Genomic DNA, 43052 nt, shown 5'->3' on the forward strand with positions numbered 1-43052 from the left:
CCCCCGCCCCCTCCGCGCGCCTCCCAGCCGCCGCCTCCGCCACCGAGCCATGTCCCAGACCCGGCGGCTCAGGCGGCTCCGGCTCAGGCGGCTCCGGCAGCCCCGGCTCCGGCGGCTCCGGAGGTCGCGCCAGGGCCGAGCTTCGATCTCGAGCGCCGACCGATCGGCGAGCTCCTGCTCGAGGCCGGGGCGATCCGCCCCGAGCAGCTCGCCGAGGCGCTCTCGGCTCAGCACCTCGAGGGCGAGCGGGTGGGCGAGACCCTCGTCCGCCTCGACCACTGCCAGGAGAAAGACATCGTCGCCGCGCTCGCCCGCCAGTTCGCGCTGCCGGTCAACACCGAGCTCAGCGACGAGGACATCGAGGACGAGCTCGTCGAGCAGCTGCCGATCGGCTACGCCCGCGGCAACCTGGTCCTGCCCTGGCGCCTCGATCGCGACGACGACCGCCTCGACGTCCTCGCCGCCGACCCCCTGCGCCTCGACGAGCTCGACGACCTCTCGACGGTCTACGACGCCGAGGTCGAGGTCTGGCTCACGACCAAGACCCGGGTCCTCGAGCTCATCAACAAGACCTACTCGAAGCGGACCAAGGACGTCGACCTCGAGAAGAAGGAGAGCGACTACGGCGAGGAGGACGAGGACATCCTCCACGCCTCGGCCGAGGACGCGCCGATCATCCGCTTCGTCAACTCGCTGATCTTCAACGCCTCGAAGTCCAAGGCCTCCGACATCCACATCGAGCCCGGCGACAAGGACGTCGTCGTCCGCTACCGGGTCGACGGCGTGCTCAAGGAGGTCCGCCGCGCGCCCAAGGGCCACCTGTCGAGCATCATCGCCCGCGTCAAGATCATGGCCGGGCTCAACATCGCCGAGAAGCGCCTGCCCCAGGACGGCCGGATCCGGCGCAAGATCGCCGGCAAAGAGGTCGACATGCGCGTGGCCACGGCCCCGGTCGCCCACGGCGAGCGCATCACGATCCGCCTGCTCGACAAGTCGGCGGTCTCCCTCGATCTCGACTCGATCGGGATCGCGCCCGACCACCTCCGGATCGTGCGCGAGACCATCAACCGACCGCACGGGATCTTCCTGGTCACCGGCCCGACCGGCTCGGGTAAGACGACCACGCTCTACTCGGCCCTGTCCGAGATCAACACCCCCGACCTCAACATCCTCACCGTCGAGGACCCGGTCGAGTTCCAGCTCCCGGGCATCTCGCAGGTCCAGGTCAACGCCCAGATCGAGCTGACCTTCGCCCGCGGGCTGCGTTCGTTCCTGCGCCACGACCCCGACGTGATCATGGTCGGCGAGATCCGCGACCTCGTGACCGCCGAGATCGCGATTCAGGCCTCGCTCACCGGTCACCTGGTTTTGTCGACGATCCACACCAACGACGCGGCCACGGGCATCACCCGCCTCGTCGACATGGGCGTCCAGCCCTTCTTGGTTGCGAGCTCGCTCGTCGCGCTCCAGGCCCAGCGGCTGATCCGGCGGGTCTGTCCGCTGTGCTGCAAGGCCGTCGCGCCCGACCCCAAGGAGCTCGAGGAGATGGGCATCATCCCCGAGGCCTTCTACGCGGGCGAGCCGGCCCTCAAGGTCCCGGTCCGCGACGCCCACGACGCGCCGATGCCGATCGTGGCGCCGGACGGCTACGAGCTGCCGCCGCTTGGCACCCTGTGGGCCGCCGAGGGCTGCGACAAGTGCAACGGGACCGGCTACCGGGGCCGGACCGGCGTCTACGAGATCTTGTCCGTGACCGAGGAGATCCGCCGCCTCGCGATTCGCAACGCCAGCGGCGCCGAGATCAAGCGCGCCGCGATCGCCCAGGGCCTGCGGACGCTGCGTGACGACGGCGCCCACAAGGTCCTGTCGGGGATCACCACGATCGACGAGGTCATGCGTGTGACCGCGGAGGAGGCCTGAACAAGCCGTGCCCGCCTACGCCTACACCGGACTCAACCCGGCCGGGAAGACCATCAAGGGCATCGAGACCGCCGACAGCGTGGCCGCGCTCAAGGCCCTGCTCAAGCGCCAGGGCGTGTACCTGACGGCGGTCACCGAGGCCGCCGGGGGCGGCGCGAGCAGCGGTGGCGCGAGCGGGAGCGTCGGCAGCCGCGAGATCGATCTCGGCCAGCTCTTCGATCGCATCCAGCCCAAGGACGTCGCCGGGGTCACGCGCTTGATGAGCACGCTCTTGTGCGCGGGCGTGACCCTGCCCGAGGCGCTGATCGCCTTGACCGATCAGGTCGAGAGCCCGCGCTTCAAGAACGTGCTGTCCGACATCGGCAGCAAGGTCAACGAGGGCTCCTCGCTGGCCGACGCGATGTCCGGCCACCCCAAGGTCTTCAGCAAGCTCTACATCAACATGGTCCGCGCGGGCGAGGCCTCGGGCTCGCTCGAGACCGTGCTGATCCGGATCGCCGACTTCATGGATCAGCAAGACGAGCTGCGCGGCAAGGTCATGACCGCGATGCTCTACCCCGTCGCGATGGGCCTCGTCGGCGTCGGCGTCGTGACCTTGTTGATGGTCAAGGTCGTGCCCGACATCGCCCAGATGTTCGAGGGCCAGGGCGCCGAGCTGCCGTTCACGACGCGCACGCTGATCGCCGCGTCCGGCGTTGTCAGCGGCTACTGGTGGCTGATCATCTTGATGTTGGTCGGCGCCGTGTACGGCTTTCGCCGCTGGCGCGCCACACCCAAGGGCCGGGAGACGGTCGACCGCTTCGTGCTCGGGCTGCCGGTCATCGGCGAGCTCGCGCGCAAGATCGCCGTGGCCCGCTTCGCCCGCACCCTCGCGACCATGCTCGCGAGCGGGGTCCAGCTGCTCGCGGCCCTCGACATCGTCCGCAGCCTGCTCGGCAACGTGGTGCTCGAGAAGGTCCTGACCCGGGCCCGCGACGAGATCCGAGAGGGCGCTGGCATCGCGCTTGCGCTCAAGCGCAGCGGCCAGTTTCCGCCGCTCGTGACCCACATGATCGCCGTCGGTGAGCGCTCCGGTCAGCTCGAGCAGATGCTGACCGATCTCGCCAACGCCTACGACCGCGAGGCGACCGCCGCGATCACCCGCACGACGGCCGTGCTCGAGCCGATCATGATCGTCGCAATGGGTGGCAGCGTGGGCTTCATCGTGTTCGCGATCATGACGCCGATTATCCAGATGAGCCAAATGGGCGCGCAGTGAACTTGCATCCCGGCTCGAACTTGCCACGATCTTCCACCAGCCCAATCGCCAAGCGAGACACACAGATGAACACCGAAGCACCCCCCACCCAGAAGCCGGCCCCTGCGCTCCTCGACGAGGAGCTCACCTCGGCCGCGGCGCGGGCCCGCCGGGTCCGTCGGATTGCGGCGGCCCGCGGGACCCGCGGCATGACGCTGATCGAGATCCTCGTCGTGCTCGCGATCATCGGCCTCATCGTCGGCGCGATCTCGATCGCCGCGTTCTCGCAGCTCAAGGACTCCAAGGTCGCGACCGCGCACAACGACATCGCGACCTTGGCCCAGAGCATCGAGATGTATCAGCTCCAGAAGAACAAGTGCCCGAAGACGACCCAGGACCTCAAGGCCGCCGGGATCATCAAGAAGGTCACCAAGGATCCGTGGGGCAGCGACTACGTGATCAAGTGCCCGGGCGAGCACAGCGCCGCCGACATCTCGTCCGCAGGTGAGGACCGCGAGTTCGACACCGAAGACGACATCAACTCGTGGGACGAGGGCACCGACAAAGAAGAAGAGGACGATTGATCCGACCCGGGTGACCGCGTGATTGGACGATGAGGACCTCGATCACAGATTGGCTCCTCGGGCGCCTCGCCCAGGGGGCCAGGCGTCCGGGCCACAGGAGCCTTCAGCGTGGCATGACGCTGATCGAGATCCTCGTCGTGCTGCTGATCGTTGGCCTGATCATGTGGTCGGCGTCGATGAGCATGGGCGCGGCCAACCAGGCCGAGGTCGTGCGCAGCACCAATCAGCTGGCCGCGACGATCCGCTTCGCCTACGACCGGGCCCGGTTCACGGGGGCCTACTACCGCATCCACGTCGACTTCGAGCACCGCAGCTTCCACCTCCAGCGGGCCGAGGAGGCCATGTACCTGCCGTCGACGACCCGCGACGGCGAGCTCCTCGTCCGCGACGCCAAGACCGTCGAGGATCAGACCCAGCGCGATCAGCAGGCGGCCGAGGCCTACTACAGCTCGATCGCCGCGGCGGTCATGGGCGCGGGCAGCAGCGACGACCCCTTCGATCCCTACTCGGTCCAGAAAAAAGAGGTCCCGCGCCAGCGCCCGCCGCTGTTCGAGGCCTTCGAGGCCGACGCGACCCTCGGGGATCTCGGCCAGCCGATCGAGTTCCCCGACGGCGTCGAGATCCTCAGCGTCCAGACCGATGCCGACCCCGAGCCGATCACCGAGGGCGAGGCCGATCTGTACTTCTTCCCCCGCGGCCAGACCCAGCTCGCCGCGATCCAGCTCAAGGGCAAGCCCAAGCTGCGCGAGCGCGTCATCGGCGAGGACGACATCGAGTACACGATCTTGGTTCAGCCGCTCACGGGCAAGGTCAGGGTCGAGTCGGGGATCATCGATCTCGAGCTGCCCCAGATCGTCGACGACGTCGAGGACGACCTCGGCGACAAGATCGAGCGGAGGGGCTTTTGATGCCGGGTCGCCCGCCGCCGCCGCCGCCGCGCCCGGCCCCGCAGACCCTCGGGCAGACCGGGTTCACGCTGCTCGAGGTCCTGATCGCCCTCGCGATCCTGGCCGTCTCGCTGAGCTCGCTGATGAACTCGCAGATGAACAGCATGGCCGCGACCAGCTACGCCCGCGACATCACGGCCGTCGCGCTGCTCGCCGAGCGCCAGATCGTCGAGCTCGAGTTCAAGCACCGCGAAGAGGGCTGGGTCAGCTCCGACGTCGAGTTCGAGGGCGACTTCAGCGACGAGGGCTACGACGACATCGACTGGCTGTGCACGGTCCACTTCATCGAGCTGCCCGAGTACAACCAGCTGATCGAGTCGAAGGAGGGCGCCGACGAGGCCTCGGGCGCGAGCGACGACAACATGGTCGACGCGGGCGATCAGGCCTTTGGTGCGCTCGGCCTGGTCTGGCCGATCGTCAAGGCCGCGATCGAGAACTCGATCCGCAAGGTCGACTGCACGCTCAGCTGGGAGCAGGGCACGATCGAGCAGGAATTCACGATTCAGACCTTCTGGACCGACCCGACGGCGCTCCAGAACCTGCCCGGAGCCGGCGGCGAGTTTAGCGACGAAGACGATGACTCGGGCGCCAGCGAAGAGGGGACCTCGGGCAGCAGCGCGACCGGAACCGGCAGCGGCGGGATGTTGCCCCCGAGCCGCGGAGGCTCGTCCAGCGGCGGCCTCAACATGGGGGGCAACTGATGGTCCTCGGGCGAGCTCGCACGCGCGGCATGACGATGGTCGAGATCCTCGTCGCGATGGCGATCGTCAGTATGATGATGTTCGGGGTCTGGCGCAGCTTCTCGGCCACGATCACCGCGACCGAGGTGACCGAGGAGGTCCAGGAGCGCTACTCGACGATCCGCAATTCGATGGATCGGATGTCGGCCGAGATCTCGAGCGCGTACCTCTCGTTCAATCGCCGGCCCGAGGAGACCCGCCACTACACCCTGTTCGAGGGCCGCTCGAGCACCAGCGGCGACAGCCTGACCTTCTCGAGCTTCGCCCACCTCCGGATCCGTCGTGACGCCAACGAGAGCGATCAGACGGTGATCCAGTACTTCCTGGCCGAAGACGCCGAGGACAGCAAGCGCACCCACCTGTATCGCCGCGAGACCCGCCGCCTGACGGGCGACCTGCCCGAGGATCTGCGCCGCTACGCCCCGGCCTACGTGATGTGCGAGGACGTCGAGAGCCTCGAGTTTCGCTACTGGGATCCCTCCCGCGAAGACTGGCTCGATGAGTGGCGGACCACCGCCATCGATCAGCAGCCCGATCGCCTGCCGCCGCGGGTCGAGATCAAGATGGGCATCAAGGGCGAGGACAACGAGATCCAGTACTTCGTCACTCAAACGACCCTGCCGATGCAGGAAAAGATCGACCTGGGTAAGTGATGGCGGCCACAAACCCCAATTCGAGCCAGGACCTTGGGCCCGAGCGAAGCGAGGGTGTCGGAGCGCGCGGGGGGGGAGCCGAGCGCGGTCCGAGTCGGGGCTCGAGTAAGAAAAACCTCGGCCGCCGGGGCCAGGAGGGCGTCGCCATCCTCATGGTCCTGATCGCGCTCGCGATCTTGTTTCCGTTTACGGCCTCGTTCAATTACAAGGCTCGCGTCGACTGGCAGGCCGCGGTCAACCATGGTGACGAGGTCCGGGCCCGCGCGGTCCAGCGCGGCGCGATGCAGCTGTCCGTCCTGATGTTCGAGCTCCAGCGGATGGTGTTCAACCAAAAGCAGTTCCGCGACATGATGGGCGCGATGGACATCACGATGCTCGCGCCCTACCTGATGTCGATCTTCGGGACCGAGGACGGGGCCGAGGGCCTCGGCGCGCTCGTCGGGGTCGACACCACCGCGCTCAACGAGCTCGCGCTCGACGGCGGCGGCAGCTTCGAGGTCCGGCTCGAGGCCGAGAGCGGCAAGCTCAACGTCAATTGCCTCGCAATCGAGAAGGACGGCGAGAACACCCCGCGCGCCCGGGTCACCGAGACCCTCGAGGCGCTGATGCTGCCCAAGCTCTACGACCCGTTGTTCGACGAGGAGAAGAGCGACGGCGAGCGCTACAACCGCCAGCACGTGCTCCAGGCGATCGTCGACTACATCGACGACGACACCAAGCGCTTCGACGCCTACCGCCTCCGCCAGAGCTCGCAGGACGAGCGCTACGGCTACACCGAGCTCCACGACCCCTACCAGTCCCGCGACTCGCGGCTCGACTCGATCCTCGAGCTCCACCTCGTCGAGGCCGTCGACGACGACTGGATGGCGGCGTTTGGCAGCGAGCTCACGGTCTACGGCGGCTGCAAGGTCAACCTCAACTTCGCGAGCCCCGAGCAGATCGCCCAGGTCCTGCGCCACGCGGTCTCGGGCGCGGACCGGTGGAAGACCGAGGGCGACAACTTCTTGCTCATGACGATGCCGCTGTCGAACTTCGTGATCGAGTCGCGCGAGTTCAACCTGTTCCAGAAGCTCGAAGACTTCAAGGACCTGGTCGCCAAGCCCGATCAGTTCGTCAACCCGCTGACGCTGCTCGGTGACGAGAGCGACAACGACTACGCCGCCAACCTGCCCAAGGTGCCCGATGGCATGGAGGTCCGGGTCAACGGCGGCAGCCGCAACGGCCAGACCTGGGGCGGGCTCAAGGACGTCGCGACCGTCGAGCCCGAGCGGATCTACCGGATCGAGGTCATCACCACCGTCGGCAGCGTGCGCAAGCGCCTGACCGCGGTCTACGACATTCAGTACGCACGCAGCCAGAGCGCGGGCAAGGGCGCGTGGCTCTACTACCGAGAGGATTGAGCGAGACTCCATGGCCCAGAAGTTCGTCGGAATCGATTTGGGAAACCGCAAGGTCAAGGTCGCCGTGGTTGCGGCGGGCTTGCGCGGCGCCCAGGTCATGCATATCTGGGAGCAGGAGGTCCGGCCGAGCAAGAGCCGGGAGACTGGCGAGGCCAAGGTCGAGCCGCTCGACGCGGCGATCGACACGGCCCTGCGCATGCTCAAGGAGCGCGGGCTTCGGCACCTGCCGACCGGCGTCGCGCTGCCCGGCGGGTCCGGGAGCTACCGCGTGCTGAGCTTCCCCTTCGAGGACCCGCGCCAGATCGCCCAGGCGATCAACTTCGAGCTCGACGGCCAATTTCCGGTCCCGATCGAGGAGCTCGGGACCGACCACCTCACGATCAAGCGCGGCGATGGTCGCGGGCGCGCGCTGGTCGTCGCGGCCAAGCGCACGACCATCGAGCACGTCAGCGCGCGCCTTCAGCTCGCCGAGGTCGACCTCAAGCTGATCACGACCGGCGCCCTCGCGATCGCCCAGGCCCTGGCCAGCACCCCGGTCCCGGCGCTGCCGGTCGGGACCGCGGCCGAGATCCAGCCGGTCAGCTTGATCGTCGACTTTGGCCACAAGAGCACCGAGCTGGTCGCGCTCGGCAACGACGGACCGCTGGCCGCGCGGAGCATGCGTCGCGGCGGCCGTCAGCTGCTGCGGGATCTCAAGAAGGCCTGGGGCCTCGACGCGGCCGCGGCCGAGGTCGCGCTCGAGCGCGACGGCAACATCGACGACCCCCACGTGCGCCGGGCGATGCAGCCCTTGCTGCGGGAGATCGAGCATACGCGGCAGTGGCTCAAGGCCGAGTTTGGTTGCCAGGTCGTCGAGCTGCGCCTGTCCGGCGGCGTCGCGGGGCTGCGCGGGCTCGACCGCTGGCTCGCAAGCGAGACCGGGCTCGAGACCGGCCAGGTCGCGCCCAAGGAGAGCGGCGCCCTGCGTCAGGTCCAAGGCCGCGACTGGACGCGCTCGCTGATCGCGCTCGGGACCGCGGTCGCAACCGCACGGCGGCCGCTGATCCAGCTCCACGACTCCTTCGACAGCGGCGGTGGCGAGGGGGCGTGGTTTCAGCAGCACTTCTCGACGGTCGCCGCGCTCGGGATTGCGATCTTGGCCTTCGCGGGCGTCGACACCATGGTCCGGATCAAGGCCGCCGAGCGCGAGCGTGACGCCTACGGCGCCGAGCTCGAGGCCGAGACCCTCGCGGTGTTCAGCGCCGCGCTCGACTCGAGCGCGGCCGTTCGGGCCAAGCTCGACGAGGTCGAGGGCGGCAACGTGGCCAGCCAGATCCCCGAACGCGGCGCGCTCGAGATCCTGGAGATGGTGACCAAGGCCGCGACGCCGAAGGTCGCCGCGCTCGGTCCGAACGGCGCTCCGGGTGCCGAGCTGCCGCCGGGCTACACGACCGGCGCTGGGCCCGACGGCGCGACCGCGATCATCGGACCCGACGGCTCCGTCGTCCCCCTCGATCCCTCGGGCAACCCGATCTTCCCCAACGACCCAACGACCGGCGGCCCGCCGGCTGGGGCCCCGCCGGTTGCTGAGGGCGAGGGGGAGGGCGAGGCCGGGCCCGCGCCGGTCGCCGACTCCAACGCCGGGATCCTCGCCGACGACGAGCTGCTCTTCGCGAGCCTCGAGATCCGCGACCTCAAGATCGAGCTCAACCTCTCGGCGACCCGGGCCACGGCTCAGGACCGACTCGGCGTCAAGCTCGATCAGGTCGCCTGCGTCCGCGGCATCACCAAGGGCATGGTCAAGGACCGCAACGATCGCAAGTCTTTCGAGATGTCGATCGACCACAATTGCTACCGGGGCAGCATCGCGGTGGAAGGGATCGGCGAAGATGGCGAAGGTTGATGCCAAGCACAAAGGGACCAACTTCTGGGAGCGGCTCCAGCCGCGCGAGCGCGTCCTGGTCATGGCGCTGGTCGGGGTGTTCTTCTTCCTCGGCACCGCCTTGATGATGTTCATGCGCTACAAGAAGCTCTCGGAGATCGACGAAGAGATCTCCGACTTGCGCGCGGGCCTCGACATGACCCGGACCTTCGGGCCCTCCTACCAGGAGAAGCTCAAGGGCAAGGCCGAGCAGCAGCAGAAGATCCCCTCGACCCCGCTGCTGTTCAGCACCCTGGTCGAGGAGGCCCAGACGATCGCCGAGGTCACGGTCTCGAACCAGGCCGAGAAGCCCGCCGTCGAGGTCGGCCCCGGGCTCCAGATGCGGACCTACGAATTCGACCTGCGCGGCGTCTCGCTCGCGCAGCTGACCAAATTCCTCAGCACCGTCGAGAGCAAGGACGAGCACGTGGTCCTGACCCAGGAGTTGACGATACGCTCACCCAGCGCGAGCGAAGACCGTCTCAACGTCAACGTGATCCTCGGGACCTGGGAGCGCGTCACGCCCGAGGGCGAGGAAGAAGAAGAAGGAGGCTGAGCCATGAGTGATCATCTCGAACCCCCGGGCTCCAGCGATCTCGGCGCCGACCTCCCGCAGCTCCCTTCGCTCGACGACGTGCCCGTCGCGCCGCCGGCGGGCGCTTCGATGACGAGCATGAGCGGCTCCGGCCTGCGCCCGAGCGCGAGCCTGGCCGGCGGCCTGACCCCCGGCGGCATGGGCTTCGACCTGCGCGCGCTCGGTCGCAAGCTCGGCCGGGTCGCGGCCTGGGCCGCCGCGCTGTTCATCGTGTTCTTGGTCTCGGCCTGGGTCAGCCTCCCGACCCGCTCGATCGCCTGGCGGATCTCCCACGAGGCGCGCAAGGCCGGCTTCAACGTCTCGGTCGAGGACATCTCGATCCGCCCGTGGGGCTCGGCGACGCTCGAGCAGGTCGTGTGGAGCTTCAACCCGAGCCGGCCCGACTCGACCCCCGTGCCCTTCGTGATCGAGGAGCTCGACGTCAGCTTCTCGGTCTTCAAGTACCTCCTGCTCGAGACGATCGACGTCGAGTTCGAGGGCACGATGGACGAGGGCCGGATCGCGGGCGCCTACTACGAGAGCGAGGACGAGGCCCACGTCGGCTTCTCGATCGAGGAGCTGCCGCTCTACGGCGTGCCCAAGCTCCAGGACGCCGTCAACGCCCCGGTCCGCGGCATCTTCACCCTCGACGTCGACATCACCGCGCCGGGCAACGAGTGGGCCAAGTCGAGCGGGCGGCTCGAGGTTCACTGCTACTCGTGCACCGTCGGTGACGGCGAGACCAAGCTGTTCGTGCCCGGGGCCAAGAAGACCAGCATGTTGTCCAAGGGCGTGACGATCCCCGAGATCGATCTGGGCACCCTCGACGGCGTGCTCGAGATCGTCGACGGCAAGGCCGTGGCCGAAGAATTCGGCACCCAGAGCGACGACATCATCTTCAAGATCTCCGGCGACATCGAATTCAAGGACCCAATCGCCAACTCGCGGCTCAACCTGCTGGTCAAGGTGTTCATCGATCCCGGCCTGCGCGAGCGCGACACCAACGTGGATCTCTTGGTCTTGACCGCCAGCCCCAAGGTCAAGATGGATCCGCCCGACGAGGGCTGGATGGGGATGGTGCTCGAGGGCAACTTCAAGCATCGCCGCTTCCGCGGGGTCAAGTCCAAGTCTCGCCAGGAGCGGCTGCGAGAGAAGCGAGAGTCTCGCCAGAAGCAAGCCAAGACCCGGGCCGAGCAGCGCGCGCAGCAGCGTGCGGCGCAAAAGGCCGCGCAGGCCGAGGCCAAGGCGGCTGCCGACCCGGGCGGCGCCGCGGGGAAGGGCGAGACGGCGGAGGTCGAGCCGCCCGACGGACGCACGAACCCGCCAGAGGCTGGGGTCATGGTCGAGGAGGCCGAGCCCGAGGCCAGCGACGAGGAACACGACGGCGAGGAGGCCGCTGAGCATGGCGGCGAAGAGGCCGGCGAAGAGGGCGGCGAAGAGGGCGGCGAAGCGGAGCAGGAAGAAGCGGGCGAAGAAGAGGAGCAGAGCGAAGAGGCCGGCGAAGAGCAGACCGAGGACAACGAAGCGACCCACCTGCCTCAGTAGTCTCCACTTCCTCATTTGTTGATGTAGGCTCGTCGGGCCATGGCCCTCGAGTACCTGCACACCATGATCCGCGTGCGCGACCTCGACGCCGCGCTCGCCTTTTTCTCGCTGCTCGGGCTCGAAGAGCAGCGCCGCCGCGACGTCCCGGGCGGGCGCTTCACGCTGGTCTTCCTCGCGACCGAGGCCGGCGCGCCCGAGCTCGAGTTGACCCACAACTGGGACCACGACGAGCCCTACTCGGTCGGGCGCAACTTTGGCCACCTCGCCTATGCGGTCGATGACATCTACGAGGTGTGCGAGCGGCTCCAGCGCGCGGGCGTCGAGATCCTGCGTCCGCCGCGAGACGGGCACATGGCCTTCGTGCGGTCGCCAGATCAGATCTCGATCGAGCTGCTGCAGCGCGGCGCCGCGCTGCCTCCGCGTGAGCCCTGGTCGTCGATGGCCAACCAGGGCGAGTGGTGAGCCCGAGCCCCGCGCTCGGCTGACCCCGCCGCGTCAGCGCTGTTCGAACGAGGGCAACTTCGGCGGACCCCAGCCTCCACCGCCCGGCGTCTCGAGCACGAAGCAGTCGCCAGCTTGGACCCGCGCCGAGTCGGTCGACCCGAGCTCGACGACGCTCCCGTCGGCGCGCTCGATCCAGTTGCGCCCGACCGCGCCGGGCTCGCCCCCGGCCATCCCATAGGGCGGGATCCGCCGCCGATTGGCGAGGATCACCAGCTCCATGTCCTCACGAAAGCGCAGCCGCCGACGAACGCCGTCGCCTCCGCGCTGCGCCCCGCGCCCGCCCGAGCCGCGGCGGATCTCGAAGGACTCGAGCACGACCGGATAGCGCTGCTCGAGGATCTCCGGATCGGTCAGCCGCGAGTTGGTCATGTGGGTGTGGACCGCGTCGGTCCCGTCGAAGTCGGGTCCGGCGCCCGAGCCCCCGCAGACCGTCTCGTAGTACTGATGCCGCGCGTTGCCGAAGGTCAGGTTGTTCATCGTGCCCTGGGCCGCGGCCATGACCCCGAGCGCGCCGTAGAGCGCGTCGACGACGACCTGCGAGGTCTCGACGTTGCCGGCCACGACCGCGGCCGGGTAGCGCGGCCGGAGCATGCAGCCCTCGGGCACGATCAGCTCGATGGGGTCGAGGCAGCCCTCGTTCATCGGGATCTCGGCGTCGACGAGGGTCCGAAACACGTAGAGCACCGCGGCCTGGCACACGGCGTAGGGCGCGTTGAAGTTGTTGGGCCGCTGCTCGGAGGTGCCGGTGAAGTCGACCCGGCAGCTGCGGGTGTCGGGGTCGATGTCGACGCGGACGACGATCACGCTGCCGTCGTCCATCGCGTACTCGAAGCGCCGCGCGTGCTCGCCACGGGCGAGGAGCTCGCGGACCGAATTGGCCGCGTTGTCGCGGACGTGGCCCATGTAGGCGCGGACGACCGGGAGGGTCCAGCGCTCGACGGTCCGGCGCAGCTCGTTGACGCCCTTGTGGTTGGCCGCGAGCTGGGCCTCGAGGTCGGCGAGGTTCTGGTCGGGGTCGCGGGCTGGCCAGGGGCCGGCAGCGAGCTGCTCGCGGACGGCGTCGCGGCGCAGGCGGCCCTCGTCGACGAGCAGGAAGTCGTCGAACAGCACGCCCTCCTCGTCGACGTGGCGGCTGTCCGCTGGCATCGAGCCCGGCGTCTTGCCGCCGATGTCGGCGTGGTGCCCCCGGCTCGCAACGTAGAACGCGGGCGCGGCCTCGCCGTCCATGAAGACCGGGGTGATGACCGTGACGTCGGGCAGGTGGGTGCCGCCGTTGTAGGGGGCGTTGACGGCGAAGCTGTCGCCCGGCCGGATCCCGCGCGCGGCCGTGGCCCGGCTGGCGATCACCGCCCGCACGCTCGCGCCCATCGAGCCGAGGTGCACGGGCATGTGTGGGGCGTTGGCGACGAGCTGGCCGCTGCCGTCGAACACCGCGCAGGAGAAGTCGAGCCGCTCCTTGATGTTGACCGAGTGGGCGGTGTTGCGCAGCGTCGCGCCCATCTGCTCGGCGATCGAGCCGTAGAGGTTGTTGAACAGCTCGAGGCGAACGGGGTCGGGGCGCGCGAGCTCGGCGCTCGCGCTGGAGCTGCGCTGGCGCCGGGTCAGCGCCCGGGTCAGGACGAGGTCGCCGGTCTCGCGGACCCGCGCGGACCAGCCGGGCTCGACGATCGTGGTCGCGGTCGCCTCGGCGATGATCGCCGGGCCGTCGACGCGCTCGCCGGGGCGGAGCGCCGAGCGGTGGTAGACCGGCGCGGCGCAGGTCTCGGCGGCGAAGCGGGCCTCGACCTCGGTCGCGGGGGTCGGCGCGCGCTCGGAGCTGAGGGGCCCGCTGGGTCGGGGAGGGAGGTGCTCGTCGACGCGTCGCCCGGCGCCGATGGCCTCGGCGAGCAGGGCGTCGATCACGACCGCGTCGCCGGGGAGATCGAAGCCGTAGCGCTCGCGGTGCTCGGCCTCGAAGGCGACGCGCATTTGTTGGGCTCGGTCGAGCTCTGCTCCGGCGTCGACCCAGTCGATCGTCAGCGGTCGGTCGCTGCCCGCGTAGCGCAGGTGCGCGCGGCGAAGCTCGGTGATCCGGGCGTCGTCGATCGCCTGCTCGCGCAGCTCGTGGGTCGCGGAGCGACACAGCTCGTCGAGGCTCGCGTCGGCGGCCGCGAGCTCGGTCGCGCGCAGCTCGACCCCGAGCGAGCGCTCGCGCAGGGCCCGGACGTCTGCGAGCCCCATTCCGTAGGCCGACAGGACCCCCGCGAAGGGATGAATGACGACGGTCCGCATCCCGAGCGCGTCGGCCACGAGGCAGGCGTGCTGACCCCCGGCGCCGCCGAAGCAGCACAGCGCGTGGTCGTCGAGGTCGTGGCCGCGCTCGGTCGAGATCTTCTTGATCGCGTCGGCCATGTTGGCCACGGCGATCTCGATGAAGCCCTCGGCGATCTCGACCGGCTCGCGGCGGACGCCGGTCGCCTCGGACAGCGCCTCGGCGAGCTCGCCGAACAGCGCGCGGACCCGGGCGAGGTCGACGCTGTCGTTCGCGTTCGGGCCGAACACGCGCGGGAACAGCTCGGGCTGGAGCCTGCCGAGCATCACGTTGCAGTCGGTGACCGTCAGCGGACCGCCGCGTCGGTAGCAGGCCGGGCCCGGATCCGCGCCCGCCGACTCGGGCCCGACGCGAAAGCGCCCGTGCTCGACCCGACAGATCGACCCGCCGCCCGCGGCCACGGTGTAGACCTCGAGCATCGGCGCGCGCACGCGGACGCCCGCGACCTCGGCCTCGAAGCTGCGCTCGAGGCTGCCCGAGTAGTGCGCGACGTCGGTCGAGGTCCCGCCCATGTCGAAGCCGACGATCTTGGCAAAGCCCGCCTGCGCGCTGGTTGCGACCGCGCCGACGATGCCCCCGGCCGGGCCCGAGAGGATCGCGTCCTTGCCCTGAAACAGCTTGGCGTCGGTCAGGCCGCCGCTCGACTGCATGAACTGGAGCCGGACCTCGCCGAGCTCCGTGGCGACGCGCTCGACGTAGCGGCGCAAGATCGGCGAGAGGTAGGCGTCGACCACGGTCGTGTCGCCGCGCCCGACGAGCTTGGCGAGCGGGCTGACCTCGTGGCTGACGCTGATCTGCGAGAACCCGAGCTCGCGGGCGATCGACGCGATCGCCCGCTCTTGATCCGGGTAGCGCCAGCCGTGGATCAGCGCGATCGCCACGGCCTCGATCCCCGCCGCCCGGGCCGGGGTTAGCGCGGCCCGGACCTGCTCGGGGTCGAGGGCCGCGAGGACCTGTCCGTGGGCGTCGACGCGCGCCTCGACCTCGGCGACCTGCTCGTAGAGCATCGTCGGCAGCACGATGTGGCGGTCGAACAGCCGCGGACGATGCTGATAGCCGATCCGGAGGGCGTCGCCGAAGCCCGCGTTGATGACCAGCAAGGTCCGCGCGCCCTTGCGCTCGAGCAGCGCGTTGGTTGCGACCGTCGTGCCCATCTTGACCGCCGCGATCTGGTCAGCGTCGATCGCAGCCTCGGGACCGAGCCCGAGCAGCACGCGGATGGCCTCGATCGCCGCGTCCTCGTACTGCTCGCGGTTCTCGGACAGCAGCTTGTGGGTGTGGAGCCGGCCCTCGGGATCGCGGGCGACCACGTCGGTGAAGGTGCCACCACGGTCGATCCAGAACTCCCAGCCTCGGTCCGCCTCGCCCATGTCGATGCTCGACAGCAGCATACGAGAAAAACCACCGGAGCCCGAGCCGCTCGGAACTTCCCCACCTCGCCGCGGTCGGTGTCGGCCATGCCGAGCCAACGAAGGAGCGCGCGCGTGGCCCTGAGCTGCGCGCTGACAGCCGCCGCCGCCCTCGCCCTGTTGCCCACCAGCGCCGAGGCCGGCGGCGACTCTGTCTACGGCAACCGCGGCGGCGAGCAGCTGGTCGAGCGCGGCCATGAGATCGCGCTGACCATGGACCGCGGCCACGCCAGCTTGCGGGTGCGTCGAACGGTGCACAACGGGATCGGGCGCCACGACGAGGCTCAGTTTTGGCTCGAGCTGCCGTGGACGGCGGTCGCGACCGGGCTGCGCACGCTCGGCGAGCACGAGGGCAAGCCCAAGTGGTTCGCGGGGGACCTGCTCGAGGCCGAGGCCGCGGCCGCGCGCTACCAGGAGCTGACCGGGATCGGCGGCTACTACCCCAAGGATCCGGCGCTGCTGTCGTGGCGGGGTCAGCAATCGCTGGCCCTGCAGGTGTTCCCGGTCGCGCCCGGGACCGACAAGAGCGTCGAGTACACCCTCGACATGCCCGCGGTCTGGGAGGACGGGCGCTGGCGGATCGAGCTGCCGGACATGGGCAGCGCGGCGCTCGCGGCCGAGCTCGTGATCGATCCGGCCCAGGCCCTCGATCAGCTCTTCGTCGATGGCGAGGTCGTCGCCAACGGCCACGCGCTGACCCTCGATCACCCGGTCGAGGTCGCGCTCGCGCCCCGGGATCCGGATCCCTTCACGCTCGAGCTCGCGTCGATCCCAACCGGCGAGCGCCACCTCGCCCACTGGCAGCTGGCCCTGGCCCCGAAGATCTCGACGGTGCCGACGCGCGCGCGGGTCGTGGTCATGATCGACGTCTCGCGCTCGATCGACGAGGACCAGCTCGCGGCCCAGCGCCAGGCCGCGCTGGCTTACCTCGAGCACTTCGCCGACCCTGCGCTCGGGGCCGAGGTCGCGGTCCTGAGCTTCGACCGTGAGGTCCGCTCGCTGGGAGCTGGCTTCGTCTCGGCCAAGCAGGCGATCGAGTTGCTGACCAACGCGAGCCTCCAGCGCCGAAACGGCAGCGAGCTCGGACTCGCGCTGGCCAGGGCCGACGAGCTGCTCCGCGCCGGGCCGCGACGCGGGGCCCGGCGGATCTTGATGTTGACGGATCTCGAGACCGCGTCGCGGATCAAGCCCGAGGATCTGCGCGCGACCGCCGAGCACAGCGAGGCGATCCTGCACCTCGCGCGGGTGACCGAGGCCGCCGAGCCCTGGCTCGAGCGCGACGATCAGCACCCGTGGTCGCAGCTGGCCGCGGCGACCGAGGGCGTGCTCTGGTCCGGGACCGCGCCCGAGGCCTGGAGCGACGACGAGCGCCGCCAAGCTGGGCTCGCGGTGTTCGAGGAGCTCGCCCGGCCGACCCGCGTCGACAAGCTAGCGATCCGCGTCGACGGCCTCGAGCTCGACGATCCGGATTTGTGGGTCTACTACGACACGAGCCTCGCCGAGGGTCAGGGCATCGAGGATCTGCAGCTGTCGAGCGCGGCCGGGCGCGAGCTGAGCGTCGACGGCGTGACCTGGAACGCTCCGATCCACCACAGCGCCAAGCCCAGCGCCGAGGCGGGGGATCGTTGGTCGGCGCTGGTGTTCGGCTCGGGCCTGGTCTGGGAGCTCAGCGAGCCCGAGATGATGACCCTGGCGATGCGCGGCGGCGCGGTGTCACCGGTGACCAGCTACCTCGCGATCGAGCCCGGGGTCCGGCCCTCGACCGAGGGCCTCGAGGCCTGGGAGAGCGGCGGGATCGGGCTTGGCTTGGGGGGCGGAGGGGCTCGTGGCTTTAGCGTGAGCGGGTGCGGCGGTCCGGCGGCCTTCGACAAACAGGCCTGGCTCGAGGCCGAGCTGCGCGAGGGCTGGGCCCGCTGCGGTGGCGCAGGTCGTCGCGCGCAGCTGCAGCTCGAGACCCACTCGCAGGAGCTGCTCGAGGTCGCCTTGAGCCAGGCCCCGGCCGACGACGAGGGCCTGCGCGCATGCATGACCCAGATCGCCTGGAGCGTCGAGCTGCCCGGCGGCTTCGCCGAGTTCGAGACCTGGACCGTGACGCTGTTGTGACCGCGGCCGCGCTCACATGGTCTCATGGTCTCATGGTCACATGGTCACATCGGGGGCGGCGCTCGGGTGACGCGGATCATCGAGCACTCGGTCACGTCCCCCTTCGCGATCACGTCGACCCCTGCCGCGGTCGCACACAGCACATGCACGCCGGGCGTGAGGCCCTCGACGAGCGTGGAGTAGGCGAGCATCGCCGGGCCTTCCTGCGGCAAGGCCGGGACGATGCTGTCGATCGGCTCGGGCTTCCCGTCGACCGTCAGCTCGAGACTGATCAGCTCGGCCGCGACGACCGAGGGGATGATGTCGGGGAGCTCGGTGACGTCGGGGACCTCGGTGCAGCTGCCACCCGTCGCGTCGGAGATGTCCTGCAAGGTGCCGAGCACCACGACCGGATCGCAGGTCGAGGAGGCCCCGATCGCGAAGGTGTGGACGACCGCGTCGGCGGGCAGTGTGGGCAGGACCTGGTTGATGTGTGGGCTGAGGTTGTTGTTGCCGTCCGACACGAAGATGACCACCTTGTTGGCTTGCGTGCTGGCTGAGAGCGCCGGCTCGATCGCGCTGAGGCCTGCGCCGTAGGAGGTCCCCCCGCCGACGACGTGGTCCGTGAACTCGCCGACGAGCCCGGTCTTCAGCGAGCGCAGGACCTCGTCGATGTCGATGTCCATGTCCATGTCGAGGTCGGCGTCGGGCTCGGTCAGGAGATCGTTGTCGGTCCCGCCCGGCTGAACGTCGGCGGTCGCGCCGAAGGTCCCGAACACGGCGGCGCCGACGTCCGCGATCGTGCCGTTCGCGGCGGCGAGCTTGTTGAGCTCGATCAACGCCGCGATCTCGCAGTCGAGCACGGTGTCGACCAGATCGTCGCCGTTGAGGTCGCCGCCACAGCCTCCGCCTCCCAGGGTGCTGCCGGACACGTCGACGACGTACGCCAAGGTGGTCTCGGCGATCGGCGCGGTCTCGCCGATCGTCGCAAAGCCGGTCACCTGCACCGGGCCAGGGGCCAGGACCGTGCTGTCGGCTGGCGTCGTGATCTCGACGCTGATCGGCACGCCCGAGGGCAGGGCGTCCACGACCTCTCGCCACTCGGTCGCGTCGTCTGAATCCGAGACACACGCCGCCGAGCTGACGGTAAAGAACACCGTGCTCACCGTGGATAGACAGATTGATCGTACTCGCATCATTCACCTCCCGCCTCGCATAGACGCTTAAGACCGCGCTGCTCGATGTAAACGGGAGCTGCGGCCGCCGCTAATGTTGCTGGACCGCGGGTTGCGCCGACTTACCGCCGCGCCGACCGCTCGCGGCGCGGGTGAGGTGTATACCGGGGCGTGGCCACCCGAGTCCGCGACTTCGCCGAGCGTGTGCTGCTCGGCTCGACCATCTCCGACAAGCTCCACGATCCCGGGGCCCTGCGCGACGTCGACCCGGGGCCGAGGTGGCGGGGATCGGCGGAGCCAGGCCGAGCCCCGGAGCTGTCGATGTCGGACCACGCCGAGCCCTTCGTGCGCGACGTGGCCCTGGCCGACGCGGGCGCGCGAGGTCGTGCGCTCCACTTCTTCGCCAACCATGAGCTCCTCGCGCTCGAGCTCATGGCCCTCGCGCTGCTGCGCTTCGTCGACGCGCCGCCAGCCTTTCGCCGCGGCCTCGTCGCGACGCTGCGGGACGAGCAGCGGCACCTCTCGATGTACCTCGATCGCATGCGCGCGCTCGGGACCGAGCTCGGCGACGCGGCCCTGGGCGGGTTCTTCTGGCGGACGATGGCGGAGCTGCGCGACCCGGCCCAGTTCGTCGCTCACATGGGCCTGACCTTCGAACAGGCCAACCTCGACTACGCCTCGCACTATTTGAAGATCTTCGAGGCCCACGGCGACCACGAGACCGCCCGGGTGATCGAGGCTGTCTACGAGGATGAAGTGCGGCACGTCGGCTTTGGCCTCCACTGGTTCGAGCGCTGGCGACCGGATGCCCCGCTCTTGGCTGCTCACGGCGAGGCGCTCGTCGCCCCGGTCACGCTCCGCCGGGCTCGGGGTCGCGGCTTCGATCGTGAGGGCCGTCGCCGCGCCGGGTTTCCCGACGACTATCTCGAGGCGATTGCGAACCTCCCGAGCGCGCGGGGGCGGCCGCCGACCGTGCATCTGTTCGATCCGACCACGGAGCTCGAGCTTGGCCACCCGCAGGGCTTCAACCCCAACGCGGCGACGCGAGCGCGGGTGCGCGACCTCGAGACCTTGCCCTTGTTGTTCGCCCGCCCCGATGACGTGGTCTTGGTCCGCCAGCGGCCGCGAGAGGAATTCTTGACCGCGCTGCGCCGAGCTGGGGTGAAGCTGGCGGAGATCGTCGTCGCCGACCTCGACGGGCCAACCATCGACGCGCGGGGTCTCGGGGCCCTGGCGCGGGTCCAGCCGTGGGGGTGGACGCCTCGGCTCGCGCGACGGCTGGCGCCGCTGCGGGCCCGGGCGTCCGACGATCCGGTTCCCCCGCAGGGCTGGCCCCCGGAGCTGCTCGCCAAGGCGCGGGGCGTCTCGGTCCTCCGTCGCCTCTTGCCGGGCGAGCGCCTCAGTCAGGTCGAGACGATCGGAGTGCTCGCGCACGAGGTAGGCGCGGTCGTCGACGCGATCGAGCAGTTTCGCGGAGCGGGTTACGCGACGGTCGCCTGCAAGGCGAGCTGGGGGACGGCCGGGCGCGGGACGATCCGGGTCCTGGCGGGGCCGATCCCCGAACCACAGCGCGCGTGGATCCGTCGGACCCTCGCGCGACAAGGGGCGATCGTCGTCGAGCCCTGGCTCGACCGGGTCTGCGATCTGTCGTTGCGCTTGACGATCAAATCACCGGGCCGCGCCCGCATCGACGGGGTCGGGCGCGTGCTCGTTGACCCACGCGGACAGTATCTCGGCGCCGTCATCGGTCGGCCCACCGCCGGCCTGCCCACGGATCTCGCCCGATTCCTGCACGGCGACGGGCGCGACCCCAAGTGGCTGTCGGAGGTCTGGCGCCGGGTCGCAGATGAAGTCGCGCGCGAGCTCGAGGCGTCGCGCTACGTGGGCACGGTCGGGGTGGACGCGCTGGTGCACCGGGTTGAAGACGGCAGCTTGCGCCTGCGGCCGGTCGTCGAGCTCAACCCGCGCGTGCACATGGGCCACGTCGCGGTGCACCTCGAGCGGCTCGTCGCCAAGGGGTCCGTGGGGCTGTGGCGAATCTTGCGTCGCGACCAGGTGCGAGATGACCTTCCAGCGATCGAGATGTCGGCGCAGGGGATCCGCCACGGCGTGCTGTTGACCAACGACCCGGCGCTCGCCGAGGTCGTGGTCGGGGTGCTCGCCGTCGCGCGGACGCTCGCGGAGGCCGAAGCGCTCCTCGGCGAGGCGACGGGTGGGGGTCCGTTTTTTTGAGCTAGCAGCCCGGGCTGCTAGCCGAGGCGCTTCTTGTGCCAGTCATCTTCAATGAGCGCCGCCGAGCCTCGATGAACTCGACCGCGACATCGCAGCCGAGCTCGGCCGCCCGGATCGGGACCAGCGAGAGCGCGATCAAGGTCTGCTCACCGCCGTGTAAACAGACGCGGGGCTGATGAAGACCGACTCGGCCAGTCAGGCGGATCTTTGGGGTGAGGCCGACGGCTGGCTCGGCTCAGGGATGGCGGCCAATCCAGGCCACGATGATCACCTCCTTGTCCGGATCCCAGTCGAAGTAGATGCGGACACACCAGCTTGTCCGGGTGCCGTCGTTGGGCTTGGTGTGTAACGTGAATTTTCGCCGATACTGGCCATCGTGCCAGACTCGCTGCCTCATCTCGCTGGCGCTGGTGGAGGTTGATTCGGACTCGTCGCTGGCGTTGACGTTGCGGTTCTTGAGCCATTGCACTCGCGTAGTACCCAAGGGGCCCTGGCGCAGCGCTTGGGCGAGCTCCGCGAGCACGTTCAAGTGTTCGAGGATCTTCTTGGGTGGGCCAGCGTCGGCGGCGAGCCCCTCGACGCCAGCATCGACGTCATCGCCAAACACGAGCAGCCCTTCGGGCTTTGCGTGGAGTCGCCGGGCGCGGTCGACCACCTGCTTGACGGTACTCGGCGAACGATCTTGATCTTCGGTGTCCATGAGTGTCCTTCCCGCCGCGCCGCGTGCAGCGACGGCGTTTGGGAGGGGCACTCACGAGGAGCCCGTTTGGGGACAGGCAGCCGAAGATTTTTTTTACCTGACGCATTCGCGGGCGAAATCGCCCAGCCGACGTTCGGCTCGCTGTCGGCGCTTTTTGGCGGCCTCACGCTCGATACCAAAGTGGCGCGCGATATCGGCGTCATCATGGTCGGTGAGGCTGAGCATCAGGACCTCGTAGTCCGTGGGTCGAATTTCGGACATCTGGCACAGCTTCTCGAGTACGCAGTCCTCGGTGGACTCGCCAGTGGGCATCGTGTGCTGGCCGGGGGATGGCGCCGAGCACTCTCCGAGTCGGCGGGCCTTGCGGTGGTATGTGCGCGCTGTGTTCTCGACGGCGCGCAGGTAGAAGCCCGACAGCTCCCTGGGTGCCTCGCCGCGAGTGCAGACCTTCAGAGCTGCGTCGGCAGCAGCGGACTCCGCGTCGATTCTGGAATAGCGCGCTGCCTTGGTTACCCCGCGCGCGTACAGGCTGCGTCCGGGTCCGCGATAGATCTCTTCGATGCAGCGCTCAAACCACTCGCGGGCGGTCTCGGGCGGGGGGCTCGAGGGGCCATGCGTCCCTCCCGAGCCGCCACCGTCGTGGTGGAGCTCGTTTGTGAAGTTGTCCTCGACCAGCGCGCGAACTTCGGTGACGGCTTCGTCCCGGTCGAAGCCGACCGTGACCCCGCCGACCGCGACAACAGCGACCAGAGACAGGGGTCCAGCTGTGACGAGGCCGCCGCGCAGCGATGCGGAATGAAGCGCTCGCTGCTCGACTGAACGAAAGATCAAGGACAGTCCTCGCCCGCTGACCCAGGCGAGGCTGGTGCTGGTCCACGCCATCAGCATGGACAGCGCGAGGTAGTGCAGGAGCGGCTCGAGTTGGCTCGCGCCGAACTCCTCGAGAAACAGCAGCCCGCGCCAGGTGAAGACGTTTAGCCCGCCAACGACCAACCACGCGGTCAACCGACGTTTTCGTTGGTCCGGCGCGAGCGGTGAACGTCGGTGAGCGAAGGTGGACCACCGATTGACGAGCGCCATCAACAAGGTGAGCGCGAGCCAGGGGTCGAGCTCGGACCAGACCTCGATCGGCACCTGCGCGCTCTCGAGTCGCTCGACGCCCAACTTGGCCAGAAGTCCAGGGATGCCCAAAAACAGCAACGCGCTGATCGGAAGGCCGAAGCACAGCCACAGCAGCTTCATGCTCATTTGCAACCCGAGAGGAAGCTCCGTCGAGCTCGCTTCGCTGGTGTCGGCTGCGGGGGGAATGTCCATCGGCTGGCTCTCAACGGGATGGGGGCGGGAATTGTTCAATCGCGGGTAGATCGACGGCTGAGCTCTACCTGCTCAGCCCGAGGGGGCAGCCCCGCGCTTTCGTAGCCACGCGGCGGCCTCTTCGGCGTCCTCAACGGAGCCCTGTTCGGCGTAGGCGGCATGGCACGCCCGCATCAGCTCGATCGCCTCGTCACGCCGCTTTTGCGCCCCATCCCACAGCGCGTGGGCGAGGTACCACTGCGCCCCGGCGACCGTCAGCGGCGGGCTCTCGTGGGCCACGCGCAGCTCGAGCGCGCGCTCGAGCGAGCGGATCGCCTCGGCGTACTGACCGGCGTTGCGCAGGGCGTTGCCGAGGTTCTCGTAGGAATCGCTGAGCTTGGGCCCGTAGCGCGGATCGTCTGGGCCGAAGCTGGCCTCGTTGATCTCGAGCGCCCGGCGCATCTGCTCGATCGCCCCGTCGTAGTCCTCGAGCTCGATCAAGGCGAGGCCGACGTGCTTGTGGGCGGTGCCGACCATGACGTGATCGCGGCCGAGCGTGGCCGTGCGTATGGCCAAGGTCCGACGGTAGTAGGCCAGCGCCTGTTCGTAGTCTTCCCGGAAGTAGTGGACGTTGCCGAGGTTGGCGAGCGAGCGGGCAATGTCGCGGTGCTCGGCGGGTAGGTTGGCCTCGTTGATCGCCAGCGCGCGCTCGATGTAGCGCTGGGCCTGGTCGTACTTGGCCTGAAAACTGTAGATGTTGCCGACGTTCTCGTAGGCCACGGCGAGGCGGGGGTGGCCCGCGGGCAAGCTGGCCTCGCGCATGGCCAGGGCGCGCTCGAAGTAGACGATCGCTTCGTCGTTGCGGCCCCGGCGGGCGTGGATCGTGCCGATGTTGCTGACCGCGACCGAGGTGCTCGGGTGCGCGGGCGGGAGCAGGGCCTCCTGGATCTCGAGCGCGCGCTCGAAGTCCACGAGCGCGCCGTCGAGGTCGCCCTGGTGATCGTGAATGGCACCGATGTTGACGTGGAGGGTGGCGTCCAACAGGCTCCCGGACCCGTCGGTGCGGCTGATCAGGACTTCGGCGAGCTTGGCCATGCGCAGGCCATCTTCGGGGAGCTCGAGGCCGACGCCGATCCCGTAGACCAGCGCGACCGCGGCGTCGGCTGCGAGCACGTCGTCGCCGCTGCTCGCGGCCATGAACAGGGCCCGCTCACCCGCGGCGCGGCTGGCCGTGTAGTCGCCAGCCTTCGATGCCAGCGCCGCGACCCGGTACTCGACCGCGGCGATCAGCGGGGGCCAGGCCAGGGCCTCGGCTTCGTCGAGGAGCCCGCGAAGCTCGGCCGTGGCCCGCTCGTGCTCGCCCATGGTCTGGAGGGCCTCGACCTCGACGAGGCGCTCACGCAGCTCCTCGACCTGCGCGCGGGTCTTTGGATCCTCGGGCAGCGGGTGGAGATGAGCGAGCTTGCGGGGGTCGCTGCAGTCGGACACCAGCGGCAGCTGGGCGACCGAGTACACGGCCTGAAGGACGCGGGCGTCGTCGGCCTCGGCGAGCAGCGCAGCCAGAGAGCGGAGCGCGGCCCGGCGCTCGTCGAGGCAGCTCAGGGCGCGCGCGCTCGTCTCGGCGTCGCGCGAGCCTTCGACCTCGGCTTCGACGCAGAGCTGCGCGCGAGCCTGGGCCCAGCTGCGCGCGTAGGCGTCGAGGCCCGCGCGGGTCCGGGTCCAGGCGTCGGGCGCGAACGCGAGCTTGGTGGCGGTGAAGGCCCGCTCGGTCTGCGCGGCGAGCTCGTCGTTCCAGACCGCCTCGACGCTGCGTCCGTGCTCGGTGCAGGTCGCGATCGCTGCGTCGCGGGCCGCTCGCGCCCGCGCCTGCTCGGCTCGCTGCCAGCTCCAGCCGCCGCCGACGACCGCCACCACCGCGAGGAGCGAGCCGACCCCTGCCAGGATCGCCGGTCGCCGCCGGGTTGGATCGTCGGCCAGCGCGGCGAGCAGCGCGTCGATCGAGGGCCAGCGCTGGTCGGGCTCGAGCGAGAGCCCGCGCTCGAGGACCTGCCGCAGCCAGGTCGGGACCTCGGCCTCGCGCGGCGGCTCGGACACCTTGCCCCGGAGCACGTTGAAGGTCAGCGCCGGGATCGTGTCGCCGAGGAAGGGCCGGACGCCGTAGAGCGCCTGCCACAGCGCGACGCAGAAGCTGAACTGATCGCTGCGTGCGTCGGTGGCCTGGCCCAGGTGCTGCTCGGGCGCCATGTAGGCGGGCGTGCCCAAGACCGATCCGGACTTGGTCAGATCGAGGCCGAGGCTGCTCTGAGAGGTGTTGAGCGAGGGCAGGGTCTCGTCGCTGAGGAGCTCGCCGCTGCTGTGGTCGAGCTCCGTGCCCGTGTTGGTGCTCGTGGTCGCGGGCGCAGGCGATCCCTCGGCGCGCACGAGGCCGAAGTCCATGACCTTGACCTGGCCGTCGGCGCCGACCATGACGTTGTCGGGCTTGAAGTCGCGGTGGACGAGGCGCGCCGCGTGGGCGGCCGCGAGCCCGCGCCCTGCGGCTGTGAACGCGGCGAGGATCTCGGCGCGCGAGCGCGGCTCGGCCTCGAGCCACGCGCCGAGGGTCTGACCGGCGACGAACTCCATGGCCATGAACACCGCGCCCTCGTACTCGCCGATCTCGTAGATCTGGACGACGTTGGCGTGGGACAGGCGGGCGAGGCCCTGGGCCTCGCGCAGCAGCCGGGTCCCGTCCTGCTTGCGCTTGCGCGGGCGCAGGAGCTTGATCGCGAGCTTGCGATCGAGCAGCTCGTCGTAGGCCGCGAACACCACGCCCATGGCGCCCTCGCCGAGCTTGCGCAGGATCGGGTAGCGGGCGATCTTCATGACCACGACGCCGCTCCGATCGAGGTCGATCCCCGAGCCGTCGAGCTCGTCGGCGCAGTCGGTCTCGTCCATGGCCGACAAGATTGTACGCCGAAGGCCCGGTCAGAACCGCAGCGACCAGCTCAGCGCCGCGCCGCGAGGCCCGAGCGTGACGACCGGCAAGCTCGCCCGCCGCTCACGCTCGCGCTTGTAGCCGAGCGCGACCAGCGTGATGCCCGTGACGAACAGAGCCCCGGCCGCGGCCCCGCCGACGATCGCCGTGAGCGCGCCGTCTTGGATGCGCTGATCCTGGCGCGCGATCGCGTCGAGGTCGGGGTTGTCGCTGACGGTCAGCGCCTGGCGCTGGCCGAGGGCGTCGGAGTGGATGCCGAGGCCGACGCCCATCGCGATCAGGCTCGCGCCGCCGAGGCCGATCACGATGTCGCCTGCGAGGACCATGCGGTAGTTCGCGGGGTCGATCTCGACCGGCGCGGGCGGTGGCGGCACGACGGCAGGCGGCGGCGGTGTGGGGGGCTCGGCGAGCTCGGGCGTCGGGGTTGGGGCGACCACCGTCAGCACGCTCGCCCAGGCGCAGAAGAGAGTCCGCAGCACCGCCCAACCCTACTCGGACTCGGGGGTGGGCGCGAGCCGGGCGAGCAGCGCGACAGCCCGCGATCGCGTGGCGGTATCTTGCTAACCTCCCGGACCATGCTGACCATGACTCAAACGAGCTGTTCTTCGACGGTTTTGTGCTCACTCTTACTGCTCCCGGGGCTGGGCTGCAAAGGGGATGACGCGGCCGCCGACTCGAAGGCGGAGAGCAGCGACGGTGAGTCGACTGGCGCTGGTGACGGTGACGGTGACGGTGACGGTGACGGCGACGGCGACGGCGACGGTGACGGCGACGGCGATGGTGATGGTGATGGTGATGGTGATGGTGATGGTGACGCTGACCCGCCACCCTTCGACGGAGGCACGCGCCTGCGTCCGATCGTCTGGCAGTCCGAGTCGGGCAGCGTGGCCTTGACCGGGTGGCACGACAGCGAGCTGGACCACGAGTGCGAGTTTCGTCAGGCCGCCGACGGGCAGCTGCGCTGCCTCCCGGACGGGTTCGGCACCGCAGCGGAGCGCTTTGTCGACGCCGGGTGCACCGAGCGAGTCCAGCCGATCGATCCCGAAGCTTGCCCACCGATGCCCGAATACGCGTGGGCACCGATCGATAGCGAACCGTGCGAGACCAGCGCTGTGGAGATCTATCCAGTCTTGGGTGAGACCGGATCGGGGATGCTCTACCGGATGCTGGACGGGATGTGCGTCGAACTCGGGCCCGGAGACTACGTGACCCTTGGGGCCGCGATCGACCCCGCGACCTACGTCGGCGCGAGCGATCAGCTCGACGAAGGTCGCGCGCGCCTGCTCGGGGTTCGCCGGGTCGCAGACGACGGCTCGTGGTCCTACGTCGCGACCGAAGATCAGACCCTCGCCTCGCCGGTCTCACGCATGGCGACCGGTGACGGCCTGCCGCGCTGGCTGCCGCCCGCGGTCCCCCGCGAGTTCAACCAATACGCGGACGCAGGCTGCAGCCAGGGGACCGCGTGGAGCACCTGCCCGCAGCCCTCGGTTGGCTACGCCTTCGAGAAGATCGACAGCTCGTGTGCGACGACCCGCAAGCTGTTCGAGGGTGGCGACGCGCTGGCCGGGCCGGCCTACGAACTCGACAACACCGACACCTGCGTCGAGGCGGCCCCGAGCTGGAAGAACTACTACTCGCTGGGCGCCGAGTTGCCCGACGACACCTTCGCCGTGGCCGAGCGGGTCGACATCGGCGGCGGCGATATCGTTGCGAGCTACTGGGCGGGGGCCGAGCAGACCCCGCTCGACTTCGCCTACTTCCGCGACATGAGCCACGACGGCCTCGACTGCTCGGTCCGGCGTGACAGCGAGGGGGTGCGGCGCTGCCTGCCCTTCGGCCTGAGCATCAGCCCGAGCTTCACCTACTACACGAGCGCCGACTGCACGGGCACGCAGGTCGGCATCGTGAGCGAGTGCTGGGGCGAGGGCCCGGTCTGGGGCACGGCCAAGATCGAAGATCCCGACGACTGCGCTGACTCTCGCTACGAGCTGTTCATGGAGGGCGCGACGATCGACGTCGAGTCGACGCCGCTGTACCGCGACAACGGCGGCGACTGCGTGGTGAACAATTCCTTCCTCGATGGCTATCGCTACGTCGAGCTGGTCCCGGCCGATGCCTCGGCCTGGGGCACGGTGACACGGACCGTGCTCTGACCCACTACTCGGGCGCGAGCCGGGCGAGCAGCGCGACGGCGGCGGTCTCGACTCGCAAGATCCGCGGGCCGAGGCCGACGAGCTCGTCACCGAGCGCCGCGAAGCGCTCGCGCTCGAAGGGCACGAAGCCACCTTCGGGCCCGAGCACCAGGCACAGCGGACCGGCGAGCGCCCGCGGGCACGAGCGGGGCGCCTCGGGATCGGCGACCAACACCGGGCCCCGCTCGCGCAGCGCGGTCAGGCGATCCTCGACGAAGGGCCGAAAGCGGCGATGAAGCTCGACGCGGGGCAGGACCGTGTCGACGCTCTGCTCGAGCCCGAGCAGCAGCTGCCGACGCACGGACGCGGGCTCGAGCGCGGACGCGCCCCAGTAGCTCTTCTCGACCCGGGCGCTGTGAAACAGCAAGAAGCGCTTGATGCCCAAGGCGGTGCCTTGTTGCAGGACCTTGTCGAGGGTCGGCGGACGCGGCAGCGCGATCGCGAGGGTCACCGCCGAGGGCGGCGGCGGTGCGTGGCCGAGCTCGACGCGCAGCTCGAGCGCCTCGCGATCACAGCGCAGGACCTCCCCGTGACCGATGTTGGCCGCGGCGGGGCCCTCGCCCTCGTCGAGCAGGCCGACGCGGAGGCGATCGCCGAGCGCGACACGCAGGTGCTTGCGCGCGTGGACCAGGCGGCGATCGACGAGCCGGACGTGGCCCTCGCTGACGAAGTCGTTGGGTTCGAGGACGATCAGGTTCACGGGGACCGCGAAGCTACCACCACCGCGGGCGCCTGATAGCATCCGCGCATGTTCTCCCGCAGGCGGCTGCTCGGATCTCTCGCTTGCGCCGGGCTGCTCGCTTGCCGCCGCGACACGCCGCCCTCGCCGCCGCCGTCGACGGGCGCGTCACGCCTGATCCGCGCCAACATCTACACCAACGATCCCGCCAACCCGCGCGCCGAGGCCCTGCTGATCCGCGGCCCCGAGATCCTCGCGCTCGGCAGCTTCGCCGAGCTCGAGTCCCGCGGCCCGGCCGAGCTGCTCGACTGGCGCGACGCGACGATCCTCCCGGGCCTGACCGACGCCCACGCGCACCTGCTCGGCCTCGGCCAGACGGCGGAGATCGTGGATCTGCGCGGCGCCGCCTCGGTCGACGAGATCCTCACCCGGCTCCGCGAGCAGGCTCCGCCCGAGGGCTGGATCCTCGGTCGCGGCTGGGACCAGAACCTGTGGGGCGGCGCGATGCCGACGGCCGCGCAGCTCGACGCCGCGTTCCCCGAGCGCCCCGTGTGGCTGCGCCGCGTCGACGGCCACGCAGGCTGGGCCAACTCCGTGGTCATGAAGCTGACGGCGATCGACGCGAGCACGGCCAACCCCGAGGGCGGCGAGATCCTGCGCGACCCTGCCGCTGACGAGGCCGCGACCGGCGTGCTCGTGGACACCGCGATGGACCTGGTCCCGGTCCCCGAGCCGAGCGCCGCGGACATCGAGCGCTGGCTGATCGCCGCGACCAAGCAGGCCGCGGCGCTCGGGCTCACGGGCGTCCACGAGATGGGCCTCGGTCCGACCGCCCACGCCGTGCTGACGAAGCTCGGCCAAGCCGGCGGGTTGCCGATCCGCGTCCACGGCTACGCCAGCGAAGGCTGGTGGACGGCCGGCCTCGACGGCCTCGCGCGCGCGCCCCTGAGCCCGAGTGATCGCTACACCCTCGCCGGGGTCAAGCTCTACGTCGACGGCGCCCTCGGCAGCCGCGGGGCCGCGCTGATCCAGCCCTACGCCGATCGCCCCGAGCACCGCGGCGCGCTGATGCACGAGCCCGCCGACTTCGTCGAGCTCGCCCGCGGGATCGTCGAGCGCGGGTTTCAGGTCGCCTCCCACGCGATCGGTGACCTCGGCAACCGCACGATCATCGACGCCTACGCGCAGGTGCTCGCGGCCGTCGGCGACGCGCAGCCCGATCCGCGCCTCCGGGTCGAGCACGTCCAGATCATCGATCCCGCCGACATCCCGCGCATGGCCGCGCTCGGGCTGGTCGCGAGCATGCAGCCGACCCACGCGACCAGCGACATGCCCTGGGTCGAGGCCCGCGTGGGCAAAGACCGCCTCGCTGGCGCCTACGCGTGGCAGCGCATGCTCGCGGCGGGCGTGCCGCTGGCGTTTGGCAGCGACTTCCCGGTCGAGCGCCCGTCGCCCTTGCTGGGCCTGCGCGCCGCCGTCACGCGCCAGGATCGCGACGGCCAGCCCGAGGGGGGCTGGCTCCCGGATCAACGCGTGAGCATGGCCGAGGCCGTCGCCGGGTTCAGCTCCGGGGCCGCGTACGCAGCTCAGCGCGACGATCACCTCGGCGTGCTCGCGCCGGGCTACCGCGCCGACCTGACCTGCCTCAACGGCGACCCCTTCCGCGTGGACCCGAGCGAGCTCCCCGACCTCGAGGTCCGCGCGACCCTGGTCGACGGCGAGCTCGGCTAGCAGCCTGGGGTGCTAGCCGTTGCTGAGCGCCGCTTAAAAATGCGCTGAGCTTCGGGGTGTGGCCCATGTCACTATTGGCTGTGGGGGGCCGTTTCCGGCCTCTCAACCCAGGTTCTAGCACCCCCTCGTGCGGGAGTTCGGCAGGCTCATGAGCATCTTTTATGACCGTTCCTTTGCGCCTTACGTCGTTCCAGCTGGCATTCCCACGGACCGGGACATGGTGCCCGATCTGCGCTGGTTCGGCGGCATGCTCCAGGGGCAGGTCCGTGCTGCGTTGGCGGCTCGGGTCCTGCGTCTGAGTACCTCGGTGCCAGCGCCGCTGCGCTCGCCCCGGGTCATGCGGCGCCTCGACGGGCTCCTCGGTCGCGTGTCCGATCGGCCCGAAGGCCAATTGCCGCCGGAGGGTGACAGCGAGTTCGCGTACCGCCGCGTCGCCGGGGTGAACCCGCTGACCCTCGCCCGGGTCGAGGGGCTCGACGACCTCCACCCAAAGCTTCGCCTATCCGACGCACAGCTGTCGAAGCTGCTCGGTTCAAACCAGTCCCTGGCCGAGCGCCTCGGGGCCGGCGACCTCTACCAGCTCGATCTGAGCTCGCTGCGGACGCCAAAGGGGACCGACCTGCAAGCGGGCAAGTTCGTGGCCGCCTCGGTCGGCCTCTTTTGTCACGCACCTGGGGTCGACAGCCGCTTCCCGCTCGTCCCCCTGGCGATCGAGTGCGCGGCCGGGGCCGCCGACGGCGACACGACCGTGGTCACGCCCCTCGACGGCGAGCGCTGGGCGGCGGCCAAGCACATCCTCAACGCGGCCGACATCAACTACTCGGAGCTGTGCCTCCACCTCGCGCGGGCGCACCTGATGACCTCGCCCTTCGCGATCGCGCTGCACCGCAACCTGTCGAAGGGCCACCCGATCTACCAGTTCTTGCTGCCCCACCTGCGCTTCGAGCTCTTCGTCGAGAAGATGGCGTGGGAGCAGGGCATCAAGAAGACCACGGGCATCCTCGTCAGCAGCCTCGCGGGCACGGCCGACTGGTCCCAGGAGGTGGCCAAGACCCTCCACCAGCGCTTCAGCTTCCGCGAGCAGAATTTCCACCAAGATCTGCGCGCGCGCGGCATGGACGAGACGCCCTTTGCCTACCCCTACCGCGACGACGGACGACTGCTGTGGGGGGCCCTCGAGCGCTTCGTCCGCGCCTACGTCGAGCTGAGCTACCCGAGCGAGGACCAGCTGCACGGCGACAAGGAGCTCGCCGCCTTCCTCGCCGAGGTGGCCTCCCCCAACGGCGGCAACGTGCGGGGCCTGTTCGCCGGGCGTCACCTCGCCGAGCGCGAGGAGCTGATCGAGATCCTGACCCAGCTCTTGTTCGTGGCCGGACCGCTGCACGCACTCTTTCACTACGGCTCCTCCATCGAGCTGCGCGACCTCGACCACAACCCCAGCTTCTTGCTCGGCAACCCGCTCGTGGTCGGCAACAAGGCGTTGCCCGGGCTCGAGGCCATCGAGCAGTACACCCGCGCCGTGTCGACCCACATGCAGTACGGGCGCCTGGGCGACTTCTCGGGCTACCCGATCGACGCGCGGCCCGAGTGCGCAGCCCTGCTCCGTTGCTTCGCCGCCGAGCTCGAGGAGATCGAGCGCAGGATCGAGCAACGCAACGTGGAGCGCTTCGCCCCCTTCGTCCACTTCCTGCCCTCGCGCGTCAGCAACGGGATCACGGTCTAGACCATGGCCTACTGGCGGAACTGGCTGGGCAATGTCACCGCGCGCCCCAAGCACATCCGCGAGCCCGCGGACCTCGAGGGCGTCGTCGACTGCGTCGAGGAGGCGATCACACGCAACCTCGGCGTCCGGGTGGTCTCGGGGAGCTACTGCTGGAGTCCGCTCGCGCCCACGACCGGGATGATGATCGACATGCGACGCATGAAGCGCGTGCGTCGCGTCGACCAGGCAAGGCACCAGATCACGGTCGAGACCGGCGCCTCGCTGCGCTCGCTCGTGCTCGAGGCCCAGGCGCACGAGCTCTCGGTCAAGAGCCCCGCGATGTTTCTCGGGCTGAGCGTCGGCGGGCTGATCGCAACGGGCTCGCACGGCACCGGACGATCGGTGTCGACCTTCGCGGATGCGGTCGTCGCGTTCGAGCTCGTCCGGCCCGACGGCAGCGTCGTCGAGGTCCACGAGCCCGGGTCGGAGCTGTGGCGGGCGGTCACGACCAACCTCGGCGCCCTCGGCGTGGTCACGGCCGTGACCTTGCAGTGCGAGCCCATGTACAACATTCGCGAGGACCACATCGTGGTCCCCCACCAGGAGGCGGCCTCGCTGATCCCCGCGATGCTCGACGCCTACGAGTTTGTCTCGATCTTCTGGAGCCCCTCGGGCGAGGTCGCCAAGTTCAAGGTCGGCAACCGCAGCCAGGAGGCCGCCACATCCCCGCGGGGCCGCGTCCACCCGACCCTCGTCGATCGCACCAACCGCTGGACGGGGCGCGTCTTCAGGTTCGCCGACCGGGTGCCCATGCTGCCTATGGTCGCCGCCAAGCTGCTGACGGTCGGCGTCGGCAACGGAGGCCAGGTCGTCGCCGAGCCCGACTTCTCCCACTACCAGCAGGTCTACCCGCCGGTGATCAGCTCCGAATTTGCCGTGCCGATCGAGCACTCCCGCGCCGCCTGGGGCTTCACCGTCGAGCGCCTCGGTCAGTACTGGGAGTCGGGCATTCGCCCCGTTGACCTCACGGTCCACGCGCGCTTCGTCCGCGGCAGCCGAGCCCTGCTCGCCTCGTCCGCGGGCCGCGACAGCTGTTGCCTCGAGCTGTTGTGCTCCGACGGGAACCGGCACCGCAATCTCTTCGCGACCGACTTCGACGAGAAGATGCGGCGGGATTTCGCCGGGCGTCCCCACTGGGGCAAGGACATCGCCCGGCCCGAGCTCGCCGCCGCGACCTGGGGCGACGAGGTCGAGACCTTCCTCGCGATCCGCCGCGAGCTCGATCCTCGCCAGCGCTTCATGAACCCCTACTTGCGCGACCGGGTGTTCGGCCTCAACCGGCGCCGGGCTCAGCGCGGCCCCGGACCGAAAAAGGTCGCGCCGATGCGAGCCCGGGTCGGGGCGGGTGTCGGAGCGGGCGTCGGAGCGGGTGTCGGGGCGGGTGTCGGGCTGAGTGTCGGGCTGGAGGCGCCGGGCGCAGCGATCCGATCGAAGCGGGCAGGATCGGGATAGGGGTCACGTGCCGTGTTGGCAGGTGGGCTGGCGAGTCTCGCATCGCCCTCGCCCTCGCCGTCGCCGCGCGAGGAGTTAACTGGTCGATATCATACTGATTTTCTGGGTTGGAACGGGTATCGCTTCATGGTCTGTCCATGACCATCGTCCCGCTCATACTCAAACCCCTGATGCTGATGCTCGCGCTCGGATCTGGCGCGCTCGAGGATCCGAATGGCGACGGTCCTCCGCGCCCACCTCCCGAGGCCGTCGAAGCCTGCGCGGACAAGGCCAGCGGCGACGCGTGCTCGTTCGCGGGTCGCGAGGGAGATACGGTGGACGGCTCGTGCTTCGCACCCGACGCTGACAAGCCGCTCGCGTGTCGGCCCGATCATCCACCGCCGCGCTGAGTGATCGAGCACCGCGTGCCCGAAGTCCGCACCGAACCCGGCGCGGTCTTCGGGCACGCGGTACTGACTAAAGTCTTCCGATCTGGATCTCGTTCGTTGGGAGGTCGCCCGCGCAGTTGCCCGTCGCCTCGACGTCCAAATAGACCGACGAGACCTCGCCCTGGACGTAGAGGGTGCCGCAGCCGGCTCGGCTGAAGTAGCGGTCGGGGTCGCAGGGGACACAGCGCGGCTGGCTTCCGCGGTGGCTGCAGACGAAGCGCTCGTCACAAAAGTAGCTGCGACAAAACTGGTCCTTGACGTCCTGACCCAGGACATCCTCGAGCGGGAGTTGGCCGGCCCCGATCGCGTTGGGGTCGACCTCCGGGTCGATGCAGGTCCCGTAGACATTGAGGACCAGCCCGGCCTCGCACCCGTCCGGGCTGGGCCCGCAGCCCGAGCTGCCCAAGAGCTCGGTCGGGCACACGCCGTAGCGCGCGGGGTCGTTGAACGCGTCGGCGTAGGCCCGGGTCAGGGGGTGGTTGGGCCCGTAGGCCGTGGCGGCGCAGGGGACCGTGTCGTAGTCGGAGCTGCAGATCTTGGCGGCGCCCGCCGAGAGCTGCTCGGGCAGCACACAGACGGCGACGTAGCGGTTGTCCTCGAGCTCGGGACAGTCACTGGTGAGGTCACAGCGGTGGACCCCGTCGTCTTCGAAGTCGGGCACGAAGAAGGCCGAACAGGCGCTGAGCAAGAACCCGGAGATCAGGGCCGCGATGTAGGAGATCGGAGGGGGCGACATGCCGAGAAGAGCCGGTCGGGCGGGCGCGCCGGATCATAGCAAGGCCCGCTTTGGAGGTCGGAGTCGCAGCTGCGTCACCTTGGCGTGACGCAGCTGTGTCAAGGCGCCGAGCCCGACAGCGCAAAGACTCCGCCGCGCTTGCGCAGAGCCTCCGTCACCCGGATCATCCATCCGCCGGCCCCATCATGACGCGCCTCGCCCCCACAATCTTGCTCCTCGCGGGTCTCGCCCAGGCCGTCGCCTGCTCGAGGGTCACGACGGTCGCGCCCGAGGAGCCGATCCAGATCCAGGCTCGACCCCCAGCCGCGCCGCGGCCGGGCCTCCCGGCCGTCCCGCAGCCGCCCCCGCCCTCGCGCGTGACCGCCTCCGGCGACCTGCTCAGCCTCGACGAGGCGCTGACCTTCGACGAAGAAGGCGAGCTGTCGAGCGAGCACCAGGACATCCTCGCCGAGCTCGCCAGGTGGCTCGCGACCAACACCGAGGTCGTCGAGCTGACCGTCGAGGTCCACAGCATCGGCGCGGGCTCGCGCCGGGCCCACACCAAGCGCAGCCAGGCCCTGGCCACGCAGATCGTCGACGCGCTCGTCGCAGCGGGCGTCGACGCCGAGCGCCTGGTCGCCGCGAGCGTCGGCGCGTCCGAGGACGGGCAGCGCGACGTGGTCTTGCGCATCACGGCGCGGGCCGAGGCGGCGGCGGTCGAGGAGTGAAACCCATGGCGAAGCACGATGTTCACCAATTCTGCGCCCGCCTGGGCCTCCCGGCCCTCGTGATCGGGCTGTCCGGCTGCGTGATGTGGATGCGCGAGCCCGAGTTCTACACCGAGGAGCTGAGCGAGCTGCTCGAGCAGCGCAGCGAGGCGATCGAGGCCTGCTACGACCGCTTCCTGAGCGAGGAAGATCCCAAGGCCCAGGGCGAGGTCGTCGTGAACTTCGAGGTCGAGGCGAAGACCGGCGAGCTGACCAACATTGAGGTCTCGCCGGACTCGCCGAAGACCCCCGAGGCCCTCGCGCGCTGCGTCACCGACGAGCTCGACACGCTCGCGCTCGATCCGCCCGACGTGAAGCGGGCCGAGGCGACCTTCACCTGGGCCTTCGTGCTCGGCTCGCAAAAGCGTCCGCCAGCCGATCCCTTCGCAGGCGCCCAGGAGGCCGTGTTGGCCTGCTACAGCGACCACCTGCGCGAGGTCGACCGCGAGGCGAGGGGCGAGCTGGTCGTCGACTACGCGCTCGACCCCGAGACCGGCGCGGTCGCGAAGCTCGAGCTCGTGTCCGACGCCACGACCGCGCCCGCGCCCGTGGTCGAGTGCGCCACCGCGGCGCTCGAGTCCGCCCACCTCGACCCCGCGAAGCTCGACGAGCGCAACCAAAGCGGCCGTCGGACCTTCGCGCTGCGCTACACGCCCCACGAGCCCCAGGGCTGAGGGGGGTCTCGCTATTGGGTCTCGCTACTGGGTCTCGCTATTGGCCTGGCGCGACCAGGCCGCGCTCGACGATCCACCGGGTCAGCGCCGCGCGCGAGCCGATCTCGAGCCGACCGTAGATGTGGTCGAGGTGGCTGGTGACCGTGCGCGGGCTGATGCCGAGCTGCTCGGCGATCGCGGCGTTGGTCATGCCGTTGGCGACGAGCTGGCTGACCTCGAGCTGGCGAGCGCTGAGCGGGATGTCTTCGAGCTTCGGTCGGCGGATGATGATCGCGGTCGAGTCCTCGGGCGCCTGGACCTCGGGGGCGATGACGTCCGGTGGGATCGTCGCCTCGCTGGGGCTCACGCTTGGGCCGAGCTGCCCGGGCGGGCGATAGACCAGGCGCAGGACCGCGTCGGGCCCGAGCGCGATCAGGTCGCCGGCTCGCAGGGGCCCGCGCTCGACCTTCTCTTCATTGATGATCAGCCCGTTGGTCGAGCGCATGTCGGCCGCGTCGATGCTGCCGTCGGCCCGGCGCGTGATCCTGATGTGGCGGCGCGACACGCCGGGGTCGTCGATGGTGATCTCGGCGCCCGGGAGCCGGCCGACGACGTAGCCGCGCGGGCGCTCGAGGGGGAAGACTTTTCCGCGGCTGCGGCCCTCGGTGACCTCGATGCACGGTACGAGATCGCCGTCGATCTCATCGGGCTCGCGGGGGCTGACGGGCTTGGCCATCGCGGCGAGCGTACCAAGCCGCGCCCACGATCGCAGGTGATTGGAAAACCGGGCGCGCGCGGGCTATCACCGGCTCGTGCTGACGACCGCGAGCAGCGTGGCGGCGATCGTGGCCCTGGCCTGGGGGGCCGTCCTGGCCTGGCTGGCGATCGGGGCGGCGCTCCAGCGCGCGTTGCTCCAGCGGCGCTTCGACGCCCGAACTCGGCCGAAGCTCGCGGGTCGCCGGGTCCTGATCATGCGCCCCTGCGCCGGTGACGAGCCGGGCCTGCTCGACAACCTCGTCTCGACCGCCGCGCTCGAGACCCAGGCCCGCGTCACGCTCGTGATGATGGTCGACGCCGCCGACGACGGGGCCCGGCCGGTGATCGAGGCCGCGCTCGCGCGCCTCCGCGCGGCCGGGCTCGAGGCTCGCTTCGAGCTTCACCCACCGACGGGGCCCAACCGCAAGGCGAGCATGCTCGCGGCCGTGCTCGACGGCGACGCCGACGCGCACGAGCTCGTGGTCAACGTCGACAGCAACGTCGACCTCGACGGCTACCCCCTCGACGAGGTGATCGCGCCGCTGCTCGACGAGGGCGAGCGCGTCGGCGCGTCGTGGGCTCCGTGGTCCGAGCGCCGGACCCAGCCCGGGCTCGGACCGCGGGCGTCCGAGGCGGTGCTCGGCGCCTCGCTCACCGCGTTCCCCTTGCTGTGTGGGATCTACAGCTATGGACTCGTCGGCAAGATCTGGGCGGCGCGACGCGAGGCCCTCGACGCGTGTGAGTTCGCGGGGCTGACCCACTACCTCGGCGAGGACCTCGAGATGGCCAGGCGCCTGCGCGAGCGCGGCTGGGGCATCGTCGCCGCGCCGGTCTTGGCCCGCGCGCGCGGCGGAGACCCCAGCTTCGCGCAGGTCGTCGATCGCCTCGGTCGGTGGATGCTCGCGGTCCGCGGTCAGCGTCCGCTGTTGTTGCCGACTTACCCACTGTTCTTTTTCGCCACACCGCTCGCGCTCGCGCTCGCCGGGTTCGGCCTCGTCGCGCGTCCACTGCTGGCGGCGATCGCTGCGGGGCTGATCGTATTCGCTCGGGTCGTGGTCGCGATCGCGGCGCAGTACTGGTCCGCTCGCAATATTGGGCCGCTGCGGGCGCTGTTCGAGGCCGTGCTGGGTGATGTCGCGCTCGGGCTCGCCTGGGTCCGGGCGTTGACGCGGCGCGAGGTCGCGTGGCGCGGGCACAAGCTACGCGTCGGGCCCGGCGGCCGGTTATCGAGCGCCGACTAAATTTTCGCGGGGGTCGCACCGACTGGACCCCACCACGGCGAGAGGCACTCGGCGCCAGCCACAAGCGCGGTCGCGTCTGGCATGATGGCGAAGGTGTCGCTGGAGTGGATCGCCAACCGCTTCCGAGTGCTCGAAGAGCTCGGTCACGGTGGCATGGGGACGGTCTACCGCGTCGTCGATACCCTCGGTGACGAGCGCGAGCTGGCGCTCAAGACCTTCCGCTCGGACATCCCGAGCACGCCCGAGCGACGGCTGCGCTTTCGCGAAGAGTTTCGGGCCATGTCGCGCCTGCGGCACCCGAACACGGTCGAGGTCTACGACTGCGGCTTCCTCGACGGACAGACCGAGTACCTGACCATGGAGTACGTCCGCGGCACCGAGCTGTCCGACATGCTCCGCGACGGGCCGCTCGAGTTCGACGCGATCTATCCCCTGATGCTGCAGCTGCTGCTCGCGCTCGAGTACATCCACTCGCGGCTCTACATCCACCGTGACATCAAGCCGTCGAACCTGCGCGTGCGCGAGGACGGCGTGCTCAAGCTGATGGACTTCGGGCTGATGGAGCTGCTCGGCAGCCGGTCCTCGACCACGGTGCTCGGGACCGCGAGCTACATGGCGCCCGAGGTCGTGATCGGCGGCGTCCTCGACACGGCCTCGGATCTCTACTCCGTCGGCTGCGTGCTCTACGAGATGGTCACCGGGCGCGTGCCCTTCCTCGGGACCCAGCACGAGACGCTCCAGGGCCACATCTCGCAGACGCCTGCGCCGCTCCGGGCGTTTCGCCAAGACGCGCCCGTCGGGCTCGAGGGCATCGTCCGTCGACTCCTGGCCAAGGAGCTGCGCGACCGCTACGCGAGCGCGGGCGAGGTCGCCGACGACATCGCCCGCTTGACCGGCACGCACCGGATCCGCCAGGACATCGCGCGCAACGAGAGCTACCTCGTCAGCGACGCCATGGTTGGCCGCCAGCACGAGCTGCGCGTGCTCGAGACCTTCGCCCGCGACGCCGAAGATGGCGAGGGGCGCTCGGTGTTCATCGGGGGCCCGGCCGGGGTCGGCAAGTCGCGGCTGATGGACGAGGTCCTGATCCAGGCCAAGCTCCGCGGCGTCCAGGTCATCCACGCCCAGTGCAAGCCGGGCACGAGCCCCTACGAGCCCTTCGTCACCGCGCTGCGGCCCTTGCTCTCGCAGTCGCAGCCCGCCGAGCTCGCCGGCCACCGCGACGTGATCGCGCGGCTCGAGGCCACCCGGGCCGAGCGGAGCGGCGACGACGAGCAGACCTTCGACAAGCAGCGCCTCGCCGAGGACGTGACCGAGTGGCTGCGCGTCTCGTCGGCTCGCAACGCGATCGTGTTCGCGGTCGACGACCTCCAGTGGTGCGACCTGCCCAGCCTCGCGCTGTTCAACCACTGCATTCGCAACTCGACCGCGTCCAACATCTTGTGCGTCGCGACGCTGCGCAGCGACGAGGCCTCGCTCGGGAACCCGCTGTGGTTCACGGTCCAGGAGGGCCTGACCGAGCACCTCGAGCTCCGGTCCTTCGACCGCGCCCAGGTCTGGCAGCTGATCGCCTCGATGTTGCCGCAGCTGCGGGTCACCGACGAGTTCGTCGACGCGCTCTACGACGCGACCGCCGGCAACGCCTTCTTCGTGACCGAGGTGATGCGCGATCTGATGGAGCAGGGCACCCTCGTCGCGAGCGAGGACGGCTGGTCGCTGCCGGCCAGCTTCGAGGTCGACTCGCTGCCCAGCAGCATCGACGCCGTGGTCCTCGACCGCATCGCTCGCCTCGACTCGGGCGCCCACGAGCTCGCGCGGATCGCCGCCGTGCTCGGTCGCTCGCTCGACCGCGCCGCCTTGCTCGCGCTCAGCGGCCTCGATGAAGACGAGCTGTTCGAGCGGGTCGAGGTCCTGACCGAGCGCCAGTTCTTGACCCGTGAGGACGGGTGCTACGCCTTCCCCCACGACCGCGTGCGCGAGGCCTTCTACGAAGATACGCCGCCCGAGCTGCGCGCGCGCCTTCACCAGCGCTGCGGCGAGTACCTCGAGGCCCACTCGCGCGAAGGTGGCACGGGGCCCGAGGGCCAGCTGACCGAGCTCGCGTTTCACTTCAGCCGTGGCCGAGACCGGCGCAAGGCCCTCGACTACACCTGCCGCGCCGGCGACCACGCCCACGCCGCCGGCTCGGAGACCCTTGCGATCGACTACTGGCGCGAGGCGATCCCGCTCGCCGAGGAGCAGGCCGGGCCGGACAGTGAGCTGGTCTTCAACCTCTGCGCCCGGATCGCCGAGGACGGCCTGGTGCTGTGGCCCGCGCAGGCCTTTGCGATGGCCGAGCGCTGCCGCAAGGCGCTCGAGGCTCGCGGCAACATCGACCGGGTCTGCGAGCTCGCCAAGGGGGTCGTCGCGGTCGTCGAGCGCCTGCCCGGGCCGATCCGCGAGCGCGCGATGGCCGAGCTGCTGCGCCAGCAGCCCTACCGCCACGAACCCGTTCCGAGCTCGCTCAAGCGCTACTTGCCGCCTCCGATCGCGAGCTGGCTACAGAAGGTGTTCGAGATCTATGCGCTCGCTTGTGTCGCCGCCGGCCTCGCTGGCGAGCCCCGGCGCGGCTCACCCCTGGGCGAGCGTGCTCTCGAGCTGCTGCCGTTCAAGGGCACGCCGCTCGAGGGCGCGATGTCAACCGCGCTCGCCGGGTGCCACCAGGCCGCTGGACACTTCGACAAGATGACCGAGGTCCTCGTCCGCGCCCGCGCGCTGTTGTTCGACACCGATCTCGGCGGGCAGTCCTTCGCCCTGTCGGCGCGAATCGGGACCGCCGTGTTCTCGAACTGCACGGTCTTCCAGGGCCGCCGCTTCGACCCCGGCATGGTCGACTATGGGATCGCCACGATCGACGAGCTCGACCACCCCGACTTCTACAACCAAGTCTGGGCCTACCCGTGCTTGTGGTACGCGTACACGGGCCGCCACGCCGAGGCGATGACCTTGGTCGAGAAGATCTCCGGCAACTGTCGGCGGATCGGCAGCCCGTCCTATCCGTGGCTGCTGTACATCAAGCCCTACCTGGCGTGGCAGCGTGGGTCCTACGAAGAAGCGCGGGCCCTCGTCGTCAGCGCGCTGCGCTATCCACAGATCGAGCGGATGATGCTCGCCCGCGAGTGCGCGAGCGTGCTCGAAGGGGAGATTTACCTCGCGACTGGCGAGCTCGACGAGGCCGAGCGGGTCTTCGTCGAGACCGAGCGGCGCGCCCACAAGGTCGGCATGGATCTCGTGATCATCCAGGCGCGGATCGGTCGGGGCAAGCTCGCCGCCGCCCGCGACGATCTCGCGGGCGCGCGCCGTCACCTCCGCGAGGCGCTCGGTCGCGCGGCCTCGGGTCCGGCCCGCAACCCGCTCCAGCACGCGATCGCCACCCGCCACCTGGCCCAGGTGTTGATCCGCGCGGGTGAGCTGTCGGGCGCCGAGGCGGCCCTGGTTCGGGCGATGAACTCGGTGACCTCCGTCGAGCAAGACAACAAGATCGAGGAGGGGCTGCTCTACCGCGTGAGCGCCGAGCTCGCCGTCGCCCGCGACGACAAGGTTGGCGCGATCATCGGGCTCGCGCGGGCCGAGGCGATCTTCACCGAGCTCGACAACAAGCACCTCGTGCGGACCACTCGAGACCAACGGATCGCCGCCGGCCTGACCCGCGACAGCGCGCCCGTGATCCACCCGCTCCCAGGCTTCGCCGCCAACGAAGCGATGTCAGTGGCCGACGACGAGACCGCCGAGATCAAGTACGAGAACGCCGAGCCTGGCTAGCACCCCGGGCTGCTAGGCGAGGAGTCCCTCAGACCCCCCACAGTCGCTGACCACCGCGGGGCTCACAGTTGCCAGACTTCTCCGCGCGTCCCACATCCCACGGCCAGAGCGACCGACCGGCCGCTTGCAGCCGTGCGTGGCAAAGTCGCAGACGCCGGGGGGGTCCAAAACAGCCCCCTTCTAGGGGGCCACACATGCCGTTGCGTAGCTCATGCCAGCCCACCGAGGGAGAGAGCGGAGCGAGCGACCGACCGGCCGCTTGCGGCCGTGCGTGGCAGAGTCGCTGACGGTCGGGGGGGGTCTAAAGGAGCCCCCTTCTAGGGGGCCACGCAAACGATGGCGTAGCTCATGCCAGCCCACCGAGGGAGAGAGCGGAGCGAGCGACCGACCGGCCGCTTGCGGCCGTGCGTGGCAGAGTCGCTGACGGTCGGGGGGGTCTAAAGGAGCCCCCTTCGAGGGGGCCACGCAAACGATGGCGTAGCTCATGCCAGCCCACCGAGGGAGCGGAGCGAGCGAGCGACCGGCCGCTTGCAGCCGTGCGTGGCAGAGTCGCAGACGCCCGGGGGGGTCTAAAGGAGCCCCCTTCTAGGGGGCCACGCAAACGATGGCGTAGCTCATGCCAGCCCACCGAGGGAGAGAGCGGAGCGAGCGACCGACCGGCCGCTTGCGGCCGTGCGTGGCAGAGTCGCTGACGG

31 protein-coding genes are annotated in these 43052 nt (G+C 69.9%); 22 read left to right on the forward strand and 9 right to left on the reverse strand.

The features are described from left to right. The 11 genes from ENSA5_RS06830 to ENSA5_RS06880 form a co-directional block, all read left to right on the forward strand. A partial coding sequence (locus tag ENSA5_RS06830) for a GspE/PulE family protein (protein ID WP_258182769.1) occupies positions 1 to 1920 on the forward strand: 1920 nt, incomplete at its 5' end. Between the two features lie 7 nt (positions 1921 to 1927). Beyond that, positions 1928 to 3178 (forward strand): type II secretion system inner membrane protein GspF, encoded by a 1251-nt coding sequence (gene gspF / locus ENSA5_RS06835; protein WP_106390823.1) that lies wholly within the window; start codon positions 1928 to 1930, stop codon positions 3176 to 3178. Positions 3179 to 3243: 65 nt separating this feature from the next. Next, positions 3244 to 3741: a type II secretion system protein GspG gene (locus ENSA5_RS06840; RefSeq protein WP_106390824.1), complete on the forward strand. Its 498-nt coding sequence runs from the start codon at positions 3244 to 3246 to the stop codon at positions 3739 to 3741. Between the two features lie 29 nt (positions 3742 to 3770). Then, positions 3771 to 4649, forward strand: coding sequence for a pilus assembly FimT family protein (locus ENSA5_RS06845; protein ID WP_106390825.1), 879 nt, complete (start codon positions 3771 to 3773; stop codon positions 4647 to 4649). Next, positions 4649 to 5389 carry a type IV pilus modification PilV family protein gene (locus ENSA5_RS06850; protein WP_106390826.1) on the forward strand — a complete coding sequence of 247 codons (741 nt, stop codon included), beginning with the start codon at positions 4649 to 4651 and terminating at the stop codon, positions 5387 to 5389. Before ENSA5_RS06845 ends, ENSA5_RS06850 begins: the two co-directional genes overlap by 1 nt. After that, positions 5389 to 6081: a type II secretion system protein GspJ gene (locus ENSA5_RS06855; RefSeq protein ID WP_106390852.1), complete on the forward strand. Its 693-nt coding sequence runs from the start codon at positions 5389 to 5391 to the stop codon at positions 6079 to 6081. Before ENSA5_RS06850 ends, ENSA5_RS06855 begins: the two co-directional genes overlap by 1 nt. A 152-nt stretch (positions 6082 to 6233) precedes the next feature. Then, entirely contained in the window at positions 6234 to 7481 is a 1248-nt protein-coding gene (locus ENSA5_RS06860; RefSeq protein WP_181197456.1) for a type II secretion system protein GspK, read from the forward strand. 10 nt (positions 7482 to 7491) lie between these two features. Continuing rightward, the gene (gene pilM, locus ENSA5_RS06865; protein ID WP_106390828.1) at positions 7492 to 9363 is read left to right on the forward strand and encodes a pilus assembly protein PilM; all 1872 of its coding nucleotides are present in this window, start codon (positions 7492 to 7494) and stop codon (positions 9361 to 9363) included. Next, positions 9350 to 9937 (forward strand): hypothetical protein, encoded by a 588-nt coding sequence (locus ENSA5_RS06870; protein WP_106390829.1) that lies wholly within the window; start codon positions 9350 to 9352, stop codon positions 9935 to 9937. The genes pilM and ENSA5_RS06870 overlap by 14 nt, the downstream gene beginning before the upstream one ends. Positions 9938 to 9940: 3 nt before the next feature. Continuing rightward, a complete protein-coding gene (gene gspN, locus ENSA5_RS06875; RefSeq protein WP_106390830.1) occupies positions 9941 to 11500 on the forward strand; it encodes a type II secretion system protein GspN in 1560 nt (519 codons plus the stop codon). 39 nt (positions 11501 to 11539) lie between these two features. Beyond that, positions 11540 to 11962, forward strand: a complete 423-nt coding sequence (locus tag ENSA5_RS06880; protein WP_106390831.1) for a VOC family protein — start codon at positions 11540 to 11542, stop codon at positions 11960 to 11962. A gap of 33 nt (positions 11963 to 11995) precedes the next feature. Here the strand turns inward: ENSA5_RS06880 and ENSA5_RS06885 are convergent, their stop codons facing one another. Further along, positions 11996 to 15685, reverse strand: a complete 3690-nt coding sequence (locus ENSA5_RS06885) for a hydantoinase B/oxoprolinase family protein (protein WP_106390853.1) — start codon at positions 15683 to 15685, stop codon at positions 11996 to 11998. 114 nt (positions 15686 to 15799) lie between these two features. On the opposite strand from ENSA5_RS06885, the gene ENSA5_RS06890 reads away from it, so the two are divergent. Beyond that, positions 15800 to 17827, forward strand: a complete 2028-nt coding sequence (locus ENSA5_RS06890) for a vWA domain-containing protein (protein WP_181197457.1) — start codon at positions 15800 to 15802, stop codon at positions 17825 to 17827. 44 nt (positions 17828 to 17871) lie between these two features. On the opposite strand, the gene ENSA5_RS06895 is transcribed toward ENSA5_RS06890, so the two are convergent. Next, a complete protein-coding gene (locus tag ENSA5_RS06895; RefSeq protein WP_146155404.1) occupies positions 17872 to 18963 on the reverse strand; it encodes a vWA domain-containing protein in 1092 nt (363 codons plus the stop codon). 189 nt (positions 18964 to 19152) lie between these two features. Between ENSA5_RS06895 and ENSA5_RS06900 the strand changes: the two genes are divergently transcribed. Next, a complete protein-coding gene (locus ENSA5_RS06900; protein ID WP_106390834.1) occupies positions 19153 to 21213 on the forward strand; it encodes a DUF455 family protein in 2061 nt (686 codons plus the stop codon). A gap of 235 nt (positions 21214 to 21448) precedes the next feature. On the opposite strand, the gene ENSA5_RS06905 is transcribed toward ENSA5_RS06900, so the two are convergent. From ENSA5_RS06905 to ENSA5_RS06920, 4 genes are all read right to left on the reverse strand, one after another. Then, complete coding sequence (locus tag ENSA5_RS06905; protein WP_106390835.1) at positions 21449 to 21913, reverse strand: hypothetical protein; 465 nt, start codon at positions 21911 to 21913, stop codon at positions 21449 to 21451. Between the two features lie 93 nt (positions 21914 to 22006). Continuing rightward, a complete protein-coding gene (locus ENSA5_RS06910) occupies positions 22007 to 23047 on the reverse strand; it encodes an RNA polymerase sigma factor (protein WP_146155405.1) in 1041 nt (346 codons plus the stop codon). Positions 23048 to 23299: 252 nt separating this feature from the next. Further along, positions 23300 to 26140, reverse strand: a complete 2841-nt coding sequence (locus ENSA5_RS06915; protein ID WP_106390837.1) for a serine/threonine-protein kinase — start codon at positions 26138 to 26140, stop codon at positions 23300 to 23302. 30 nt (positions 26141 to 26170) lie between these two features. Continuing rightward, positions 26171 to 26659 (reverse strand): hypothetical protein, encoded by a 489-nt coding sequence (locus ENSA5_RS06920; RefSeq protein ID WP_106390838.1) that lies wholly within the window; start codon positions 26657 to 26659, stop codon positions 26171 to 26173. A gap of 105 nt (positions 26660 to 26764) precedes the next feature. Between ENSA5_RS06920 and ENSA5_RS06925 the strand changes: the two genes are divergently transcribed. Further along, positions 26765 to 28333, forward strand: a complete 1569-nt coding sequence (locus ENSA5_RS06925) for a DUF7481 family protein (protein ID WP_146155406.1) — start codon at positions 26765 to 26767, stop codon at positions 28331 to 28333. Positions 28334 to 28337: 4 nt separating this feature from the next. On the opposite strand, the gene ENSA5_RS06930 is transcribed toward ENSA5_RS06925, so the two are convergent. Next, complete coding sequence (locus tag ENSA5_RS06930; protein ID WP_106390840.1) at positions 28338 to 29072, reverse strand: 16S rRNA (uracil(1498)-N(3))-methyltransferase; 735 nt, start codon at positions 29070 to 29072, stop codon at positions 28338 to 28340. A gap of 48 nt (positions 29073 to 29120) precedes the next feature. On the opposite strand from ENSA5_RS06930, the gene ENSA5_RS06935 reads away from it, so the two are divergent. The 4 genes from ENSA5_RS06935 to ENSA5_RS06950 all read left to right on the forward strand — a co-directional run bounded on the left by ENSA5_RS06935 (position 29121) and on the right by ENSA5_RS06950 (position 34385). Then, positions 29121 to 30782, forward strand: a complete 1662-nt coding sequence (locus tag ENSA5_RS06935) for an amidohydrolase (RefSeq protein WP_106390841.1) — start codon at positions 29121 to 29123, stop codon at positions 30780 to 30782. 217 nt (positions 30783 to 30999) lie between these two features. Further along, positions 31000 to 32505, forward strand: a complete 1506-nt coding sequence (locus tag ENSA5_RS06940; protein WP_181197458.1) for a lipoxygenase family protein — start codon at positions 31000 to 31002, stop codon at positions 32503 to 32505. 3 nt (positions 32506 to 32508) lie between these two features. After that, positions 32509 to 33996 (forward strand): D-arabinono-1,4-lactone oxidase, encoded by a 1488-nt coding sequence (locus ENSA5_RS06945; RefSeq protein WP_106390843.1) that lies wholly within the window; start codon positions 32509 to 32511, stop codon positions 33994 to 33996. 137 nt (positions 33997 to 34133) lie between these two features. Continuing rightward, complete coding sequence (locus ENSA5_RS06950) at positions 34134 to 34385, forward strand: hypothetical protein (protein WP_106390844.1); 252 nt, start codon at positions 34134 to 34136, stop codon at positions 34383 to 34385. A 67-nt stretch (positions 34386 to 34452) separates the two neighbouring features. Here ENSA5_RS06950 and ENSA5_RS06955 read toward each other — a convergent pair whose 3' ends face one another. Then, the gene (locus ENSA5_RS06955; RefSeq protein WP_106390845.1) at positions 34453 to 35160 is read right to left on the reverse strand and encodes a hypothetical protein; all 708 of its coding nucleotides are present in this window, start codon (positions 35158 to 35160) and stop codon (positions 34453 to 34455) included. A gap of 185 nt (positions 35161 to 35345) precedes the next feature. Between ENSA5_RS06955 and ENSA5_RS06960 the strand changes: the two genes are divergently transcribed. Continuing rightward, complete coding sequence (locus tag ENSA5_RS06960; RefSeq protein WP_106390846.1) at positions 35346 to 35867, forward strand: OmpA family protein; 522 nt, start codon at positions 35346 to 35348, stop codon at positions 35865 to 35867. A 5-nt stretch (positions 35868 to 35872) separates the two neighbouring features. Next, a complete protein-coding gene (locus tag ENSA5_RS06965; protein ID WP_106390847.1) occupies positions 35873 to 36580 on the forward strand; it encodes a hypothetical protein in 708 nt (235 codons plus the stop codon). Positions 36581 to 36617: 37 nt separating this feature from the next. Here ENSA5_RS06965 and ENSA5_RS06970 read toward each other — a convergent pair whose 3' ends face one another. Beyond that, positions 36618 to 37295 carry a LuxR C-terminal-related transcriptional regulator gene (locus ENSA5_RS06970; protein ID WP_106390848.1) on the reverse strand — a complete coding sequence of 226 codons (678 nt, stop codon included), beginning with the start codon at positions 37293 to 37295 and terminating at the stop codon, positions 36618 to 36620. A gap of 76 nt (positions 37296 to 37371) precedes the next feature. On the opposite strand from ENSA5_RS06970, the gene ENSA5_RS06975 reads away from it, so the two are divergent. Both ENSA5_RS06975 and ENSA5_RS06980 read left to right on the forward strand, forming a co-directional pair. Continuing rightward, positions 37372 to 38556: a glycosyltransferase gene (locus ENSA5_RS06975; RefSeq protein WP_146155407.1), complete on the forward strand. Its 1185-nt coding sequence runs from the start codon at positions 37372 to 37374 to the stop codon at positions 38554 to 38556. Between the two features lie 81 nt (positions 38557 to 38637). Continuing rightward, positions 38638 to 42357 carry an ATP-binding protein gene (locus tag ENSA5_RS06980; RefSeq protein ID WP_106390850.1) on the forward strand — a complete coding sequence of 1240 codons (3720 nt, stop codon included), beginning with the start codon at positions 38638 to 38640 and terminating at the stop codon, positions 42355 to 42357. The last annotated feature ends 695 nt before the right edge of the window (positions 42358 to 43052 follow it).

Origin of the sequence: Enhygromyxa salina (assembly GCF_002994615.1) — a bacterium.
GTDB lineage: Bacteria > Myxococcota_A > Polyangia > Nannocystales > Nannocystaceae > Plesiocystis > Plesiocystis salina_A.

Excerpts from the sequence above, each read along its gene's own strand:
- ENSA5_RS06950 (WP_106390844.1), top strand. The coding sequence starts at position 34,134 with ATGACCATCGTCCCGCTCATACTCAAACCCCTGATGCTGATGCTCGCG.
- ENSA5_RS06970 (WP_106390848.1), bottom strand. The coding sequence starts at position 37,295 with ATGGCCAAGCCCGTCAGCCCCCGCGAGCCCGATGAGATCGACGGCGAT.
- ENSA5_RS06855 (WP_106390852.1), top strand. The coding sequence starts at position 5,389 with ATGGTCCTCGGGCGAGCTCGCACGCGCGGCATGACGATGGTCGAGATC.
- ENSA5_RS06955 (WP_106390845.1), bottom strand. The coding sequence starts at position 35,160 with ATGTCGCCCCCTCCGATCTCCTACATCGCGGCCCTGATCTCCGGGTTC.
- pilM (WP_106390828.1), top strand. The coding sequence starts at position 7,492 with ATGGCCCAGAAGTTCGTCGGAATCGATTTGGGAAACCGCAAGGTCAAG.
- ENSA5_RS06870 (WP_106390829.1), top strand. The coding sequence starts at position 9,350 with ATGGCGAAGGTTGATGCCAAGCACAAAGGGACCAACTTCTGGGAGCGG.
- ENSA5_RS06940 (WP_181197458.1), top strand. The coding sequence starts at position 31,000 with ATGGTGCCCGATCTGCGCTGGTTCGGCGGCATGCTCCAGGGGCAGGTC.
- ENSA5_RS06960 (WP_106390846.1), top strand. The coding sequence starts at position 35,346 with ATGACGCGCCTCGCCCCCACAATCTTGCTCCTCGCGGGTCTCGCCCAG.
- gspN (WP_106390830.1), top strand. The coding sequence starts at position 9,941 with ATGAGTGATCATCTCGAACCCCCGGGCTCCAGCGATCTCGGCGCCGAC.
- ENSA5_RS06905 (WP_106390835.1), bottom strand. The coding sequence starts at position 21,913 with ATGGACACCGAAGATCAAGATCGTTCGCCGAGTACCGTCAAGCAGGTG.
- ENSA5_RS06965 (WP_106390847.1), top strand. The coding sequence starts at position 35,873 with ATGGCGAAGCACGATGTTCACCAATTCTGCGCCCGCCTGGGCCTCCCG.
- ENSA5_RS06880 (WP_106390831.1), top strand. The coding sequence starts at position 11,540 with ATGGCCCTCGAGTACCTGCACACCATGATCCGCGTGCGCGACCTCGAC.
- ENSA5_RS06845 (WP_106390825.1), top strand. The coding sequence starts at position 3,771 with ATGAGGACCTCGATCACAGATTGGCTCCTCGGGCGCCTCGCCCAGGGG.
- ENSA5_RS06980 (WP_106390850.1), top strand. The coding sequence starts at position 38,638 with ATGATGGCGAAGGTGTCGCTGGAGTGGATCGCCAACCGCTTCCGAGTG.
- ENSA5_RS06915 (WP_106390837.1), bottom strand. The coding sequence starts at position 26,140 with ATGGACGAGACCGACTGCGCCGACGAGCTCGACGGCTCGGGGATCGAC.
- ENSA5_RS06925 (WP_146155406.1), top strand. The coding sequence starts at position 26,765 with ATGACTCAAACGAGCTGTTCTTCGACGGTTTTGTGCTCACTCTTACTG.
- ENSA5_RS06945 (WP_106390843.1), top strand. The coding sequence starts at position 32,509 with ATGGCCTACTGGCGGAACTGGCTGGGCAATGTCACCGCGCGCCCCAAG.
- ENSA5_RS06885 (WP_106390853.1), bottom strand. The coding sequence starts at position 15,685 with ATGGGCGAGGCGGACCGAGGCTGGGAGTTCTGGATCGACCGTGGTGGC.
- ENSA5_RS06935 (WP_106390841.1), top strand. The coding sequence starts at position 29,121 with ATGTTCTCCCGCAGGCGGCTGCTCGGATCTCTCGCTTGCGCCGGGCTG.
- ENSA5_RS06850 (WP_106390826.1), top strand. The coding sequence starts at position 4,649 with ATGCCGGGTCGCCCGCCGCCGCCGCCGCCGCGCCCGGCCCCGCAGACC.
- ENSA5_RS06840 (WP_106390824.1), top strand. The coding sequence starts at position 3,244 with ATGAACACCGAAGCACCCCCCACCCAGAAGCCGGCCCCTGCGCTCCTC.
- ENSA5_RS06860 (WP_181197456.1), top strand. The coding sequence starts at position 6,234 with ATGGTCCTGATCGCGCTCGCGATCTTGTTTCCGTTTACGGCCTCGTTC.